This window comes from Streptomyces sp. NPDC007164 (assembly GCF_040634135.1).
GTDB classification, from domain to species: Bacteria; Actinomycetota; Actinomycetes; order Streptomycetales; family Streptomycetaceae; genus Streptomyces; species Streptomyces sanglieri.
Genome location: NZ_JBEYFB010000015.1, coordinates 1 through 57671, shown reverse-complemented (window position 1 = coordinate 57671; position 57671 = coordinate 1). Strand labels below are relative to the sequence as shown.

General features: G+C 71.3%; 41 protein-coding genes and 4 pseudogenes (1 of these 45 running past the window's edge). 32 read left to right on the top strand and 13 right to left on the bottom strand.

The annotated features are described in order from the left end of the window. Positions 1–458 carry the 3' portion of a hypothetical protein gene (locus ABZ622_RS20295; RefSeq protein WP_360544970.1) on the top strand. Its footprint begins 1042 nt before the window's first position, so the window shows 458 of its 1500 coding nt (coding positions 1043–1500); its start codon lies beyond the left edge, outside the window; it ends in the stop codon at positions 456–458. A 168-nt stretch (positions 459–626) separates the two neighbouring features. Here ABZ622_RS20295 and ABZ622_RS20290 read toward each other — a convergent pair whose 3' ends face one another. After that, a complete protein-coding gene (locus tag ABZ622_RS20290; RefSeq protein ID WP_360544968.1) occupies positions 627–2096 on the bottom strand; it encodes a SpoIIE family protein phosphatase in 1470 nt (489 codons plus the stop codon). Positions 2097–2487: 391 nt separating this feature from the next. Here ABZ622_RS20290 and rpmG point away from each other — a divergent pair, with 391 nt between their 5' ends. Further along, a complete protein-coding gene (gene rpmG / locus ABZ622_RS20285) occupies positions 2488–2652 on the top strand; it encodes a 50S ribosomal protein L33 (RefSeq protein ID WP_360544966.1) in 165 nt (54 codons plus the stop codon). A gap of 192 nt (positions 2653–2844) precedes the next feature. Here the strand turns inward: rpmG and ABZ622_RS20280 are convergent, their stop codons facing one another. After that, positions 2845–3519 (bottom strand): YoaK family protein, encoded by a 675-nt coding sequence (locus tag ABZ622_RS20280; protein ID WP_360544964.1) that lies wholly within the window; start codon positions 3517–3519, stop codon positions 2845–2847. A gap of 108 nt (positions 3520–3627) precedes the next feature. Here ABZ622_RS20280 and ABZ622_RS20275 point away from each other — a divergent pair, with 108 nt between their 5' ends. The 3 genes from ABZ622_RS20275 (at position 3628) to ABZ622_RS20265 (ending at position 5848) form a co-directional block, all read left to right on the top strand. Then, complete coding sequence (locus ABZ622_RS20275) at positions 3628–4365, top strand: tyrosine-protein phosphatase (protein ID WP_360544963.1); 738 nt, start codon at positions 3628–3630, stop codon at positions 4363–4365. 148 nt (positions 4366–4513) lie between these two features. Further along, the gene (locus ABZ622_RS20270; RefSeq protein ID WP_360544962.1) at positions 4514–5290 is read left to right on the top strand and encodes a DUF4389 domain-containing protein; all 777 of its coding nucleotides are present in this window, start codon (positions 4514–4516) and stop codon (positions 5288–5290) included. 42 nt (positions 5291–5332) lie between these two features. After that, positions 5333–5848 carry a DinB family protein gene (locus tag ABZ622_RS20265; RefSeq protein ID WP_360544961.1) on the top strand — a complete coding sequence of 172 codons (516 nt, stop codon included), beginning with the start codon at positions 5333–5335 and terminating at the stop codon, positions 5846–5848. A gap of 73 nt (positions 5849–5921) precedes the next feature. Here ABZ622_RS20265 and ABZ622_RS20260 read toward each other — a convergent pair. After that, positions 5922–6396 (bottom strand): annotated as a pseudogene (locus ABZ622_RS20260) (cupin). 206 nt (positions 6397–6602) lie between these two features. On the opposite strand from ABZ622_RS20260, the gene ABZ622_RS20255 reads away from it, so the two are divergent. Then, positions 6603–7118 carry a lytic polysaccharide monooxygenase auxiliary activity family 9 protein gene (locus tag ABZ622_RS20255; protein WP_360544960.1) on the top strand — a complete coding sequence of 172 codons (516 nt, stop codon included), beginning with the start codon at positions 6603–6605 and terminating at the stop codon, positions 7116–7118. Between the two features lie 251 nt (positions 7119–7369). After that, positions 7370–7516, top strand: coding sequence for a hypothetical protein (locus tag ABZ622_RS20250; RefSeq protein ID WP_360544959.1), 147 nt, complete (start codon positions 7370–7372; stop codon positions 7514–7516). 659 nt (positions 7517–8175) lie between these two features. Here the strand turns inward: ABZ622_RS20250 and ABZ622_RS20245 are convergent. After that, the gene (locus ABZ622_RS20245; protein WP_360544958.1) at positions 8176–8898 is read right to left on the bottom strand and encodes a hypothetical protein; all 723 of its coding nucleotides are present in this window, start codon (positions 8896–8898) and stop codon (positions 8176–8178) included. A 407-nt stretch (positions 8899–9305) separates the two neighbouring features. Between ABZ622_RS20245 and ABZ622_RS20240 the strand changes: the two genes are divergently transcribed. Next, entirely contained in the window at positions 9306–9965 is a 660-nt protein-coding gene (locus tag ABZ622_RS20240) for an HAD family hydrolase (protein ID WP_360544957.1), read from the top strand. Positions 9966–10034: 69 nt separating this feature from the next. Here ABZ622_RS20240 and ABZ622_RS20235 read toward each other — a convergent pair whose 3' ends face one another. Beyond that, complete coding sequence (locus ABZ622_RS20235) at positions 10035–10805, bottom strand: hypothetical protein (protein WP_360544956.1); 771 nt, start codon at positions 10803–10805, stop codon at positions 10035–10037. Between the two features lie 360 nt (positions 10806–11165). Here ABZ622_RS20235 and ABZ622_RS20230 point away from each other — a divergent pair, with 360 nt between their 5' ends. The 8 genes from ABZ622_RS20230 to ABZ622_RS20195 all read left to right on the top strand — a co-directional run bounded on the left by ABZ622_RS20230 (position 11166) and on the right by ABZ622_RS20195 (position 23567). Next, positions 11166–13718, top strand: a complete 2553-nt coding sequence (locus ABZ622_RS20230; RefSeq protein WP_360544955.1) for an ATP-dependent Clp protease ATP-binding subunit — start codon at positions 11166–11168, stop codon at positions 13716–13718. A 295-nt stretch (positions 13719–14013) separates the two neighbouring features. After that, positions 14014–14793, top strand: coding sequence for a serine protease (locus ABZ622_RS20225; RefSeq protein ID WP_360544953.1), 780 nt, complete (start codon positions 14014–14016; stop codon positions 14791–14793). Positions 14794–14862: 69 nt separating this feature from the next. Then, positions 14863–15288 (top strand): ankyrin repeat domain-containing protein, encoded by a 426-nt coding sequence (locus ABZ622_RS20220; RefSeq protein ID WP_360544951.1) that lies wholly within the window; start codon positions 14863–14865, stop codon positions 15286–15288. A gap of 821 nt (positions 15289–16109) precedes the next feature. Next, positions 16110–16613, top strand: coding sequence for a hypothetical protein (locus tag ABZ622_RS20215; RefSeq protein ID WP_360544949.1), 504 nt, complete (start codon positions 16110–16112; stop codon positions 16611–16613). Next, positions 16583–18001, top strand: coding sequence for a hypothetical protein (locus ABZ622_RS20210; protein WP_360544947.1), 1419 nt, complete (start codon positions 16583–16585; stop codon positions 17999–18001). Before ABZ622_RS20215 ends, ABZ622_RS20210 begins: the two co-directional genes overlap by 31 nt. Next, complete coding sequence (locus tag ABZ622_RS20205) at positions 17998–19641, top strand: VWA domain-containing protein (RefSeq protein ID WP_360544945.1); 1644 nt, start codon at positions 17998–18000, stop codon at positions 19639–19641. The genes ABZ622_RS20210 and ABZ622_RS20205 overlap by 4 nt, the downstream gene beginning before the upstream one ends. Before the next feature lie 12 nt (positions 19642–19653). Continuing rightward, on the top strand, positions 19654–20766 hold the full coding sequence (locus tag ABZ622_RS20200; RefSeq protein ID WP_360544943.1) for an AAA family ATPase: 1113 nt from the start codon (positions 19654–19656) through the stop codon (positions 20764–20766). Further along, positions 20763–23567, top strand: a complete 2805-nt coding sequence (locus ABZ622_RS20195) for a hypothetical protein (protein WP_360544941.1) — start codon at positions 20763–20765, stop codon at positions 23565–23567. The genes ABZ622_RS20200 and ABZ622_RS20195 overlap by 4 nt, the downstream gene beginning before the upstream one ends. Positions 23568–23769: 202 nt before the next feature. Here the strand turns inward: ABZ622_RS20195 and ABZ622_RS20190 are convergent, their stop codons facing one another. Beyond that, positions 23770–24207 (bottom strand): GNAT family N-acetyltransferase, encoded by a 438-nt coding sequence (locus tag ABZ622_RS20190; protein ID WP_360544939.1) that lies wholly within the window; start codon positions 24205–24207, stop codon positions 23770–23772. A gap of 151 nt (positions 24208–24358) precedes the next feature. Between ABZ622_RS20190 and ABZ622_RS20185 the strand changes: the two genes are divergently transcribed. Beyond that, a complete protein-coding gene (locus ABZ622_RS20185; RefSeq protein WP_360544937.1) occupies positions 24359–24952 on the top strand; it encodes a GNAT family protein in 594 nt (197 codons plus the stop codon). A 16-nt stretch (positions 24953–24968) separates the two neighbouring features. Here the strand turns inward: ABZ622_RS20185 and ABZ622_RS20180 are convergent, their stop codons facing one another. Beyond that, on the bottom strand, positions 24969–26276 hold the full coding sequence (locus ABZ622_RS20180) for an MFS transporter (protein WP_360544935.1): 1308 nt from the start codon (positions 26274–26276) through the stop codon (positions 24969–24971). Then, entirely contained in the window at positions 26273–26818 is a 546-nt protein-coding gene (locus ABZ622_RS20175; protein ID WP_360544933.1) for a GNAT family N-acetyltransferase, read from the bottom strand. The genes ABZ622_RS20180 and ABZ622_RS20175 overlap by 4 nt, the downstream gene beginning before the upstream one ends. Before the next feature lie 26 nt (positions 26819–26844). Here ABZ622_RS20175 and ABZ622_RS20170 point away from each other — a divergent pair, with 26 nt between their 5' ends. The 6 genes and pseudogenes from ABZ622_RS20170 (at position 26845) to ABZ622_RS20145 (ending at position 34936) form a co-directional block, all read left to right on the top strand. Continuing rightward, positions 26845–27360 (top strand): CGNR zinc finger domain-containing protein, encoded by a 516-nt coding sequence (locus ABZ622_RS20170; RefSeq protein WP_360544931.1) that lies wholly within the window; start codon positions 26845–26847, stop codon positions 27358–27360. Between the two features lie 118 nt (positions 27361–27478). Continuing rightward, positions 27479–28288, top strand: a complete 810-nt coding sequence (locus ABZ622_RS20165; RefSeq protein WP_360544929.1) for an AAC(3) family N-acetyltransferase — start codon at positions 27479–27481, stop codon at positions 28286–28288. A 370-nt stretch (positions 28289–28658) separates the two neighbouring features. Next, positions 28659–29387 (top strand): VOC family protein, encoded by a 729-nt coding sequence (locus ABZ622_RS20160; RefSeq protein ID WP_360544927.1) that lies wholly within the window; start codon positions 28659–28661, stop codon positions 29385–29387. Between the two features lie 329 nt (positions 29388–29716). Then, entirely contained in the window at positions 29717–30706 is a 990-nt protein-coding gene (locus ABZ622_RS20155) for a lytic polysaccharide monooxygenase (RefSeq protein WP_360544925.1), read from the top strand. Positions 30707–30922: 216 nt separating this feature from the next. Next, positions 30923–32440: pseudogene (locus ABZ622_RS20150) on the top strand (PAS domain-containing protein); the annotation flags it as partial. 1269 nt (positions 32441–33709) lie between these two features. Next, the gene (locus ABZ622_RS20145) at positions 33710–34936 is read left to right on the top strand and encodes a ferredoxin reductase family protein (protein ID WP_360544923.1); all 1227 of its coding nucleotides are present in this window, start codon (positions 33710–33712) and stop codon (positions 34934–34936) included. A 121-nt stretch (positions 34937–35057) separates the two neighbouring features. On the opposite strand, the pseudogene ABZ622_RS20140 reads toward ABZ622_RS20145, so the two are convergent. Next, positions 35058–35365 (bottom strand): annotated as a pseudogene (locus ABZ622_RS20140) (AraC family transcriptional regulator); the annotation flags it as partial. Between the two features lie 40 nt (positions 35366–35405). Here ABZ622_RS20140 and ABZ622_RS20135 point away from each other — a divergent pair. Next, positions 35406–35661, top strand: a pseudogene (locus tag ABZ622_RS20135) (alcohol dehydrogenase catalytic domain-containing protein); the annotation flags it as partial. 443 nt (positions 35662–36104) lie between these two features. Here the strand turns inward: ABZ622_RS20135 and ABZ622_RS20130 are convergent. Then, a complete protein-coding gene (locus ABZ622_RS20130) occupies positions 36105–36245 on the bottom strand; it encodes a hypothetical protein (RefSeq protein WP_360544921.1) in 141 nt (46 codons plus the stop codon). Positions 36246–36411: 166 nt separating this feature from the next. Here ABZ622_RS20130 and ABZ622_RS20125 point away from each other — a divergent pair, with 166 nt between their 5' ends. The 6 genes from ABZ622_RS20125 (at position 36412) to ABZ622_RS20100 (ending at position 53231) form a co-directional block, all read left to right on the top strand. Continuing rightward, positions 36412–38157 (top strand): LuxR C-terminal-related transcriptional regulator, encoded by a 1746-nt coding sequence (locus ABZ622_RS20125; RefSeq protein ID WP_360544919.1) that lies wholly within the window; start codon positions 36412–36414, stop codon positions 38155–38157. Positions 38158–38385: 228 nt separating this feature from the next. Further along, positions 38386–39048: a DUF5701 family protein gene (locus ABZ622_RS20120; RefSeq protein ID WP_360544917.1), complete on the top strand. Its 663-nt coding sequence runs from the start codon at positions 38386–38388 to the stop codon at positions 39046–39048. Positions 39049–39268: 220 nt separating this feature from the next. Next, positions 39269–47554: a type I polyketide synthase gene (locus ABZ622_RS20115; protein ID WP_360544915.1), complete on the top strand. Its 8286-nt coding sequence runs from the start codon at positions 39269–39271 to the stop codon at positions 47552–47554. Between the two features lie 88 nt (positions 47555–47642). Then, on the top strand, positions 47643–49217 hold the full coding sequence (locus ABZ622_RS20110) for an amidase family protein (protein ID WP_360544913.1): 1575 nt from the start codon (positions 47643–47645) through the stop codon (positions 49215–49217). Positions 49218–49441: 224 nt separating this feature from the next. After that, entirely contained in the window at positions 49442–51778 is a 2337-nt protein-coding gene (locus tag ABZ622_RS20105) for a hypothetical protein (RefSeq protein ID WP_360544911.1), read from the top strand. Continuing rightward, positions 51768–53231, top strand: a complete 1464-nt coding sequence (locus ABZ622_RS20100; protein ID WP_360544909.1) for a hypothetical protein — start codon at positions 51768–51770, stop codon at positions 53229–53231. The genes ABZ622_RS20105 and ABZ622_RS20100 overlap by 11 nt, the downstream gene beginning before the upstream one ends. An 88-nt stretch (positions 53232–53319) precedes the next feature. Here ABZ622_RS20100 and ABZ622_RS20095 read toward each other — a convergent pair whose 3' ends face one another. The 3 genes from ABZ622_RS20095 to ABZ622_RS20085 form a co-directional block, all read right to left on the bottom strand. Further along, a complete protein-coding gene (locus ABZ622_RS20095) occupies positions 53320–53898 on the bottom strand; it encodes a GNAT family N-acetyltransferase (protein ID WP_360545160.1) in 579 nt (192 codons plus the stop codon). A gap of 553 nt (positions 53899–54451) precedes the next feature. Beyond that, positions 54452–54952, bottom strand: a complete 501-nt coding sequence (locus ABZ622_RS20090; RefSeq protein WP_360544907.1) for a DUF1203 domain-containing protein — start codon at positions 54950–54952, stop codon at positions 54452–54454. 268 nt (positions 54953–55220) lie between these two features. Beyond that, the gene (locus tag ABZ622_RS20085) at positions 55221–55811 is read right to left on the bottom strand and encodes a TetR/AcrR family transcriptional regulator (protein WP_360544905.1); all 591 of its coding nucleotides are present in this window, start codon (positions 55809–55811) and stop codon (positions 55221–55223) included. A gap of 58 nt (positions 55812–55869) precedes the next feature. Between ABZ622_RS20085 and ABZ622_RS20080 the strand changes: the two genes are divergently transcribed. After that, entirely contained in the window at positions 55870–56730 is an 861-nt protein-coding gene (locus ABZ622_RS20080) for an alpha/beta hydrolase (RefSeq protein WP_360544903.1), read from the top strand. An 82-nt stretch (positions 56731–56812) separates the two neighbouring features. Next, on the top strand, positions 56813–57589 hold the full coding sequence (locus ABZ622_RS20075; RefSeq protein ID WP_360544901.1) for a hypothetical protein: 777 nt from the start codon (positions 56813–56815) through the stop codon (positions 57587–57589). The last annotated feature ends 82 nt before the right edge of the window (positions 57590–57671 follow it).

Below are 57671 nucleotides of genomic sequence, written 5' to 3'. Positions count from 1 at the left end.
CCGAGGAGCTCTTCACCTCGGACAAGAGCGATGTGCCGCCGCCCAGTTGGATGCAGATGTTCGACGAGGCGGACATGCACGGCATGCAGGCCCTGGCCTTCCGCACGCTCGCCGAACACGACCCGTCGGCGGCGATCGTGGCCCAGCGCCACGCCAAGCTGGCGCTGGAGCTGCGGGCCAACGGACGCCAGCGGTCCAAGATCTTCGACTACATCTCGCTCGCCTCGGCCTGCTTCATCGCCGACGATCCCGAGCAGGCCGACCGCTACGCGCGACTGGCCCTGGTGACGATGGGGGAGACCTCCTCGCACCGCACCTGGGACCGGCTGCGCGAAATGTACCGGCTCACGGGCCAGTTCGCGGGCTACGCGAGGATCGAGGACCTGCGGGAGGAGATCAAGCTCTCCCTGCCGCAGAGCTCCATCATCAAGCAGCGCAGGCGGTCCTCGGAGATCTGACCTGCGGGCGCCGCGACGAAGGGGCGCCGAGCCCAGACCTTCCGACCACCGTCATTCCTACCACCGGCCGTCCGAGCACCGCACCCGTAGGCGGGCATGCCCTCCTGCGTACTGCGCCGTGTCCGGTGTTCCGTGTGCGCCGTGGCCCGGTACGCATGCCGTCGTGCGCTACGCCCCGATGCGGGCGATCAGCACGCAGGCGTCGTCCAGGCGCTCGATGCCGCCGAACTCCGCGACGACGGTCCGCAGGCACTCCTGTGCCGAACGGGCCTGCGCGAACCGCGGTGCCAGAGCCAGCAGCGCGTCCGGGCCCGCACCCCGGTCGCTGTGACGGTTCAGCCCGTCGGTGTGCAGTACCAGCACATCACCGGGCAGCAGGCGCATTTCGTCCTGCTCGTACGCGACCCCGGAGGCCGCGCCGAGCAGGACCCCGTCCGGCGCGGGCAGCGGACGCCCCACACCGTCGCGGAACAGCAGCGGCGCGGGGTGTCCGGCCTGCGCCCAGACGAGCGCGCCGGTGGCCGGATCGACACGGCAGCACACCGCGCTGCCGAGAGCGGGCTGAACGGAGGACTCCAGTAACTGATTGAGGTGCCCCATCAGAGCACCCGGCTCGATGCCGGCCACGGCCATGCCGCGTAACGCGCCGAGCAGCATCGCCATGGCCGAGGTGGCCCGGACGCCGTGCCCGGTCAGATCACCGACCGTGAGTACGGTCCGGCCGTCCGGCATTTCCAGTGCGTCGTACCAGTCGCCGCCGATGAGCGAACTCGAATCCGACGGAAGGTAGTGGGCCGCGACGTCCAGGGCGCCGGGCCCCTGCGAGGGAAGCCGCAGCGAACCCCGCCACGGGGGGAGCACGGCCTCCTGGAGCTCGACCGCCAGACGGTGCTCGGTCTGCGCCCGGTGCTCCCGGCTGCGCAGCGAGTCATGCGTCCGGTGCACCGCCTGCTGGCTGCGCCGCAGCTCGCTGACGTCGCGCAGGACGGCCCACATGGAGGCGGTGCACCCGTTCGAATCCAGGACGGGCTCGCCCATCATGTGGAGCGTGCGCACCCGGCCGTCGCTCCGCGTGATGCGGAACTCGCCGTCTATCGGCCTGCCGTCCACCAGGCAGTCGGTCACCAGGGCGGTGAGCAGGGGCTGGTCCTCGGGAAGGAGCATGGACGGGAGTTCGTCGAGCGAGAGAGGTCCGGCCGCGGGGGGCCTGCCGAAGATCTGGAACAGTTCCTCGGACCAGCTGACGTCGTCGGTGAGCAGATTCCACTCCGCGCTGCCCACCCGGCCGATCAGCGATCCGGGCTTCGGCTCGTCGTAACGCTCCGGTGGGTCTTCCTCCCCCGTGTCCTGCCCTGCCCCCGGCGCCGGGAGCTGCGCGAGGCGCTGCGGGGTCCCGGGCGGCAGGCCCTCCTTGAGCTGTCCCAGGTGTGCCCCGAGGTCGTCGAGATGGTGGACCGCGAGATCGCAGAGCGCCCGCCGCCAGCGCAGCTGCGGGTCCTCCTCGTCGAACAGCACCGTGTCCCGCCGCACGGCATCCACATCGCCACGGAGCCGAAGGGTCCGGTTGATCAGGGCATCGACGGTGTCGCGCTCGGGTGGTTGTGGGGCGGGGCGGTCCGCGGACAGATGGGACGGCATCTCGTACTCCGATACAGGCGCGGCACGACCAGGTCTGAAAGGTGGACCGAAGATGACTGTTGCACAGCCCGCGGGAGCCCGTAAGGGATTTGGCAACACTCGAGACGTTGTTGCTTCTGGCATATGTCACAGGCTGCGCGGGGCGCCGGTCCGTCGAACACCGTTGCTGTCGACGGACGTTGGCGCAAGTCATCCGGCGTGTGGGGACGGTTGTGCGCCCGCGCGCAGCGACCCTTCGCCGCACGCCGGGGCCGGTCAGGGGCATATGCGAGGCCCCTCGGCTTCGCGGCGGGAATGCGGCGGCGACCCGTCGCGTTACGCCAGCAGAACGAAAACGATACCCATTCCCATCATGGGTGAGTGGGGTCGGCGCGAAAGTCTGGAGGCGCCCATGGCCCGCAGTGAGACCCGTCCCGTCGTGACACTCCGGTCGACGGCCGGAACGGGGCAGAGCTACGTGACCCGCAAGAGTCGTCGCAACAACCCCGACCGGCTGGTGCTGCGCAAGTTCGACCCCGTGGCGGGGCAGCATGTGCTCTTCCGCGAGGAGCGCTGACCGCGCAGTCGCAGGGAGACCGCGTTCCGTGCTGTGGATCACAGTGCGGGGTGCCTGTTTCCGGGAACGGGAAGCGGTGGTTTATCGTTCACCTATATGTGGATGTCGCGCACCGCGCCCACTCTTGAGCCGCCCCGGCTGGATTCCCCCGATCCGGCCGGGGCTTTCCTCTGCCCCGGGCATCGTCGCAGGTCAGCCCTCTGACATCCCTCGGCGTCCCGTCTCGACGAGCAGTGCGCCCGCTGCCGGCACCGCAGCCACCGCGGCGGCCGCGTCCGGCCACAGGCGTACGGCCAGCGCGGTCACGGCCGCGCCGGCCACGACAGCGAGCAGCCGGCCGGCCACCCAGTGGTCCCCCCGCTCCCAGGACCGCATCGCCGCTCGGCCGACCAGGGCGGTGAGCGTGCCGGTGAAATAGTTGGTGGGCGTCGCCCGGATCCGGCCCTGGACGCCCATGGCCACGGCGATGAGCACCAGCAGCCCGAGCCGGTCCCCGTCCGAGGCGATCAGCCCCAGCGCCCACAGCACGGCCGCGGCCGTCAGCAGGACCACCTCCACCAGCAGCATCACCGGCAGTGACCACCGCAACCGCTCGCTCATCCACGCGCCGCAGCCGACACCGACGGCGTAGGCGACCAGCGCGGTGATCACCCGCAGCGCCACTCCTCGCTCTCCGGCACCGGCGGCAGAAGCGCCGAGCAGCACCAGATTTCCGGTCATCACCCCGGCGAAGACCTGGCCGACACAGATGAAGACGAACGCGTCGGCCGCCCCGGAAGCGGCCGACAGGAGCAGCAGGGCCCACTCGCCCCATGGGCCGGGCCCTGCGCGGCGGGCGGGGGCGGAGGGGCGCGTGGGAGTGGACACGCCTGCATTCTCGTTTCGGGCCCGCACCACCGCGACGCCGACGTACCCCGCCGTGTGCCTCTGGAGTCCTCCGACGTACCCCGCCGTGTGCCTTTAGAGTCCTCCGTCATGAACAGACACCTGGCATTCGAGCGACTGCACAACTTCCGCGACGTCGGCGGCTATCCGGGGGAGGGCGGCCGACCGGTCCGATGGGGCAGGCTCTACCGGTCCGATTCACTGGGCAAGCTGCGCGGCGAGGACGAGGACCGCTTCCGGGCCCTCGGGATCGGCACGGTCATCGACCTGCGGTATGACTGGGAGATAGCCGCCAAGGGGCGAGTGCCCGAGGCGCCGGGACTGCGGTACCACAACCTCAGCATCGAGCACCGGCCCTATGACCAGGCCGCCCTGGGCCCGGAGGTGGAGACCGGGCGCTTCCTGGCCGACCGGTACGCCGAGGTCGCCCATGACGGGGTCGTGGAACTCCGCCGAGCCCTGGAAGTGATCGCCGACGAGGACAGCGGCCCCGTCGTCTTCCACTGCGCGTCGGGCAAGGACCGGACCGGGCTGCTCGCCGCACTCGTCCTGTCCCTGGTCGGCGTGGCCGAGGACGACATCGTCGCCGACTTCGCCCTCACCGGTCTCGCCACCGAACGGCTGCTGGCCGACTGGAGGGCGGACCACCCCGGCCAGGAGCCCCGCTGGCCCGGATACGGCACGGCGCCCGCCGACATCATGCGGTTCTTCCTGGCCGACCTGACCGCGACACACGGCTCCGTCCACGCCTATGTCACCGAATTCCTCGGCATGGACGAGGAGTTGGTGGCGGCACTGCGCGGGAAGCTGCTCGAACCCGCCGGGTGAGCCCGGCCGCTCGTGCGCCGTACGACCGGCGAGGGGCCGGGGCACCCGTTCGGCCCATGGCCGATTGCGGGGCGTCGCAACCCGGCCCAGCGTGGGGAGACGTCGTACGCGCCGAGGGCGTACGGACCACCCGCCGACGAGGAGCGACATGGCCGACGCCCAGTGGAGTCCGGGCCCGAGGGCATGGGCCGCGGCCGAGTGGCTGCCCGTGCTGGACATCGTCGAGCCGCCGCGGCAGCGCCGGCTCACCGTGCTGGTGCGGCTGCTGATCCTGATTCCGCACTACATCGTGCTGTTCTTCCTGCACATCGCGGCCGTGCTGACCGTCATCGTGGGCTGGTTCGCCGCGCTGTTCCTGGGGCGGCTGCCCGAACCGGTCTTCCGGTTCCTCGCCGGATACCTCGGCTACCAGGTACGGGTCGGCGCCGGCAGCATGCTGCTCGTGGACCGCTATCCGCCGTTCGCCCTCGATCCGCCGCCGGACTACCCGGCCCGGATCGAGGTCAGACCCACTGGCCTCAACCGCCTGGCCGTTCTCTTCCGTCTGATCCTGATGATTCCGGCGGCCGTCGTGCAGGGTCTCGCCGTGGCCGGCTGGTGGACGGTGGCGGTCATCTGGTGGCTGATCACCCTGATCCTGGGACGCATGCCCCGCCCCCTCTTCGAGGCCACGGCCGCCGTACTCCGCTACGACATGCGCTTCTGCGCCTACGCCATGATGCTCACCCCGGCCTACCCCAAGGGCTTCTTCGGCGACGACGACCTCTCCGTACCGCGGCAGCAGTCGCGTTCCGCCACCCGGCCGCTCGTCATGAGCGGTGCGGGCAAGGGGCTGCTCGTCCTGTTCCTGGTGCTCGGGGCGGCCACCTCCATCACCACGTCGTCCACGGCCGACTGGTCGATGGAGTCCGCCGACGGCATGTGAAAAACCTGCCCGGTACCGTCGCGGCCGAGGCATGATCATGGCATGACATGGACTGCACCCGAGGTGACGCGCACATCCGGTTCACTCGTGGCCGGCGAGCGGGAGATGCTCACCGGCTATCTCGCATGGTTCCGCAACTCCCTGCTGCACAAGTGCGCGGGCCTGACCGGGGAGCAACTCGCCGCACAGACCGTGCGGCCGTCGAACCTCACCCTGCTGGGGCTGATCCGCCACATGGCGAAGGTCGAACGGGTCTGGTTCCGGGAGCGGTTCGCGGGGCAGCCGTTCGACCCCATGTACGACCCGGCGAAGGGCAAGGACGCGGACTTCGAGGACCTGGACCCGTCCCGCGCGGCCGAGGACTACGCCCGCCTAGTCGAGGAATGCCGGCTCGCGGACGAGATCGTCGCCACTGCCTCGCTGGACGACACCTTCGTCCATGGCGGCGAGGTGTTCTCGCTGCGCCTGATCCACCTGCACATGATCGGTGAGTACGCGCGCCACACCGGCCACGCCGACCTGGTGCGGGAGGGCGTGGACGGCGCGACGGGGTGGTGACGCGCCGCTGAACGGGGGCTCGGCGCCGACGGTGCGCGGGTCGGAGCGGGCCAGGCCGGGCCCGCTCCGACCGTCATCCGTCATCCGGCTCGTCCCCCGGCACGTACAGCTCGGGCAGATTGACGGCGATCGCCTCCTGGGTGCTGCGGGCGATCACCCACGACGGCCTCTTCGTCGGGGCTCGGGTTCTCCTCGCGGTGCGGAACGAACGGCGGTACGAAGACGTAGTCACCGGGGGAGGCGCGGATCCGGATCTCCTCGCCCGTGCCGCTCGAATCGTCGAGGAACACGAACTCCGGGTGCACCTCGACGGCATGGATCGCCGTCTCGGAGTCACCGTGGTGGTGGTTGGACGAGGCGGTTCGCGCCGCCACATGGGTCTGGCCCATCCAGATGTGCCGCGACCCGACCCGGCCGCCGCTGATCGCGGCGAACCGCCGCATGCCGCCCGTCTGCGCGGTGTCGCCGTCGAGCGCGTCGGCCCGGATGTGGTGGAGCCGGGCGTGCGGCGGGAGTCCGTGGGCGGCCGTGCCGGCACCACGAATGATGCCGGGCGCCTTGACGTGAACGCGTCGATGGGTATGGTCTAGTCCAAGTGCAGGGCCCTGCCGGACGTCGCGAGTCCCGGGCGTACGCGGCAGGTTCCTGCCGTGCCCTTCGCACTTCTTGGCCCCCACACTGGAGAGGCCGGTCTGCCACCGCCGGGCCCCCATAGCCCGCTCGTGTGCGGCGACGCCTCATGTGAAGGAGAAGCATGCACGCGAAAAGGAAGACGGCCGCAGTCATCGGTGCCTTACTCGCCCCCGTACTGGTCCTGAGCCTTCCGGTCGGCTCCGCCAGTGCCCACGGATACATCTCGTCGCCCCCGAGCCGCCAGGCCCAGTGCGCCGCCGGGACCGTGAGCTGCGGGGAGATCAAGTACGAGCCGCAGAGCGTGGAAGGCCCCAAGGGGCTGACCAGTTGCAGCGGCGGCAACAGCAGGTTCGCCGAACTCGACGACGACTCCAAGGGGTGGCAGGTCACCCCGGTGAGCCGGAACACATCGTTCCAGTGGGTCCTGACCGCCCGGCACGCCACGAGCACCTGGCAGTACTTCGCGGGCGGCCGGAAGTTCGCCGAGTTCAACGACAACGGTGCGCAGCCCGGCGCCACCGTCACCCACCAGGTCGACTTCGGTGGCCTGACGGGCAGGCAGAAGGTTCTCGCGGTGTGGAACATCGCGGACACGGCCAACGCCTTCTACGCCTGCATCGATGTGAACGTCGGCTGACCGACGGGCCCGGCCGGCGGTGCGCCGGAGCCCGCCCGCTCGCGCGGGCTCCGGCGCACCAAAGGAGTCGTCCGATCCCTGAGGCCGACCGGTCGGCCGGTGCTGGTCAACTCCGTTGACATCACCGCCGCATTCTCATGCTCCCGGCTGCGCAGTGTTGTAAGAAGGCCAAGACATCCGATCAAAGTCTTTCGGGATGACCTTCCTTCGCACCATAGCGCTCTCGACACTGCACAGGCGGTGCACAGAGCGTGCATAGAGCGAGCCGTAGCGAATGCGTCGATGGCGCATACGTAGCCGTCTTCCAGTACAACGTCAGCCGCAACGACCACTACCGCGGCATCGAAACCTGCTCCGGCACCTTCGACGCTGTACGCGCCCACAACAACACCATCTAAATCGGCGAAGGCATCAGCCAGAGGATCATCAACGAGAACACCACCAACAAACACGACATCACGTTCACCAACAACATCGTCAACATCCGCAGCACCGCACATCGGTCGGCCGCAACTCCGTGCTGCTGAACGTGCCGCCCAAACGGGCCGGCCGGATCAGTGATACGGACACCACCGCGCCGGCGTCCTCCGGACGGACCGTACGCGCCACCTACGGCACCAACCTGCTGCTCCCGTCCGGGGGCTCCGCGCCGACCGACGAGGAGCTGACCTCCGCGTGGAGCCCCGCCGGTGACGCACACTCGGGGGAGGTGGTCGTGGAGTCCCCGCAGCCGGTCGCGTTCGACCGCGTCGTGCTCCAGGAGGACATCACCCGCGGGCAACGGGTCGAGTCCTTCGCGGTGGACATCTGGGACGGCACCGCGTGGAAGACCGTCGGGCAGGCGGGCATCATCGGCTACAAGCGCATCGAGCAGCTGAGTGCGCCCCGACACCACGTCCAAGGTCCGGCTTCGCGTCCTCGGCGCCCGTGCCAACCCGCACGTGGCGAAGCCGGGTCTGTACAAGGCCTCCTGACCCGGACGTTTCCAGATGCGGGGCGCAACGGACGACCTCCGTTCCGCCCCGCACCCGCCCAGCGGGCCCGGGAGGCTCCGCGGCTACGTCTCGCGGTCCTCCTGGTCGTGAACGCGCCGGGCCTGTGGCACACAGCAGTGAGCCGCGGCGGGGGCGGCGGCGGGGGTGCTGTGGCTGATGTGTCCGGTCCGTGTCCGGTACTCCGGATCGTCGCCGACCGGGTGCATGTCGGTCCAGTAGATGCTGAGCATCGTGCGGAGCGTCGTCGGATCCTGCCCGGGGCCGGTGGGCACGGTCAGCCGGTCGAGGTGCCGCCACAGTTCGTGGTCCGCCGGCTCGGCGCCGCCGCCGTTGCGGGCGTGGACCGCCTGGTGGCGTTGCACGGCGACGGCCAGTTCACGGAGCGTCTCGCGGCTCTGCTGACCGGAGTTGAGGCTCTGCGCGCGGTTCACGTTCCGCTGTTCCTGGCCCAGTTCGGAGATGGCTCGCTGGACGCGCTGGTGAAAGTTGGCGGTGCGGCGCCGCAGCGATTCGAATTCGGCCCGGGTGGCGAACCATTCGCGCTTGCCGGCCTCGCCCCGGGCGAAGCACTCGACGCGGAACTCCTCGCGCTCCGTCTTCCGGCGGCGCAGGACGCTCGCGGTGCGTTCGTGGACATGCGTGAGGATCTTCCGGGCTCGCGGCAGATTGTCGGGGTGGGTGATCGCCGCCCATGTTCTGGCGTCGCGGGTGGGCGGGTGAATGTTCGAGGTGAGAATCTGCTCGAACTCTTTGTCGGCGAGCTGCGCGAGGTCCTGGGCGTCCACTACTGGCCTCCAAGCCGGTGTTGGGCGGTATATGCCCAGCGTGGCGTATGCCACCGACAAGAACGTAGAAATCCGGAAATAGAACGCGCCAGGGTGGCGGCGTACACAGGCCATGTGCCTGACGATGTGTCAGCTGTGACGCGTCGGTCTGCCTGCTGCGGCAGTGGTCAGCAGGCGCGGTCCCCAAGAGACCGCCGGGTCGGCGAACCGACCGCCGGCGCGGCGCGGCTGCCGGACGCGGACGAGTCGATACGCCGGCCTCGGAGCGGAGTACAGCCATCCTGCGCATGTCCGAAACTGGATGCCACGAGTCAACGCGCCCGGCCGGCAGTTGGTCCTTCCTGACCTGCTGCTGGTACTGGCCCCGGGGACCTGGGTGGATTCGCAGGGCGGCTAAGCTGCCGCCCATGACTCGGAGCCCTGTCGAACTGGTGATCTTCGACTGTGACGGTGTCCTCGTGGACAGCGAGCGGATATGCGTCAGGGTGGACGCGAGGGTCATGGCCGACCTGGGATGCGCGTTCACCGAAGCCGAGATCGTCGAGCGGTTCGTGGGCTCGTCCGGCGAGGCCTTCACGGCGGCCGTCGAGCAGCGGCTCGGACGCCGGCTGGAGAAGGACTGGAAGCAGAAGTACGAGCATCTGTACCGTACGGCGCTGGACGCCCAACTGACCGCCGTCGACGGCATCGCCGAGGCGTTGAACCGCCTCACCACACCCGTCTGTGTCGCGTCGAACGGCGATCACGACGGGATCAGGCGCAACCTCCGGCTCGCGGCGTTGAGCGACCACTTCGCGGAGAACATCTTCAGCGCCGACGACGTCGCGACGGGCAAGCCCGCCCCCGACCTCTTCCTTCACGCCGCCCGCTCCATGGGCGTGGACCCCGCACTGTGCGTGGTGATCGAGGACAGCGTGTACGGGGTCCAGGCGGCCCGCGCCGCCGGGATGCGGGCCTTCGGCTACTGCGGCGGTCTCACACCGGCCTCGCGGCTCGAAGGGCCACGTACCACCGTGTTCGACGACATGCGCGAACTTCCCGGGCTGCTGGCGGCCGTCACCCACTGAGGCCGGACGCGATCAACCGGTCGGGGCGGAGGGGGCGACCGCGCGCCGGAAATCTCGCCGGGCCCGTCCTCAAGTGCGCCACAACGGCGCGCGCACCACGTCGTTCTCGGAGACGCCGCAGTTGATGCCGTTGACGACCTCGTCCCCCTCGATGTCCCAGCCGACGACACCGTTGCCCTTGTGCCCCAACTCCACCAGACGAGCACGTTCGTTCCCCTCTCCGGTGTTCACATCGCATTCCACAACACTCGTCCAGGAGCGGCCGTCCACCGCCCCGGCCAGCGCGATCACCGGGAGCACCAGCCCGGCCAGCAGCAGGGCGGCCACGGCCGCGGTGTCGGCGGAGCATTGCAGCCAGCCGGAGGGGGACGTACGCGTGCGCTTGCCGCTGCCGCGCTCGCGACGCCCGGTGCGGTACTCGACGATCACACCGAGACGCAGCGCGTACGAGGCAACGGCCACCGCGAGGCCCCACCACCACCCGTGGAAGGCGCCGACCACCAGCGCGAAGGTGAGGGGAACGACGGTGGCGGTCAGCAATGTGTGAACGAGGGAGCTGTCCGCGTGCACCCGGGCTCCGCCCTTGGCGGCGAAGTACGCGTAGGTGGTGCGCGAGACGACGACGGCAAGCACCGAGGCGAGCAGCGCGGTGTTGAGGAGCATGCCGATCAGGACGTCCGGCCAGTTGGACGGCTCCATGGCGACCAGCGCCTCGCTCGCCTCGCCTCCGCCGCCGAGCGTCCAGGCCAGCTTGAGGACGGGCACGGCGAAGACGACCGCCAGGAGGATGATGTGGCCGGGGCCGCCCTTGAGATCCTCCGACTTTTCGTTGTCGCTCATGGCGCAAGTCTTGGCCGGGACCGGGCGGTCGGCGAGGCGACCTGCCGGGACCGTCGCCCGCCCGGTTCGGTACGGTCGCCCCGGATGCCACCCGAACGGCGTACTCCCGGCCGGTCCGTCACAACGCCGGGAAGTCGGTGACGCGGTGCCGGGCGACGGCGGCGGGCGTTGGGTGCCCGCCCGCGCCGTTGCGAGACGGGGTGGGCGTTGGTCTAGTGAAATCACCTGTCGACGGGGGCCACGGGGCGACCGTGCTGCGCCGCGGCCCCTGGCATTCCACGTCCGTGTCCGGCGCAGGGCGAACCCGGCAGGCATACCGCTCGCCCGCTCCCTTCCACCCGCACCCACTGGACGGTGACCATGACCATGTCCTCCTTCGGCTCCTTCGGCGGCCCGGACCCGTTCAACGAACTGCTCAACCGGTTCTTCGGGATGTCCCCGGCGTCCTCACCGCCACAGGTGCAGCGGGTTCCCATCGGGCGGCTGCTGACCGAATCCGCCCGTGAGCTGATAGGCCGGGCGACCACACGCGCGACCGAGGACGGCAGCCGGGACCTGGACACCGAGCACCTGCTGTGGGCCGCCACCCAGGTGGACCCGGCGCGCACCCTGCTCAAACAGGCCGGGGCGGACCCCGACGAGCTGGGCAAACGGATCGCGGAAGTCCTGCCGGGCGAGAGCGCCACGCCGTCCGCGGAGCCGAGCCTGACACCGGCCGCCAAGCGCGTACTGCTGCAGGCCTACGAGCGTTCGCAGGCGGCCGGGGTCTCCTACATCGGGCCCGAGCACATCCTCGGCGCGCTGCTGGACACCCAGGAATCCGGTGCGGCCAAGCTGCTCGGCGCCTACGGCACGGACACCGGCAAACTGCGGCGCGAGGCGGACAACGCGGCACGGGCCGACGGCACCCCGGCGGGCGGAACGAGCGACACCCCGACGCTCGACCAGTACGGACGCGACCTGACCGAGGAGGCGAAGGCCGGGAAACTCGACCCCGTGGTCGGCCGGGCCGAGGAGATCGAGCAGACTGTGGAGGTTCTCTCGCGGCGCTCCAAGAACAATCCCGTGCTGATCGGTGAGCCCGGCGTCGGCAAGACCGCGATCGTGGAAGGAATCGCCCAGCGCATCGTGGCCGGGGACGTCCCCCGCACCCTCAAGGACAAGCGGGTGATCGCCCTGGACCTCTCCGGCCTGGTGGCGGGCTCCCAGTACCGCGGCCAGTTCGAGGAACGGCTCAAGAACGTCATTGACGAGGTCAGTGCCGCCGCGGACTCGACGATCCTGTTCATCGACGAGCTGCACACCGTGGTCGGCGCCGGGGCGTCCGGCGAGGGTGCCATGGACGCGGGCAACATGCTCAAACCGGCTCTGGCCCGCGGTGAACTGCACGTCGTAGGTGCGACGACCATCGACGAGTACCGCAAGCACATCGAGAAGGACGCCGCGCTGGAGCGCCGCTTCCAGCCCGTCATGGTGCCCGAGCCGACGGTCGAGGAGACCATCCAGATCCTGGAGGGCCTGCGGGACTCCTACGAGGCCCACCACCAGGTCCGCTTCGCCGACGACGCACTGGTGGCAGCGGCCGAACTGTCCGACCGCTACATCAGCGACCGCTTCCTGCCGGACAAGGCCATCGACCTCGTGGACCAGGCGGGCGCCAGGGTGCGGCTGCGGTCGCTCGGCAGGTCCACCGAGGTCGTCTCCCGCGAGGACAAGCTTGCCAAGCTGAAGCGGGAGAAGGACGAAGCGGTCGCGTCCGAGGACTTCGAGAAGGCGTCGGGGCTGAAGCTCCAGATCGCGGAGACCGAGGCCGAACTCGCCGGTGTCGAGGAACGGCGCGAGGGCGTCATGGACGTCACCACCGCCGACATCGCCGAAGTCGTCTCCCGCCGCACCGGCATCCCGGTCACGCAGCTCACCGCCAGTGAGAAGGAGAGGCTCCTCAAGCTGGAGGACGCGCTGCACTCCCGCGTGGTCGGCCAGGACGAGGCGGTCACCGCGATCGCGCAGGCGGTGCGCCGCAACCGGGCCGGAATGGGCGACCCCAACCGCCCCGTCGGCTCCTTCCTCTTCCTCGGTCCCACCGGTGTGGGCAAGACCGAACTGGCGAAGGCGCTCGCGGAGTTGCTCTTCGGCGACGAGAACCGCATGACCCGCTTCGACATGAGCGAGTTCCAGGAGAAGCACACCGTCTCGCGGCTCGTCGGCGCACCGCCCGGATACGTGGGCCACGAGGAGGCCGGCCAGCTGACGGAGAAGGTGCGCCGCCAGCCGTACAGCGTGCTCCTGTTCGACGAGGTGGAAAAGGCCCACCCCGACGTCTTCAACACGCTGCTGCAAGTCCTCGACGACGGGCGCCTGACCGACGCGCAGGGGCGAACGGTGGACTTCCGCCACACCGTCGTCATCATGACGTCCAACATCGGTGCCCAGCGCATCCTCGCCCACAAGGGCGATGTCTCCGAGATCCGCGACGACCTGATGGGCGACCTGCGAGGTCACTTCCCGCCGGAGTTCCTCAACCGCGTCGACGAGACGATCATCTTCCACGGCCTCGACAAGGACGACCTCGGCGAGATCGTCGACCTCATGCTCGACGGCAGCAAACGCCGCGTACGGGCCCAGGGCATGGAGCTGGAGATCACCGAGGCAGCGAAGAAACTGCTCGTCGCGCACGGCCACCAGCCGGAGTTCGGCGCCCGCCCGCTGCGCCGCACGATCCAGACCGAACTCGACAACCGGATCGCTTCCCTGCTGCTGAGCGGCGAGGCCGAGCCGGGCGACACCATCGTCGCCGACGTGCAGGACAACGCCCTGGTCTGCTCGATCCGCCGCCCGGAGACCTCTGCCGAGGCCGGGGCCGAGTCGGGCTCGGGGTACGGGCACGAGACCGAGGCGGTCGCGGCCGAGTAGGTTCCGACGCCGCAGATCCCCGGCTTGGCATCCCGGGCGCCCCGGACCCCGAGCCACCCGGCTCCGGGCTCCGGGCTCCCGGCCCCGGGCTCCTCGGCTCAGCGGCTCACTGGCTCAGCGGTGATGACAGGGCTTGTCGCACAGTTCTCGGAACTGTGCGACAAGCCCTGTGTGGTGTGTCGGCAGCGTCCGCGCAATTCGGATCGGCCGATCATGGAACCCCGGCTATGGTCTCCACATCCTCCTCCACACGACGCGCGGCCACCGGCCACGCACTGTGTCCTGGGGGGACCACATGTTCACGTTCAACAGGCGTACCGCGGCCGCCGCACTGGCCGCCTCCGTGCTCGCCGCGGCCGGTCTCGCGGTCACCGCGACTCCGGCCGCCGCCATCCACGGTGGGCAGAACACCTCCGTGGTGGACCACCCGTACGCCATGCTCATCGAGACCCCGGAGGGCGAGCAGTTCTGCGGTGGCACGCTGGTGGCTCCCACCAAGGTGCTCACCGCCGCGCACTGCATCAAGGACGCCGCGGAGCCCCGCGACCTGCTGGTGATCGGCGGGCGAACGGACATGAGCAGCACCAAGGGGACGGTCCGGCACGTCGCGTCGGTCAAGATCCACCCGAAGTTCGCCGAGGCCACTCTCACCTATGAGGCGGCGGTGATCACCCTCTCCAAGCCGATGCCGTACGCATCTCTCAAGCCGGCCGGTCCGAAGGACTCGGCTCTCTACGCCTCGGGCAAGACCGCGAAGACCGTGGGCTGGGGCAAGACCGCCACCGACACCCTCGGGAAGAGGCTGAAGTCGGCCTCGCTGACCCTGGCACCGCTCAAGGGGTGCGCGCCTTTCACCGACCCGGGCGAGTCCGCCGCGCTCAAGGTGTGCGGGATCCCGGCCGCCAAAACACACGACAGCGTCTGCCGGGGCGACTCCGGCGGCACCCTGGTCGCCGGGGGCAAGGTGATCGGTGTGGTCTCCACGGGCAACAAGTACTGCGACGACCAGTACCCGGTGTCCGTCTTCACCCGGGTCAGCGCGATCGCCGCAGGGCTCGGCCTCCCGGTCGGGTGACCGGAGGCCAGCCCTGGGCGAGTTGAACCGGCTGTCCGCGCCGCGCAACCGGCCGCTAACCTCGGCCCCATGAACCAGCGGCGGCGCAAGAAACTCTCCCAACACCTCGGCACAGCAGTGCTCATGAGTGAATCCGGCCGGGTGAAGGCGATCCTCCGGGCCGGGGCAGACCCGGAGCGGGCGGACAGTGAAGGCACCACCCCGCTATATCTGGCATCCGTGAACGGCGAAGCCGAGATCGCCCGGCTGCTCCTGGTGTCCGGGGCCTCCCCGGACACCGAGAGCGGCGGACTCGGCTCGGAAGGCACGCCCTTGTGTGCGGCCGCGTGCTGGGGGCACACCGAAGCGGTGCGCGAACTGCTGGCGCACGGAGCCGATCCCAACCTTCGTGAAGATCACGGCACCGGTCGCTCGCCCCTGGACTGGGCGACGGCCGGCCCGCATGCCGAAACAGTCGCCCTCCTCATCGCTGCGGGAGCCGTCGCGCGGACCTGACGAGTGCCCGGATCATGACAACCTGAGCTTTCTCCTCCGAGGAATCGGAGGATCCGGGGGATCTGAGGGATCCAAGGGTGAAGGCGGCCGGAGGAGCGGCGGTCCGCGCCTTTACCTGCAATAGGAAATGCGTTCCGAGGGTGAACCTCACGACCCGTACGGGTGATTGACCCCGCCGTCGGTGCGACGGCGCGCCGAGCTGCGGCCCACTCTGCTGCTTGTGATTCAGAACCTGCTGCGTACCGCTACGGCGGTCGCTCTCACTGCCCTGCCCCTCACCTTTGCGAGCCCGGCGCTCGCCGGAGAAAGCTATGCCGCACCACAGGCGAACTCCGCCGCGCCGCAGACGCGCTCCCTTGCTCCACAGGCGAGTCCGTGCGCGGCCGTCGTGGCGCCTGTCGGGCAGTTCTGCGTGCCGTCACCGAAGCAGTGCTTCACGACGCCGTGCCCTCAGTACGATCTCGTCGCCATCCCCTTCTACCCCCTGTCCCCGGGCGGGGAGGCCGTGACCTCCCAAGGCCCCGCGCACTCTCTTTGATGCTGTCTGGGCGGGGTGCCCCTCCGCTGTTCGCCAACCCTTGCGGCATGCGGATGACTTTCCACGTCCGGTGCTGAAACGTTGATGCCCTGCTGCGCGGCCGCGGTCGCACTTCGACGGTCACGGCCGTGCAGCAGGGCACACCGATGCCCAGGGAGTTCGAGGCCGGCGGGCGAGGCGCTCCCGCGGCCGCGAACGGGCGTTGTCAGTGCCCGTAGGTATGTTCGGTCGTGTCCTGCCGTTGTGGCGAGGAAGTCGCCTTGGTGCACATAGGAGTGGTGCGTTGTCAGACTGGGAGAGGTCGAGCACGGCACGGGTGATAGCGCCCGCGCGCCCGCGCAAGCTGGCCAAAGTACCGTTCGTCGAGCTGGCCGACGGACGCCTGCAGGGTGTGGTGTCCAGCGGCTCGGACATCGGCCGCGTGTATGTGTCGTCGGTCGCCGCGGGCACGTACACATTCGCGTGCAGCACCAACAACAACCGGCCCTGCGGCGGCGCGCGGGGATCGTTCTGCAATCACATCCGGGCCCTGATCAACGAGGCGGTGCTGCAGTACGGCGCCGAGCGTGTCGCACGCTACCTGAGGGTCGAGCCGTCGGACGGGGAGCCGAGCGCGCAGACCATCACCGACGACATGAGCGCGGCACGTCCACCGCAGGGGGACACCAAGGCCGCCGCGCCCGTCTTCAGCCGGTTCCTGCGCCACCTCGCCTACCTGGAACTCACCCCGACCACGGCACCGCTGCCGGAGATGCAGTGGTTCCCGCCGACCAGGGCGGTGGCGTGATGCGTGCCGACCTGTTCGCGGAGGACATCACCGGACTCGACGAGGCCCTGGCGGCCGTCGACGGCTTCGACCGGGCACTTGTCGCGGGCCTGCTCCGTCCCCAACCCGCCCAGAGCGCCGGTCTGACCGGACTCGCCCACGCCGTCGCAGGGACGCCGCTGGCCGCGAGGGTCGCCGAGGCGGCCGAGAAGGCGGCGGGCGGAGCCGCGAGTGAAGACCACTTCGTCGCACTTGCCGCCGCCCGCACCGCGCTCCTCGGCTCCGTCCACGACGCGCTGATGACCCGTATCGAAGAGTCGACCGGCCGCCCCTGCGGCGAGGCGACCGCCCCCGAACCCGCCGGGCAGCAGTCGGCGAACCTGCTCACCGCCGCCCGCTCCTGGCTCTCCGATCTGGCCCGCTCCGGGTGGCAGGGCATCGATCACGATGTGGTCTCCGGCGCGGCGCCGGTCGTCTCCGCGATGCTTCCGGATCCCGAGCTGCGCCGACTGGCGACGCTCCTCGACGGCTTCGCCGCCGAACTCGCCGCGTCCTGCCCGGGCATTTCCCTGGAACGGATTCCGACACGTCGCTGGGCCGATCTGTGGTCACGCGCGCTGCTGCTCACGGTGCCCGGCGCGGCCGACGTGCCGGTGACGGGCACGGCCACCGGCCGCCTCCTGCCACTCGGCGTCGACGTCCATGAGCACGCGACCGCCGTGCAGGCCCAGGTCCACGCGGTGTTCGAGCCCGCCGACGGCACCACGCCCCGCCTGGTGCGCGCCGGGATCGTGGTACCGAAGCCCGACACGGTCGTCGGGGCAGGTCTCTGGCAGTTGCTCCGCCCGCACATGTCGTTGCTGACCGCCGTCAGTGAGGGGCGATCGATGGAGCTCACCGAGATGCCGGTCACCGCGGAGGGTGACCTGATCTGGAGCGACGAGCACGCCGGCCGGGGCGAGCCCGCCGACGCCTTCGCCACCGCCCGCGTCGCTCTGCCCGCCGCCACGGACGCGGCGACAGCACCCCTGGACCGGCATCCGGCGCGCATCGCCGTCCCCGTGTTCCTGGAGGGCTACGCCGCCCACAAGGATGACGACACACTCACGTTCACACTCCCCGGTGGCCCCCTCGCCGTCGACACCGACCGCATTCCGACCGCCGGACCGCTCACCCCCGAGGCCGTCGCGGCATCCGGCGCGTGCATCGGACTGCTCCGCTGGGACGCCGGGACGTATCGCGTGCAGCCCCTGGCCGTCGAGACGACCGTACGGAAGAAGCCCGTCGCGATCCACGCCGGGGGATGGGCCGGGGGTACCACCGACAAGGCCGGCGTCAAGGCCGAGAAGGCCGCCACCGACGCCGTGGCCGTGCTGCGGGAGCGTGCGGGGAGGCTGCTGCGGAAATGACGGACCACACCACGACGGAGCGGACCGCCGAGAACGCGCCGCTTCAGGGCGTCGAAGCTGCTCAGGCCCCACAGGAACTCCAGGCACCGCAGGAACTCCAGGCTCCGCAGGCACACCAGGCCTCTCACGGCCCGCGGATTCCGGAGGCGGATCCCCAGGACAACCGCCGTCAGGTCCTGTACTGGCGGCTGCTGGCCCGGCTCTTCGACCCCGAGGAACAGGGCACGCTGGAATCCGCGAGTCTCGCGGTCGTCGAGGACATCGGCCTGCCCTCCGCGCTGCTGGACCCACAGACATCCGTCGACTCGATCGTGCAGCGCCACCCGGAGCTGGCCACCGAGTTCGACGGCCTGATGGCACCCGAACCCGCAGCCGATCCTGGCCCCGAAGCCGAAGCCGAAGCCGAAGCCGAAGCCGAAGCCGAAGCCGAAGCCGACCCTGACTCCGACCTGGACTCCGACCTCGAATCAGAGTCCGGGACCGCCGAGGCACGCGACCGGGCCGCCGAAGTGCGACGGGCGGCGCTGGTGTCGAAGGTGCTGCTCAATGTCTTCGCCTCCGGCTCGGGCACGGTCACGGCCGGACAGCTGGCGAGCTGGCAGTCCGACGCGGGCTGGCTGGAGCGCGCACTCGGCTGCAGGCCCGGCGAGCTGCGCGGCGGTCGTGCCGGGGGAGGGACCGCCGGCCGAGGCGTCAGCCCGACCGGCACCGGCGGCAGGCGCACGACACCCGACCTCAGCCGGCTCATCCCGGCGATCGGCCCGGAACTCGGCGCCATCGAGGCCGGCCTCGTCAAACGGATGCACCTGCGCGAGGTGCTCGCCGACCCGAAGCTCGCCTCGCAGCTCACCCCGAGCATGTCGCTGATCGAGCAACTGCTCCGGGACAAGAACAACCTCTCGGGCACAGCCCTGGCCAACGCCAAGGACCTGATCCGCCGCTTCGTCGACGAGGTCGCCGAAGTACTGCGCACCCAGGTGGAAAAGGCCACGGTGGGCGCCCTGGACCGCTCCGTCCCGCCCAAGCGGGTGTTCCGGAACCTCGATCTCGACCGGACGATCTGGAAGAACCTCACCAACTGGAGCCCGGAGGAGGAGCGGCTCTACGTAGACCGCCTCTACTACCGGCACACGGCCCGCAGGACGACACCCCAGCGGCTGATCGTCGTCGTGGACCAGTCGGGCTCGATGGTCGACTCCATGGTCAACTGCACCATCCTGGCGTCCATCTTCGCCGGGCTGCCGAAGGTCGACGTCCACCTGATCGCGTACGACACCCAGGCCCTCGACCTCACACCATGGGTGCACGATCCCTTCGAGACCCTGCTGCGCACCAATCTCGGCGGCGGCACCGACGGCACGGTGGCCATGGCACTGGCCCAGCCGAAGATCGCGGAGCCCCGCAACACCGTCGTGGTGTGGATCTCCGACTTCTACGAATGGCAGACCGAGCCGCTGTTCGAGAGCATGGTCGCCATTCACCGATCGGGAGCCAAGTTCATCCCGGTCGGATCGGTCACCAGCTCCGGCCGCGGCAGCGTCAACCCGTGGTTCCGTGAGCGCTTCAAAGACCTCGGTACGCCGGTGCTCTCCGGCCACATCCGCAAGCTCGTCAACGAGCTCAAGACGTTCCTCGCTTAGAAAGGCCCTGTCATGTCCGACCTGTTGCGCGCCCCCGCCGAGATCAAGTACGCCGAGGAACTGGAGTGGCTGGAGTCCATCGACGACAACCCCAAGCCCTTCTCCTGGCGGCTGTCGCCGAAGATGGTCCGTCTGTTCATCCTGGGCTCCGAGCGCTCCGACGGCCTGGACCGGGAGATCTCGCAGAAGTGGTACGGCGACCGCAGTTTCGTCGAGCGTTCCATCGTCACCCTGGCCTCCGACCGCGGCCTGCTGCTCATAGGCGACCCGGGCACGGGCAAGAGCTGGCTGGCCGAGCTGCTGTCCGCCGCGATCTGCCGCAATTCCACCCTGGTGGTGCAGGGCACGGCCGGCACCACCGAGGACCACATCAAGTACTCCTGGAATGTGTCGATGGTCATCGCCAAGGGCCAGTCCCGGGAATCGATGATCCCCTCGCCGATCATGACCGCCATGGAATCCGGCGCGATCGGCCGCTTCGAGGAGCTCACCCGCTCCACCAGCGACGTGCAGGACGCGCTGATCTCGATCCTCTCCGAGAAGTACATCTCGGTACCCGAACTGGACAGCGACAGCATCGTCTTCGCCAAGCCCGGCTTCTCGATCATCGCCACCGCGAACAGCCGCGACCGAGGTGTCAACGACCTGTCCTCGGCGCTCAAGCGCCGCTTCAACTTCGTCCGCATCCCCGTGGTCACGAACAAGAAGAGCGAGGTGGAGATCGTCCGTTTCCGCACCGAGGAACTGCTGCGCCGCCACCAGATCGAACTGGAGGTGCCGCCGACGCTGCTCGACGTGCTGCTGCAGAGCTTCGCCGACCTGCGTGTCTCGGCGGCCGCGGCCGGCAGCGACGACGAGAAGCTGGAGTCCGCGCTGTCCACCGCGGAGCAGATCGGCGTGCTGGAGGACGCGGTGCTGCACAGCAACTTCTTCGGGGACCGCGCCCTCACCGCCCGCACACTGGCCTCCTCGCTCGTCGGGTCACTGGCCCGGCGGGAGCCCGAGGACCTGGCCATCCTCAACAAGTACCTGCACGGTGTCGTCGAGCCGCGCAGCAAGGAAGAGGGCGGCTCCTGGCCGGAGTTCCTGGAGGGCGGCCGCGACGCGATCGCCACCCTGTCATGACCAGCACCCACGAGGGGACCTTCGAAGGACTGCGCGGTCAGCTGCAGGAGGCCGCCGCGACGTTCGCCGACGGCCCCGATGCCCTGGAGGGCATCCTTCTCGGCATCGTCGACGACGTCGACCACGCGGTCCGCGAGCCGCTCGAGATCTTCCCCGTCTGCCATCACTCACCGGCCTCGGCGATCGCGATGGCCCGGCGCCTGCGGGAGAAACAGCCCAAGGTCGTGTACCTCGAACTCTGCGAGGACATGGCGCCGCTGCTGACCGAGCTGCGCAACTGCAAGCTCCCGGTGGCGGTCCAGTCGTTCGCGACCGAGGTCGACGGCTTCCCGGCCGAGTGGTCCCCGCTCTCGGTGGTCGCACCGATCACCGAGGCCTCCGCCGAGTACCAGGCGATCGCCTACGCACTGGACACACCGGGAGTGGAGCTGGTCCTCGTCGACCGTTCCTCGGACCACGTCTTCCAGTGGGACGCCCGTGCGACGGAGTCCGCCGAGCCGGCCGACCCGGACGCACCTCCCGCCGAGGAGGAGGCCGCGCTGCACGGCGACGCGGTCGGCGTGGAGATCGGTGACCTGCGACCGCGCTTCGCCGAACTGGAGGAGCACCTGCTGCGCCACGGCAAGGTGCGGCACTGGTCGGAGTGGTGGCACCAGTACGTCGAGCTGCCGCTCGGCGACAGCGACCACGACACCTACCGCCAGGTCATGCTCCTGATCGGAAGCCTTTTCCGGCGACTCGCACCGGGCGACGCCCACCGTGTCCGCGTGGACGAGGACCGCGAACGCTACATGTGGACCAGGATGCGCGAACACCTGGCCGCGACCGGCGCCGATCCCGCGGACTGCCTCTATGTCTGCGGCGCCTTCCACGCGGCCAGCCGCGTCGCTGAGTTCGGTGTCCACGGCACGGACACCTTCGAGATCAGCCCGCCCGGCGCCACCACGTGGCAGCACGGCCTGATCCCGTCCAGCCACGCGGCGATCGAGGCGCAATTCGGCCTCGCGGCAGGGTCGGTGTCCATCGCCGCGACAGTGTGGGCGAAGAACGTCCGGCGCACCCGCGTGGAGCCCTTCCGCCTGGCGGGGCAGGCGGGTGCGAAGAAGTCGCGGGCCAAGAAGGCGGCTGCCCCGGTGGGGCCCGCCCCGGAGCTCCCGCCCTCGGACAAGCTGACCGGATTCCTGCAGCGACCGCCCGCCCTGGACCGGCTCGACGAGGCGGAGCTGCTCGGCTGGTCGGTGGAGATCGTGCGCGCCGCCCGCCGCAACGGCTACCTCGCCTCCACCGCCGACGCCATCGCGGTGTTCGAGACGTCGATCCTGCTGGCCGGAATGCGCGACCGGGCCAAGCCCACGCCGTACGACTTCCAGGACGCGGCGGTCACCTGCATCGAGAAGGACACCGTGCCGGGCCGGCGCGATGTGCGGCGCCTCGTGGAGATCATGATGGGCGGCGACCGGGTCGGCCAGGTCGGCTACGAGGCGCTGCCGCCGCTGGCCCGTGACGTCCACGACCGGCTCGCACCCCTCGGCCTGAAGCTCCAGCAGAGCGGCGTACAGCGGGCACTCCTGGACATCGCCTCCCAGCCCGAACTGGAGCGGTGCTCCGACGCGTTGTGGATGCTTCGGTACCTGATGCCGCAGGGTGCCGCCCGCCCCATCATGGGCGAGCGGAAACTGGGCGAGCGGCCCATCCAGGAATCGTGGGACCTCGCTCTCGGCACCTACCAGCGTGCGCTCATCGAGCTCGGCTACGAGGGCGTCAGCATCGAGCAGGTGCTGGAGCAGCGACTGCGCCGCACGGCTTACGACCGGCGCGCCACCGCCGCGACCGTTCTGGAAGCCGTCGAGGACGCCACGCTGTACCTGCGCAGCCGCCGCCTCGCCGACGAGCTGGGCACACACGCCCTGGAGGTGCTGTCGGCCGAGCGCAGCGTCGACGGTGCGCCGGAGGTACTGCGCCGGGTGCGGCGGCTGCTGGCGTACTACCGCACCAGCGAGCCGGTGCTGCCGCCATGGATCGAGTCCTTCGCCAAGACCGGATACGCCCACTACTGCACCCTGCTGCCGACCGCCTTCACCGACGACGACGCCACCGTCCGGCAGGTGGCGGCCATGCTGGGTTTCCTGTTCAGCATGGAGAGCCTGGCACTGTCGCTGGGCTGCGACCGGACCCAGCTGGAACTGGCGGTGGGCCAGTCACATCCCGAGGAGCCATCGAAGACGGCCCTGCTGTGGGCGGCGCAGGTACAGCTCGGCCACCTCTCCCGGGCGGACCTGCGCGCCAAGTGCGACGGGCTGCTGGGCAACCCCCTGGTGGTGCCCGCCTACCCCCGCTACCTCAGCGGATTCGTACACGCCCTGGAACCCGTCCCGGGCCTCACGGACTTCGTGGTGGAGGCAGTCTCGAACGCGTTCGCACGGCTGCCGGATCCGGTGCTCCTGCCATGGCTGCCGACGCTGATCACCACCCTGCGATCGGGCGGCTCGGAGCTGGCTCCCCTGCTGATCCGTGAAGCCGGACGGACCTTCCCCGGCCGGCTCGCGACACTGGACGCATGGGTGCCGCCGTGGCGCTCCCAACCGTCCCCCGAAGCGGCGATTCCCGCACGCAGCACGGAAGGCACCCGCGGCTGCACCCTCCTCGCCGCGCACCCCGCGACATGCGACGCGGTGGCGGGCCTGCTGGGCTGCGAGGGTACGTGGGAGACGGCGGAGCCCGACCGTCCGGTAGGCGCGGCACTGCCGGGGCGCCATCCGGAGACGGCCGTCGCGCTGGAGGTGCTGCTGGCCGGAGCATGACCGCTTCGATGTGAGTACACGAGCACACGCGGCGGATCCGTCGAGGACAGCGAGTTCGGTGCGGGGCCTGCCGCCCGGCAGGACCGGCACCGGACACGACAGCCGCGGCAGCCGCGACGGGCTCGCTGTGCGCCGCGCGCCGTAGTGCGATGACTGATCAACCACACCCGTCCGGTCAGTCAGCAGACCCGCACGGTCGCGCCTACGGGCGTACGACAAACCGGTGGACGGTGGAATCACGGGCCTGGAATCCCAGACGTTCGTACAGCCGATTCGCTGCCTGACGGGACGGACGAGAGGTGAGATCGACCGTCCGTGCCCCAGCTGCGTCGGCCAGGCGAAGCGCCTCCTCGGTCAGCGCCGCTCCCACTCCGTGACCCCGCGCCGCCTCGTCGACCACAACATCCTCGATACGGCCGCGCAGACCCGACGGCAACGGAAACACGATCAGAGTGAGCATGCCGACCGCTCGGCCGTCGACCCTGGCCAGCAGCAGGGTGTTGGCGTCACTGCGCAGCAGCCGGGCCACCGACTCCGCATCGGGCGTACCGGCCGTGCTCGAAAGCTGGGGCAGCAGCCGGGCGATTGCTTCCACCACTTCATCGGTCGCCTCGCGGACGACCTGTACCTCGACGCTCATGAAAGGTGACCCTACCGACAAGTCCCGCGAACGCGGTGCGGGAACGGCGGCACGGGGCGTCATCTCCGCCGCGAAACACCTGGTCAGGGTGGTGTTGTGATGGGTGGTGAATGCCCTGGACGGCGAATCGCGGTGCGTGATTCGATGAGGGATGACTTCGTTCTGGATGGGGAAGCGGATACGTCTACGGGGGATCGAGCCGGACGACTGGACCGCGCTCATGCGCTTCGCCGAGGACGAGGAGGGGCTGGGAGACTTGCTGAACCCGCCTCGTTCTGCCGAGAGCCATCGTGCCCGGGTGCAGGAGCAGGCTGTCGCCAAGTCCGACGGGGACTGTTTCCAGTTGGCGATCGAAGCCGCCGACACGGGTGAGGTCGTCGGCGCACTGGGCTCGTACCACGCCGACGCGCGTTCGGGCTGGTTCGAGTACGGCATCACGATAGGGGCCGAGTTCCGGCGCAATGGGTATGCGGCGGAAGCCGTACTGCTGTTGCTGCGCTACATGTTCGCCGAGCGGCGGTTCCACAAGTGCCAGGCACGGATCTTCGCGCACAACGCGGCCTCGCTGGCACTGCACCGCCGACTCGGTTTCGTGGAGGAGGGCCGCCTCCGCGATCATGTGTTCATGGCCGGACGGCACCACGATCTCGTCCTGATGGGCGTGATCGCCGACGAGTTCGCCCAACTGCACACGGCCGGCGAACCCTGGGGCCGGCCTCTGGATCCTGCGCCGAACGCGACTTGAACCAGACGAAGTACATTCAATGCGGGGAACACGAGTGGCGATGCCTGTGCTCCGCTCCGGCCGAGACGATCAGGGCGGCGGCGGTCATCGCGGTGAGGAGCGCCCAGGCCGGGACGAAGCTGTGCGTGAGGTCCTTGAGCAGGCCGAGTGCGGGCGGCACCGTGACGATGGCGATCTGATTGGCCGACATGGCCAGCCCGAGGGCGAAGCCGGTCCTGCCCGGTGGGGCGGATTCGGTCACGTAGGCGACCCACGGGCCGTACCAGCCGAAGCCGAAGAACCCGAGCCAGACGAGCAGGCAGCAGGCGATCGTGGGTGATCGCCCCAGCGGTGTCATCAGCACTGCCATTGCGATGACTACGGCGACCATGCAGGTCATGACGGCGCCGTACCGTCCGGACTTGCTGCGGTCGCTCCACGCAGCCAGGCAGATTCGGCCCACGACGCCCGCTCCCTGGGCCACCACCAGCACAAGGGCCGCCGTGCCGGCGCTGACGGACGCCGCTTCGTGGAGGTGCAGCACAGTCAGGATGCCCACGCCGGACTGCACCGATATCAGGGTCGTCCCGGACAGCATGATCTTCGCCATCGACGGTTCGCGGAGCATTCGTAGCCGAAGGCCGAGTTGGGACCTGAGTGAGGCGCGCGTCGTACTGTCCTGAGACATGACCTGATTGGTCTCGACGGTCTCGACGGTCTCGACGGTCTCGACGGTCTCGGTGGGTGGCCGGCGGTAGAAGCCCATGAAGACGGCGGATCCCAGGAGCGCGACGAAGCCGCCGGCCAGAAGTGTCGATCGCCAGCCCAGGGTGATCGCGAGGTAGGGGAGCACCGCCGAGGCGAGCGCGGCGCCCAGTGGCAGACCGGCCTGACGGATGCCCATCGCGAAACCGCGCTGAGAGGCGTCGAACCAGGACGCGACCGACTTGCTCCCGCCGGGCTGAACCGTGCTGTATCCCGCCCCTACGACCAGCAGGACACAGAGCAGGGCCCCGTAGCCGGGCGCGAGGCTTCCCGCGCACAGGCTCACCGCGACCGCGCAGGCGCCCGCTCCGACGACCCAGCGCTCGTCGTAGCGGTCCAGTAACTCCCCGGCCACCAGCAGGCCGATCAGCGGAGCCAACTGGGCTGCCGAGATCAGAAGACCCAACTGTGCGGTGCTCAGGTGCAGTTGGGTCTGAAGATGGATGCCCATCGCGCCGATGCCCTGTACGAAGAAGCCGGACGCCGCCTGGGTGAAGGTCGCGATGCCGAGGACGACCCAGCGGAAGGGGTGAGTGTGGGGAGCGAGAGGAGTGGGGGAGGGGCTGCGGTGAGGGGTCACGGGCGCCAGTACAGCGACGGATCGGGGTGGTTGGTGAAGCCGAGGTCGCGATAGAGCGGTTCGCCCTCGGTGGAGGCGTACAGGTCGACTCGGGCGACGTCGCTCTCCCGGAACCAGTCGAGCAGTCCCCGCATGATCTCGCGGCTGTGACCGCGCCGCCGGAACCTCGGGTCGGTGACCACGCCGATCACCTGCCCGATCCGGCCGTTGCGCAGGTGCGGCCCGGGCAGTCGTTGTTCGATCGTGCCGATGCCACAGGCGGCGAGGCCGTTCTCACCGTCCACGACGAGGATGCGGACGGTGCCGGTGCCGGAGCCGGAGCCGGAGCCGGAGCCGGAGCCGGTGTTGGTGTTGGTGCCTGTGGACAGCTGCTCCTTGAGTACTGTGGCCAGAGCATCCAGCCAGTCCTCGCCTCCCGACGCGGGGGCGAAGAAGTCACCGCCGAGGTTCTCGAACAACATCGCCCGCAGGCGCACGAGTTCCGCGATGTCGTCCTCCGTCGCCTGCCGTACCTCGGCGTCGTTCTCAGTGCGTGGTCTCATGACCACCAGACTGGTGTAATGGTCTTATGCACCTCAACCCTTACGGCGAGGATGTCGTGAACCTGGCCGCGGATCTGGCCAACCGGCGCCCGGCGAACGCCAAAGAACTCGCCGGCCGCTGCCGTGCGGCCGGCCTGGTGCTTGAGCATCCGGTCACGGCACAGGATCTCGACCGCACCCATGAAGTGCTGGACGCGTGGGAGAAGGTCGTCGATGCCGACGACGAGCACGGACGGGCCGAGTTGCTCAACCGGATGCTGGCAGCGGCCGCCGCCCACCCGAGGCTGACCGACCACGCCGACGACGGCTGGCACCTGCACTACCGCGACGACCGGCAGCCGCTCGGCGCCCTGCTGTTCTCGCTGATCTCCGTCGGCACCGCGCTGCATCTGGCGGGACGGGGCATGCGGCGGCTCGGGCGGTGCGCCGTGACCGAATGCACCGTGATCTTCGCCGACACCTCCCGTACCGGACGGCGGCGCTACTGCTCCCAGCGGTGTGCCAACCGCGACGCGGTACGTCGGCACCGCGCGCTGCGGTGACCGACCACGACTGCTCCGGTGCACTTCGGGGGTCTCTGCGGTGTGACGGGCCCCGAAGCGCGCCCTGGGCCGAAAAACCAGTGGCCCCGGTGGATCGGTGCCTGGACAGTGGCAGGTTATGTCCATCAATCCTCCGCCCGGCCCCATGTGTACCCGTGACTCGATCGCCTCCGGCCTCCGTGCAATGGGCCTGCGCGCCGGTGAGACCCTCCTGGTGCACTCCTCGCTCAGTTCGCTCGGCTGGGTCTGCGGCGGTCCCGTCGTCGTCGTCGAGGCGCTGCTCGATGCCCTCGGCGACAGCGGGACTCTGGTGGTGCCGACCCACTCCGCTGACAATTCGGATCCGGCGTACTGGGAGAACCCGCCCGTGCCCGAGGCGTGGTGGGTGGACATCCGCGCCTCGACGCCGGCCTTCGACGCGCGGACCACTCCCACCTTCGGCGTCGGTGTCGTTCCGGAGACCGTACGTAACTGGCCGGACGCGGTGCGCAGTTGTCATCCGCAGACCTCTTTCGCAGCCATCGGCCCACGCGCCGCCGCGATCGTGGCGGGTCACGCGCTCGACTGCCGGCTCGGCGAGCACAGCCCCCTCGCCCGCCTGGAGGAGGGCGGGGCGCGGGTTCTTCTCCTGGGGGCGGGCTTCGAATCCTGCACGGCGTTCCATCTGGCCGAATACCGGGTTCCCTCGCCGCAGACGGACAACTCCTTCGCCGTCATGACTCCGCAGGGCCGGGTGTGGGCAACCGTGCGTGACACCTCGATCTCCTCGGAACGCTTCGACGAACTGGGAGCGGCCTTCGAGAAGGAACGCCGAGTGGTGCGAGGCGTGGTGGGTGGTGCGCAGGCCAGGCTGTTCGACCTGGCCGACGCGGTCGGGTACGCCGAGGGCTGGCTTTCCGAGCACCGTCCGCGCGCATCCGCGACGTGACCGGATCCGGCCCGGCTCTGCTGCCGGGCCGGGCCGGCCGGTGTGGGATCGGGCGTGGGAGCCGGAGTGCTGAGGTGCGGTGGAGCACTCCGAGGTACACGGTTGGATCACGAACTCGGCCTGCCGATCGCCAGGACGGCGGTCACCGACTGGCGAACTCCGTACGACGGTCGGTCACGGATACAGGGCCGGGCCCTTGGTGTGGGAGGCGAGCGATCGCGGAACTCACGGCGGACCATCGTGACGTGGCGGAGTCCTCCGCACGGATCGAGGGGCAACTCGTGGGGCATCGGCAGCGGCGAGCGACCCGAAGGAGCATCGAATGCCGGCCCTCGGAAGGATCAGGCACGTAAACGGCGCTCCCTGCTGGGTGAGCCTGATCGTTCACGATCTGGGCGCGGCGCAGACCTTCTACGCCGACGTCATGGGCTGGGAGTTCGTCGCGAGCACCCTCGGCAGCAACTTCTCCGTGGCCACGGCGCACGACCGGCCCGTAGCCGGGATCGGCTGCTGCTCTCCCGCCGCCAGCCCGCCCGCCGTCTGGACCCCGTACTTCGCCGTGGACGACGCCGACGAAACCGCGGACCGGGTCAGGGAGCGGGGCGCCACACTCGCCGTCGGGCCGGTGAAACTGGCCGAGGGCCGCGCGGCGATCGCCGCCGACCGGGACGGCGCCGTGTTCGGCATCTGGGAAGGCATGGCCCTCGCCTGGTCGGTGGGGCGCGGCAGCGCACCCGCGCGGCTGGACCTGCAGACACGCCACGCGTTCGAGGCGGCCATCTTCTACGCGGGGATCTTCGACTGGGCCCAGCCTCCCGGCGGCTGCACGGTCGACTACGCGGAGGACCACGTCCGCGTCAGGCTCGAAGGACGCACCGTTGCCACCCTGCGTGGCGGGGGCATCGAAACCGCCGCGGACCCCAGAATCCGGCCCCGGTGGATCGTCGACTTCCGGGTCGAGGACGGCGCACGCGCCGCGGCCGCCGCCTTCGACGCCGGTGGTGAGTCGTCATTGGTCCCCGCACTGGACGACCCGTCGAAGGACGCCTTCATCATCCGCGATCCGTATGGGGCGCTCTTCACCGTCTCCGGCCCGTGACGGCAGCCCCTGCTCGCACCACGACCGCGGGCGCCGTCCTCCCGACGAAGCAGCTTCCCGCTGAAGCGGCGTTCGGGGCGGCCTGAGCCACCGTCACCCCGGGGCATCGGCTTCCGGGACTGTCCGAGGGGACGGAAACTCGCTTGAGTGATCGCAGTCTGAGGAATGCCTTAAGGCATCCATAAGAATTGCCCGCTGCCGTTCCGGGGGGCCGGTTTCCGGGATTTGCGGGGTTAGGTTGCTGATCGCCGGACCGCGGAGATGCCGTGCCGAATGGCCGTCCCGCTGGTCTGTCCCCCCGGAGATCATCGTTGGTGAGGAGTTCTTCCATGACCGTTCGCCGTAAGGCTGCCGTGTGTGCCGCTGCGGGTGGCGCATCGCTTGCGCTGACTTTTTCGCTGAGTGTTCCGGCGTCGGCCCACGGGTCGATGACGGATCCGGTGAGCCGTGTCGCCGCCTGTTATGCGGAGGGTGTGGAGTCGCCGCGGTCGGCGGCGTGCAAGGCGGCTGTCGCGGCCAGTGGAAAGCAGGCTTTCTACGACTGGAACGCGGTGAACATAGCGAATGCGGCCGGGAAGTCGAAGCAGATCATTCCCGACGGGAAGCTGTGCAGTGCGGCGAACGACAAGTACCGGGGCCTGGATCTGCCGCGGGCGGACTGGCCGTCGACGAAGATGTCCGCGGGCAGTCACACCTTCCGTTACAAGGGCACGGCCCCGCACAAGGGTTCGTTCGAGCTGTACATCACCAAGGCGTCCTACGACCCGGCGAAGCCGCTGAAGTGGTCGGACCTGGAGGCGCAGCCCTTCGTGGAGGTCGCCGACCCGAAGATGGAGAACGGCGACTACGTCTTCCAGGGCCACGTTCCCGCCCGGTCCGGGCGCCACCTCATCTATTCGATCTGGCAGCGCTCGGACTCTCCCGAGGCCTTCTACACCTGCTCCGACGTCGTCTTCGGCAAGAACGGGAAAAGCGGCGGTTCCACTGCCGCCGCGCCGGCGGCGTCCGCGCCCACGGAGCAGAAGATCGCGGACGGCGCGGCGAAGTCCTCGGTCCAGCACCAGGGGCACGGCGCACAGACCGGCTCGGGCGCCTCCGCCGCGCCGAGGGCCGCCGGTCCGGCCGCCGAACCCGAGGTCAACGGCGTCAACGGTGGCGTCGACGGCCCCACCGGACAGGCCCCGGACACCGAACTCGCCGAGACCGGCGGCAACAGCAGCACCCCGTACATCGCCATCGCCGGAACCGCAGTACTGGCGATCGGCGCCACGGCGGTGTTCGCCCTCGGTCGCCGTCGCTCGGCGGCAGGCGGCCGCTGACCTCCCCTCGCCCCGTGCCGCAGCGGCCTCTCGCCGCGGCACATCAAGTGGCAATGCGGCGAGTCGAATCGTCCCGATGCCGCGTGCTCGTGCAGGGCGCTGTTGTCGCAGCCCACACCGCGACGGCGCACTGGCGCGGGCGGACCGTACCCCACACCCCTCACCCGCGGGTGCTCCGGCAGGCAAGACGCGGTGGTTCAGGAAGGAAGCGTCGTCGTGAACAACAGACCATCCCGAGGTGCCGACCACCTTGCGGCCATATTTGACGCACTCCCCGACGGCCTCGTGCTCGTGAACAGCAACGGCACGATCGTCAATGCCAACACCATGGCCCTCGGCATGTTCGAAATGCCCGGCACCGTGCTGGTCGGTTGTGGGCTGTTCGACCTGCTGCCGGACTTCGACCCACGCCTCCTCCCGGGCTCGATGCCACTGCCCGGGGACGCCGACGGTCAGGGCCGCACCCCGCCCGCACGCATGGCCGCCCGGCGTGCCGACGGCAATGAGTTCGCCGCCGAGGTCACCGGCGTCCACCTGGACGACCGGCGCGAGACACTCGACCCATACCACGGCTACAGCGATGACCGACTTCTCCTGCTGGTGGTGCGGGACCTCGCCGGAACCCTCGATGCCGAGGTCGAACTCGGGTGCTGGGAAAGGCAGTTGGAGATGATCCTGCGGGCCGCATCAGAGGGGGTCGTCGGTACGGACACCGAGGGCCGCGTCGTACTGGTCAACCCTGCCGCGGCACAGATCCTCGGCTACCGGGCCAGCCGGCTCGGCGGACGGCAGCTCCACCCGCTGGTCCTGCACTCCCGGGCCGACGGCGAGCCCTTCCCGTACGAGGAATCACCGCTCTGCGACACCCTCGGATCCGGCCGCAAGCACCGGGTCCGCGAGCAGGTCCTGTGGGCGCAGGAAGGCGAACGGATCCCCGTCGACATCACCACCGCACCGGTACGCGACGGGAGCCAACTCGTCGGCGCGGTCATGACGTTCACCGACCGGCGCCCCTACGAACAGCTCGCCCGGAAGCACGAGGCGCAACTCGCCGACCTCACCGAGCGGCACAACACCGAACTGGACCGGCACGAGGAGCGCTACGCGGCCCTGGGCGCCCGGCACGCGCAGCTGAAGGCCGTCCTGGACGGGGCCCTGCACGGGTCTCTTGAGCGCCTGTGTACCGAACTCGGGACCCTGGCGGCCGACGACGCCTTTCACCTGTGGCCGGAGGCCAACCAGCTCCTGCAGCACCTGTCGGCCGGATACGCCCGGATGACCGCCCTCGTGAACAACGTGCTGGGATATCAGCGGCTCGACGCGGGCACGGACGGGCTGCGCAAGAAGGTCGTGCTGCTCGACCAGGTGGTGGACGACGGCATCGACGAAGCCGTCGATCTGATCGGCCCGGGCCGGCTCCGGTTCTCCGTGGACACACCGCCGATCGAGGCGGAGATCGACCCGGAACGGCTCGCGACCGCGCTCGCCCACCTCGTCGCGGACGTGGCGGGCAGCGACGATGTCATGGGTGCCGCGGATGTCGACCCGACGATCGTCGTCGTGGCAGCACGGCGGGCCGACACCGTACGGATCGAGGTCCGCGGGCCGCACATCGGCGGCGATCCCGTGCATCAGCCCATCGTGCGGGGGATCGTCGCCGCGCACGGCGGTGTGGTGCGGACGCGCGAGGTGCGGGAGACGGGCGGGACCGCGTACGCCCTCGAAGTGCCCGTCGTGGCGGGCAGAAGAACCACCACCTCGCCGCCTTCCCCGGATACCCCGCACACCCTGCCCGTTCCGAGGTCTTCCGCGGAGGCCCCGGACACCGGTGGCAGCGGCCGTCGACGTGCCCGGCGCACTGCCATGGACATGGTCCCGCGCAGCTCAACGGCTCCTTCCCGCAACGGGCCCGCACCGACCGGCCGTCGCCGGGGGCGCCCCGCCGAAGGCATCGTGGTGACCGCGTCCGAGGGCGCGAAGAAACACGCCGCGCCCGGAGACGCCGTGCATCTGCACCGGGTGCGAGAGGGAGCCCCGGCCCCCGTGCACGCCGGCATACCGACCGTCGAAGCGGACGACGACGTGTTTTCCGTACCGCTGTCCGCCGGGAACGGGCGACACGTGCTGGTGGCCGCGCAGGAGTGGCCTGCCACGGCGGTGGCCGCGCAGGAGTGGCCCGGCACGGCCGAGGCCGTGCCCTGGGTCCGGTTCGGGACGGCACCGGACCGGGTGGAAGGCGTCCCCGAGCTGATGCCGGCGCCCCCGGAGTGGCCCGAACCGCCGCTCCCCGCCCCTGCACAGTCACTGCCCGGCGGGGTGACCCTGTACCCCGCACCGGACGTGCTGGACGCATCGGTCACGGAGTTCCGGCAGGGCCCCGCATTTCCCGCCCGAACTCCGGCCGGCGCATGACCTTCACCGTCACGCCGAATGAATGCTGACTGCAGGCGGCCGCGCATCCGATCCGAAATCCACACCCGGCACCATTGGATTCCGGAAGATGTGGCAAGGACCGTGAATTCGCCGTGCACGAATCGTGCGAACCGGTCGCCGTAGCACCGTTCTTATTCGGTTCGAAAGCCGGACTCAAGAAAACCTTAAGGATCTTCAAGGAATCCGCTTCCGGCGTTTTCGTGAGATTCCGGCAGCTAGGTTCAGCCCTGTGGAAACCCGGGACCATCCTGAAGTGAATATGAACCCCTCCGCGTTTTGGCCGACGGTTACTCCGGTGGGCCGGCGGCGCGCCGCACGCACCGGACCGACGTCCCCCGGTCCGGCTCCCGGCCCGCGGCATGCCGCGAGCCGGCCGGCGTCCGCGGCGTCCGCGCGGACGAGGCACCGCGGGCAGCCCGCGCGGTCGCGCCGCGAGTGTCTGGCACGAGTCGCGAAACAGGCCTTCCCTGCCGGGCCCCGACTCCCGGTGCCCTTCCGGATCTCTCCGAAGTCCCTGCGGGGAGGGCTGATTGCGGGTGTCCTCTGGGTCCTGGCCCTTGGGCCGTGGGCATGCGGCCGACGCTCCGGCTCGACGAGTTGTTCGCGACGTTCGCCCATCTCACCGGCCTGCTTGCCGGCTATGGAGCTCTGGGCATGTTCTTCCTGATGGCACGGGTGCCCGCCCTTGAGCACGGCGTCGGCGCCGACCGGCTCGCGCGCTGGCATTCATGGAGCGGGCGCTGGGTGCTGCTGTTGTGTCTGGGGCATGCGCTGCTCGCACTGTGCGGATCCGCCGCACGCCATGGGAACGACCTGCTGACCTCCGCCTCGCAGATGCTCAGCCGTACGCAACTGGCGCTCGCCACACTCGGACTGGTGCTGCTGTGTGCTGCCGGAGCTGTGTCGGCGCGGTCGATACGCGGCCGGATCCCGCACGAGACCTGGCGGGCGGTGCACCTGCTCACCTACCTCGGAGCCGCGCTCGGGGTCGCGCATCAGATGACGGGTCCGGACCTCGCCGACAACACCTGTGCCTTCTGGCTGTGGGCGCTGCTGCACGCCACGGTCGTCGTGCTGCTGGTCCGGTACCGGCTCGTCGTCCCCGTACGCCAGGCGCTGAGGCACAACCTGCGGGTCGTGGAGGTCAAGGCCGAGGGGCCCGATGTGTTCTCGGTCGTGATGGCGGGGGACGGCCTCGACGAACTCCGGGCGGAGGCCGGGCAGTTCTTCCGCTGGCGGTTCCTGCAGCGCCGGGTCTGGCACTCCGCGCTGCCGTTCTCGCTCTCCGCGCCCGTGCGGGACAACAAGCTGAGGATCACCGTCAAGGCGGTCGGGAACCACACCCGGCGGATCCGAAGGCGCAAGCCCGGTACGCGAGTGCTGGCCACGGGCCCCTTCGGTGCCATGACGGCCCAAAGACGCAAGCGGCGAAAGGTGTTGCTGCTCGCGGGCGGCGTGGGAATCACACCGATGCGGGCACTCTTCGAGGCGTTGCCGGGCGGGCCCGGCGACATCACCCTGCTCTACCGGGCCGGCAGTGAGGAGCAGTTGGTACTGCGGGAGGAACTGGAGGCCATAGCCGCGTTCCGTCAGGCGGGACTGCACTATCTGCTCGGCCCGTCCGACGCCTCGTTCAATCCGCTCGCCCCGCAGACGCTGCGCAGTCTGGTCCCCGACCTGGCCAGGCGCGACGTCTACCTGTGCGGGCCGCACGGCATGACCGTCGCGGCAGAGGCGGCACTCGTCCAGGCCGGGGTTCCGCCGAGGCGGATCCACACCGAGAGGTTCGCCCTGTGACGAGAGCCTCTGTTCCGACGCCGGTTCCGGCCGTCTGGTTTCGTTTTCGTCCTGTCCGTTCCGGCCGTTCCGTTCCGGCCGTCAGGCCTTGGCCCCGGCCGTGGACGTTCCGCGGAACGTCCTGTCCGCCCTCCCGCCAAGGCGGCACCACGCAGTGCCTGGCCACCTGGTTGGCGACCGCGCTGCCGTGGTCCCTACGCACGATGCGCAGGCACACGTCGACACCCGCGGCGGCGCCCGTAGCGGTCAGTACATCGCCGTCGTCCACGAACAGGACCTTCGGATCCAGGTCGACACGCGGGATCCACTCGCGGAGGCAACCACTCACATCCCAGTGCGCGGTGGCCCGGCGGCCGTCGGCACGAACGCACCGGTGCGGATGGACACCATACGCGCGTCGGGCCGCACCACGGCCGGCGCGGCCGCCACAACCATGAACGACAACGGCACGAACACCGACGCGCAGACCATGCGCGCCGTCCGACAGCACGAATTCGGCGCACCGGAGGTCCGGAGAGATCCGCATCGCCGTACGCGCGGCGGGAGTCAACCCCACGGACTGCCGGCGCCGCGCCCGCGGCCTCTTCCCGAAGGGCCCCCTGACCCTGGGACGGGACGTCTCCGGAGTCGTCGAGTCGGCCGGTCTTGGCATCACCATCTTCCGACCGGGCGACGAGGTCTTCGGCATGCTGCCCCACCCGTACGGCGTCGGCGCGCACGCCGAGCCGTCGCCGACCTGGCCGCCTCCGGCGCACTGAGGCCAGGGCCGGAACGCCGGCTGAGTGCGGCGGGGCGGGGCGGCTGCCGGGTTCTCTGCTCCCCGCCCGCACCCGCCCGTACCAGCCCGTCCATTCGAACGCCGGCGACGCTCCGGAGTCGCGCATCTACACTGTGCTGACTTCTCGCAATGGCGCGAGGACGTGATCACCACGGGGGCCCCATGGGATTCGGCTTCGGGCAGCGGCGCAGCGGGCAACCTCCCGCCGAGCGGACCAGCTTCGTCGGACGCGCCGAGGAGATCGCGCTGATCCAGGCGGCCTTCGGCGAAGTGCGGCTGGTCACGCTGGTGGGCCCCGGGGGTGTCGGCAAGAGCCGCACCGCGCTGCGCGCGGCGGAGGGCCTGCGGGAACGGTTTCCGGACGGAGTGTGGCTGGCAGAGTTGTCGGCTCTATCCGACCCGGAACTGGTACCCGCGACGCTGGCCACCGTGCTGGGAGTCCCGGATCAGGCCGGGATGGAGCCACTGGACGCGGTCGTCGACCATCTCAAGGGGCAGCAACTGCTCATCGTGCTCGACACCTGCGAGCACATGATCGACGCCTGCGCCGTACTCTGCGACGTCCTGCTGCGCGAGGCCGCCGAGGTGTGCGTACTGGCCACCAGCCGGCAGCCCCTGGACGTGGCCGACGAGCGGACGATGCCGTTCGCGCCGCTCGGAGTGGACGATGCCGTGGAACTGTTAGCGGGCCGCCCGCGTGCTGCCCGGCTGGACCGTCACCGAGGCCAACCGGACACAGACGCTGGCGCTCGTCGAACGGCTCGACAGAATCCCGCTGGCCCTCGAACTGGCCGCCGTCCGTCTGCGGGTCGCACCACTCGCCGAACTGGTGTCCCGGTTGGACCGCCGGTTCGAGGTGTTCACCGGCGGGCAGCGCGCGGCCTGCGCCCGGCACCAGACGCTGCGTACGACCATCGGCTGGTCCCACGAGCTCTGCACCCCGGCGGAGCGCCTGCTGTGGGCACGCCTGTCCGTCTTCGCCGGACCCTTCGGACTGTCGGCCGCGGAACGGGTGGGCGGGGGCGACGGGCTCCCGTCCGACGCCGTCCTGGAGGCGCTGTTCGGCCTGGTGGACAAGTCGGTCGTGCAACGCGTCGGCGAGGACGGGGCGCGCTACCGGCTCCTGGACACGATCCGTGAATACGGTGCCGAGCGCCTCGACGAGGAGAGCGACGCGGCCGACGTGCGCGGGCGGCACTTCGAGCACCACCGCGACACGGCCGGTCGCCTGTGGGCCGAACTCATCACCCCGGCCCAGGCCCAGCTTCATCAGGCGGTACGCGGCCAGATCGCCGACATCCGGGCCGCGATGAAGTACGCCTTCACCGCCCCGGGCCGCGCGGCGGAAGGGCTGAGCCTCGCCGTGCAGCTCGCCCCGCACTGGCGGGCGACCGGCACCCTGTCGGAGGGGCGGTACTGGATCGACAAGGGGCTCCGTCTGGTGCCCGAGGACTGCGCGGAGCGGGCCTGGGGCCTGTTCATGTCCGGTGTGTTCGCCACCTGGACCGCCGACCTCGCGGAGGCACCGACCTTCTTCCGGGACGCGCGGGAGGCGGCGCTGAACTGCGACGAACAGCGCGTGGCCATGTTCACCGAGCCGTACATCGGGGCGATGCGAGCGCTCTGCGGCGAGATCGAGGAGGGGCTGGCCGAGCTGGAACAGGGGCGTCGGCGGATCGTCGCCGTGGGCGACTCACTCGGCATCAGCATGGTCCATTACGAAGGCGCGCTGCTGCGGGCGGTGCTCGGGGACACCGACGGGGCCCTCGAACTGTGCGAGGTGGGGCTGGCCCATCTGCACAGCACGGGCGATCGTCAGTTCTACGGGTCCACACTCATGGCGGAGGGCCTCATCCTCTGGCTCGCCGGACGCCACGAGGAGGGCGCCGACGCGCTGCGGCAGGCCCTGGACGCCATGAGCGAGATCGGAGACGTGTTGGTCGCCGCGCTCTGCTGCCTGGGTCTGGCCTGGCACGCCGCACAGCAGGAACGCCACGTCAGGGCGGCATGGCTGCTGGGATACGCGGAAGGCGCGCGGCGGCTCGGCGGTGACCCCGTGGCCATGCTGCCGTCCGTGCTGGAACAGCAGGAGGCGACCCGGAACACCGTGCGGGAAACGCTGGGAAACACGGAGTACGAACGCTGGTACGGCGTGGGGGCCCGGCTGTCGGGGACCGAGATCCTGGACGCGGTCCGCGCGGACACCGACAGCCCACTGGCCGGGCAGCGACTGCCCCGCAGCCGGCCGGGGTCCCCGGCGACCGACGTACTCACCCCGCGGGAACGGGAAGTCGCCACGCTGGTCGCACGGGGACTGTCCAACCGGGAGGTCGCCGAGCAACTCGTTATCTCCAAACGGACCGCGGACACACATGTCGAGCGCATTCTCACCAAGCTCGCGATCGACTCACGCACCGAGATCGCGTCGGTGCTGAGCCCCTAGGGTCTGTCCGGCGCATCAGAGTCGGACAGACCCTGACGCTCCACCCGAACTGATCGCCAACCACCAGAGGCTGACGATCCGTTCGGCGATCCTCCGGGCCGGGGCGACGACGGTCTGCCAGGAGGCCGTCGGTCCTGTCGGTCCTCTGGACCAGCCGTGTTCGGCGGGAACAACCAGGCCGGCCGCACCGTTGATCCACTCGCCCTGCATCACGAACCGAGGAGTACTGTGCCCGGCACCGCTTCCACCAGCACCACGGTCGGTCCTCTCCCGTCGCTCACCGCTCAGGCCGAGCGCCTGAGCGGGCTCGGAGTGCCCGAACTCGCGGGCATACCCGCAGACGAGGTGCGCGCCTTCGCCGAAGGCGCCGGCGGCGACCGTACCGATGCTCTGCTCGCCGTCCACCCCGACCGCGCCCCCGCCTCCGCTCTCGCGCCGCTGCTCGGACGTGACGGCAAGCCCGGGTTCGTCGTCGTCGACATGCCCGACGTCGATCGGTTCGCCCCGGTGGACATCGGGTTGCCCGAGGCCCCCCTCTACCTGGTGACCGGCATCGACCGCGGCGACGACAAGGCCGACTGGAGCCCGGAGGAGGCGCTGCCCGCCCTCACCGAGGAGGGCCGCTCTCCGCTGCTGCTCACCGAGGGCATCCACTGGGTGCTCCAGCAGCCGGAGGTCCTGGAGCGCAACCGTTGCTTCATGACCATCGGATCCCGGCTGCGCAAGGCGAACGGCGGCTTCGACGCCCGCACCCCGGCGATCTGGATCAGCAACGGCACCGGGCGGGACGGCCGCGAGCGGCGCAATGCCCCGAAGGTCGGCTGGTGCTGGTGGGGCAACCGCCACACCTGGCTGGGCTTCGCCTCCGCCACCGGCCGCGAGTCGGTGTGAACCGGCGGACGGGCCACGGTGCAGGGCCTGCCAAGGCGCTGTCCTGGAAATGATCTCGCGTGGTGGATCATGGACGGGTGACACGACGCCATGAACTGACGGGCGCCGAGCGGGTGTTTGTCCGGCCGCCGCTGCCCGCGCGGTCCACCCGTCGCCGGGAGGCAACCCGGTGAACCATGCCGTCGTCCTCAACGGCGGGTCGTCTCAGGGAGGTCATGCGGTGGGTACGCACGTCGACATCGTCAGAACACTGCCGGAACTGCTCGGGGACCACGCCCGGCGCCTCGGGGACAAGGTCTGTTTCCAGGACGTGTTCACGCGTGTGACCTACCGGGAGCTGGAACGGAGGACCGCACGGCTGGCCGGCCACCTGGCCGGACTCGGCCTGGCGCGCGGTGAACGGGTGGCCGTTCTGCTCGGCAATCGGGTCGAGGCGGTCGAGAGTCTGCTCGCCGTCACCCGGGCGAGTGGTGTGGGCGTGCCTCTGGACCCCGGGAACCCGGACGAGGAACTGACCCGTCTGCTGGACGACAGCGGGGCCCGGGTGCTCATCACCGATGACGCGGGCCTGGCACGCCACCCCGCGTTGCCGTCCCGGCCGGGGCTGACCGTGGTGGCGGTCGGGGGAGGCGACGAGGGGGAAGCGGGGACCCCGTCCTCGTGCACGGGCTCCGAGGGACCGGCGGACGGGGGCGGCGGCACCGGGGGCGGGCCCGTCGCGGTCGCGGGTGGCGTTCTGCGGTACGAGGAACTGGCAGGTACGGAGCCGAGCACGCCCGCCCGGGACGATCTCGCACTGGACGAAGTGGCCTGGCTGCTCTACACCTCGGGCTCCTCCGGCGCGGCCAAGGGCGTCCTGTCCACCCAGCGCAACCGCCTGGCCCCGGTCGGGACGGGCCTTGCCGGCATCCTGGGCCTGTCCGAACAGGACCACGTGCTGTGGCCGTTGCCCCTCCATCACGCGATGAGCCAGATCGTGTGTTTCCTCGGGGTGACCGCGGTCGGGGCGAGCGCGGTGCTGCTGCCCCGGTTCTCGGTGGCGGGAGTGCTCGGCGAACTACGGGGCGGCGATGTCTCGTTCACGCTGCTGGGAGGTGTCCCGACCACGTACTCGGCACTGCTCGACGCGGTGCGGGGCGAGGAACGCGGCGAGAGCGGCGGCGGTCTCGGCGCGCCCGCGCTGCGGGGCTGCGTCAGCGCGGGCGCCGCGGCGGGGGCCGGGTTCCGCGAGTCCTTCGAAGCGATCTGCGGTGCCTCCTACCTGGAGCACTACGGCAGCACGGAGGCGGGCCCGGTCACCATGCCGGCGCCGGGCGAGGCGACATCGTGCGGCCGGGTGCTGCCCGGCACCCGGGTCCGGGTCGGCGGGGGCACCGACGGCCGGGACACGGGGGAGGGCGAGCTGTGGGTCAGCGGGCCCGGGATCATGACCGGTTATCACGGCAGGCCGGAAGCCACCGCGGAAGTCCTGTGCGACGGTTGGTTCCGCACGGGGGACCTGGCCAGGATCGACGCCTCCGGCGAACTGACGATCACAGGCAGGGCGAGTGACCTCATCATCCGGGGCGGGGTGAACATCCACCCTTCGGCGGTGGAAGCCGTGCTGCGGCGGCTGCCGGGGGTGGCGGACGCCGCCGTGGCCGGACGCCCGCACCCCTCCTTCGGTGAGGTGCCGGTCGCCTATCTGGTCCCCGGGCCCGGTGACGGCGCGCTGGACAGGGGGCGCGTCCTCGCCGCCTGCCGTGCCGAACTCTCCGGCCACAAGGTGCCCGCCGAACTCTTCGAGGTGGCGGAGATTCCCCGTACCGCCTCCGGGAAGATCCTGCGGCGCGACCTCGCCGACTTGCCGGCGCGGGCGCTGGGTGCGGAGGCCGCCGGACAGCCGTCGGAAGATCTGCTGGCCCTGGTGCGGAACGAGGCGGCGGCCGTGCTCGGCTGCCCGGCCCGCGAGGTGGAACCGCGCACGGCACTGCGGGACCTGGGCATGGACTCCCTGACGGCGACGGTGCTGCGGGAACGACTGTCGGCGGTGACCGGCCTGCCGCTCTCCGAGGCCGTCGCCTTCGACTTCCCCACCGTCGCCGCGCTCGCCGCCCACCTCGGAGAACGGGACGCCGCCGCGCAGGCCGACGCCGCGCCCCTGAACCGGAGTTCGGCCCGCTCGGACGACGACCCCGTGGTGATCGTGGGAATGGCCTGCCGCTACCCCGGAGGCGTGACCTCTCCCGAAGAACTGTGGCAGCTGGTGGCCGACGGGAGGGACGCCATCGGCCCCTTCCCCACCGATCGGGGCTGGGACACCCGGGAGCTGTACGACCCGGACCCCGGGCGCCCGGGACGGACGTATGTGCGCGAGGGCGGCTTCCTCACCGGCGTGGACCGCTTCGACCCCGGCTTCTTCGGCATCTCGCCCCGCGAGGCCCTGGCCATGGACCCGCAGCACCGACTGCTGCTCGAAGTGGCGTGGGAGGCCTTCGAGCACGCCGGTCTCGTCCCCGCCACTCTGCGCGGCTCGCCGACCGGGGTGTACGTCGGGCTGATGTACAGCGACTACGCCCGCCACCTGACGAGCACGCCCGAACACGTCGAGGGCTACCTCGGCCTCGGCAACGCCGGCAGCGTCGCCTCGGGGCGTATCGCCTACACCTTCGGCCTCGAAGGCCCGGCCCTCACCGTGGACACCGCGTGTTCCTCGTCCCTGGTGGCCCTGCACCTGGCGGCCCAGGCGCTGCGCCGGGGCGAGTGCGCCTTCGCGTTGGCCGGCGGTGCCACGGTGATGTCGGGGCCCTCGTCGTTCGTCGAGTTCAGCCGCCAGCGGGCGCTGTCCCCGGACGGCCGCTGCAAGGCGTTCGGCGCGTCCGCCGACGGCACGGGATGGGCCGAGGGCGCCGGCATGCTGCTGCTCAGCCGGCTGTCCGAGGCGTGCCGCGCGGGACTTCCGGTACTGGCCGTGGTGCGTGGCTCGGCGGTCAACCAGGACGGGGCGAGCAACGGGCTGACCGCACCGCACGGACCGGCGCAGCAGCGGGTGATCCGGCAGGCTCTCGTGGACGCGGGGCTGAATCCCGGCGACATCGACGCCGTAGAGGCGCACGGCACCGGCACCCGGCTGGGGGACGTCATCGAGGCGGAGGCCTTCTTCGCGACGTACGGGCGCCACGAACGGCAACACCCTCTCCGGCTGGGCTCGGTGAAGTCGAACATCGGCCACACCCAGGCCGCAGCCGGAGTGGCCGGCCTGATCAAAATGGTGCAGGCGATGCACCACGGAGTGCTGCCGCGCACGTTGCACGCCGAGGAACCGACCCCCCGTGTCGACTGGTCGACAGGACGGATCGAGTTGCTGAGCCGGGCGGTGGAGTGGCCCGCCACGGACCGTCCCCGCCGGGCGGGGGTGTCCTCGTTCGGCATCAGCGGCACCAACGCCCATGTGGTGCTCGAAGAGCCTCCGCATGCCGTGGCGGCGCCGGACGTCACGGCACGTCCTGGACCGGCCGCGGTGGCCGTTCCGGTGTCTGCCAGGAGCCTGCCGGGGCTGCGGGCCCAGGCACGACGGCTGCACGACCACGTGGCCGCCTCCCCCGATGCGGCCCCGGCGGACATCGGGTATGCGCTCGCCACCACGCGCGCGGCCTTCGACCACCGGGCCGTGCTGGTGGCCCGGGACCGGGCCGGACTGCTCGGCTCCCTGCGGGCCGTGGCCGAGGGCGACGACCGGCCCGGCGTGCACACGGGCACGTCCCGCCACCACGGCCCGACGGCCGTGCTGTTCACCGGCCAGGGCAGCCAGCGCGTCGGCATGGGCCGGGAACTCTACGAGTCGCGGGAACTGCATCCGGTCTTCGCCGACTCGTGGGACGAGTGCTGCGCCCTGCTCGACACACTGCTGCCGGTGCCCCTGCGGGACGTCGTGTTCGCCGCGCCCGGTACGGAGACGGGCGCGCTGCTGCACACGACCCGGTTCGCGCAACCGGCTCTCTTCGCCCTGGAGACTGCCCTGTTCCGGCAGTTCGAGGCCTGGGGGGTACGTCCCGGCCTGGTGGCCGGGCACTCGGTGGGCGAGGTGACGGCGGCGCACGTCGCCGGGGTGCTGTCCCTCGCGGACGCGGGCACCCTGGTGGCCGCCCGGGGCCGGCTCATGGACGCACTGCCGCCGGGCGGCGCGATGGCGGCCGTGGCCGCCGGCGCGGACGAGGTGGCCGCGCACCTCGCCGAGTCCGAGTCCGAGTCCGAGTCCGGGTGCGCGGTCGAGATTGCCGCGGTCAACGGCCCCGCCTCGGTGGTCGTCTCCGGCGACGAGGCCGCGGTGGAAGAGGTCGCCGCGTACTTCAGGGAGCGGGGCCGTCCGGCGACGCGTCTGCGGGTCGGCCATGCCTTCCACTCCGCTCGGATGGAACCCGCGCTGGCCGACTTCGCGGACGTGGTCCGGAGCCTGTCCTTCGCCGCGCCGCGGCTGCCCCTGATCACCGCCGTACGGGGCCGGGCGGCCACCGACGAGGAGCTGTGCACACCGGAGTTCTGGGTGGACCATGTCCGCCGGCCGGTCCGCTTCGCCGATTCCGTGGCGTACCTGGGCGACCGAGGAGCGGCGCACTACGTCGAACTGGGGCCGGACGGAGTGCTCACCGGCCTGGTACGGGACTGCCTCGCCCCGTCCGGACCGGCCCCGGCCGACCCGGACGCGGACGAAACGGACACGGGCGGAGCGGGCGGCGGCAGGCGGGGCCCGGCACCGCTGGTCCTGCCGACCCTGCGCCGTACGCGGCCGGAGGCGGACGCCCTGCTCGACACACTGGCCGCACTGCATGCCCACGGCGCGCCCGTCGACTGGCAGGAAGTCTTCGCCGGGCGCGGCGGGCGGCGCGTCGCGCTGCCCACGTACCCCTTCCAGCGCCGCCGGTTCTGGCTGGAACCCGAACCGGGCCACCCGCCCGTTTCCCCTGCGGCCGGGGCCACCCACCCGTTCCTGCGGTCGGTCACCCGCACGGCCGACGACGGCGGGGTGCTGCTGAGCGGGCTGCTCTCGGTGTACGACCAGCCGTGGCTCGCCGACCACGTGGTGGCGGGGGAGATTCTGCTTCCGGCCACCGCTTTCGTCGAAATGGCCCTGCACGCCGGCGAGTTGGCGGGCGCGGCCGAACTGGACGAGCTCGTCCTGACCGCGCCGCTGCCCCTGCCCCCGGACGGCACCGTCGAATTGCAGGTGAAGGTGGCGGGACCGGACGGCGCGGGACGGCGGACCGTGCTCTTCCACTCCCGGCCGCACACCCCCGCGGGCGACCGGCCCTGGCAACGGCACGCCGGCGGCACCCTCTCACCGGCCCAGCCGCCCACGGACCGGGAAGCGGCCACCACCGGGACCGGCGGCGGGCCCCGGCGGCACACGTCCTGGCCGCCGGAGGCGGCGACGCCGCTGAGTGCCGACGATCCGGGCACCGGACCGTACGAGCGGCTGGCCGCCGACGGGCTGCGTTACGGCCCCGCCTTCCAGGGCATGCGCGCCGCCTGGAGCCACGGCGAGGAGCTGTACGCCGAGGTCGTACTGCCCGACGCGGCCCGCACCCCGGGGCAGCAGGCGGACGGCCCGGGATTCGTCCTGCATCCCGCGCTGCTCGATGCGGCGCTGCACGCCCTGGCCTTGGACAGCCTCGTCGCGAACGGTTCCGGGACGGCCGATCCGGAAGCCGGCGGGTTGTCCCTGCCGTTCGCCTTCAGCGGGGTTCGCGTGCACAGCGCCCGCGTACAGCGCTTGCGGGTACGGATGACCCCCGGGACCGACGGGCGGGCCGGAGTGGAGCTGACCGACGAGACGGGCTCACCGGTGGCGACGGTCCGTTCGCTGACGCTCCGGCCCCTGCCGCGTACCGGATCGGCGACCGACGCCCTCGCCGGTGCTCTCCACCGGACGGACTGGGTGGCGCCGACCGGACCGCCCGTCCCCGTGGCGATGCCCCGCTGGGGAGTTCTGGGCACGGCGGGCACACGGCTGGTGGATGCCCTCGCGCCCCTGGGGTCCGGCGTCCCGGTGTACGCCGGACCGGTGGCGTGCGACGCGTCGTCGACCGTCGTCGTGGCCCCGTGCCCGACGCCGCCCGCCGCGACCGGCGACGCGCAGGACCAGGCCGCCGAGTCGCTGCGGGCAGCGGACTGGGCGCTGGGGCTCGTGCAGGAGTGGCTCGCCCAACCACACCTGTCCCGCTCCCGTCTCGTTCTCGTGACGTCCGGCGCAGTCACTCCGGCCGACGACGGTCACGGGACTGACGGCCGGTCCGGCGAAGCGCCGTCCGTACCGTCGCACGCACCGGTGTGGGGCCTGGTCCGCTCGGCCCTGCGCGAGAACCCCGGCCGCTTCGCCCTGATCGACATGGACGACCACCCGGACTCCTGGAACGCCCTGCCCGCTTTGCTGGCCGCCCCGGTGCCGGAGACAGCCGTACGCCGGGGGACGGCCTACGTGCCGAAGCTGACGCCACTGGCCGGGACGGCACCGGAGCCGCGGAAGCGGCGTCCGCTCGACCCGGAGGGCACCGTCCTGGTCACCGGAGGCACCGGTTCCCTGGGCATGCTGGTGGCACGGCACCTGGTCACCGCCCACGGCGTCCGGCATCTGCTGCTCGTCGGCCGGCGCGGGCCGGACGCTCCGGGGGCCCGGGAATTCGTCGCGGAACTGCGTGCGGCGGGCGCCGAGGCAGCCGTTCACGCCTGCGACGTCGCGGACCGGACCGCGCTCGCCGCCCTGCTCGACGCCGTACCGGCCGCCCACCCGCTGACCGGTGTGGTGCACAGCGCGGGGGTGCTGGACGACGGTGTCGTCGCGGCACTCACCCCCGACCGTCTGAGGCGGGTGCTGCGCCCCAAGGCGGACGCCGCTCTCGCCCTGCACGAACTGACCAGGGGACACGACCTGGCCGTGTTCGCGCTGTTCTCCTCGATCGCGGGTACCTTCGGCTCCGCCGGCCAGGCCAACTACGCCGCTGCCAACTGCGTACTGGACGCCCTGGCACGACACCGCGCCCGGCTCGGACTGCCCGGTACGTCGATCGCCTGGGGCCCCTGGCAGCAGGACGACGGCATGATGGCGCACCTGGGCGACGCGGACCGGCGGCGGATGGCCCGCGCCGGGTTCGGCCCGCTCGGGCCCGAGGAGGGCCTGGCCCTCTTCGACGCCGCCGTGGCCGGTGACGAACCCGCGGTGGTGGCGGCCCGCCTCGCCCCGGCAGCTCTCCGCGCCGGAGACCCGGCGGCGGACCGGCGCCCGACGCCTGCCGCCGACGCGGGTGACGGGAGCGGGGACCGGCCCGGCCGGGCCCCGGCCGCTGCCGCCCCCGGCGAGCGGGGCGAGGCGCTGCTCACCGGCATCCGGACCCTGGCGGCCCGCGTCCTGGGCCACGGGGACGAGGCGAGCGAGATCGACGAGGACGCCCTGCTCGCGGACCTGGGACTGGACTCCCTGGCCGCGGTCGATCTGCGCAACGAACTCGCGGCACGGACGGGGCTGGCACTGCCGTCCACGCTGCTGTTCGACTTCCCGACACCGCGCGCGCTCGCCACCGAACTGACCCGCCGCCATGCCGCCGACGCGCCCCCTGCAGGCGCCGCGCCCGACGCCCCGGCACGGCCCGACACCGCCGGTCCGGAGGGAGGCGCACCGCCGAACGCCCGGGCGCAGGCCGTCGACGCACCGCACGCCGGGGGAGCCCCGGACTCCCTGGGCGCGCTCTTCCGTACCGCCTGCGCCCGTGGACGGAGCTGGGACGGCATGGTGCTCCTCACCGTCGCCGCTCGCCTCCGCCCGGCCTTCGACAGGGCCGGGGCGTCCGGCGCCGCGCACGAACCCGTCGTGCTCGCGCCGGGCGGCGCGGGGGCCCGGCTCGTCTGCACCCCCGCGCTCAGCGCACTGTCCGGACCGCAGGAGTACGCACGCTTCGCTGCCGGGCTTCGAGGACTGCGGCCGGTCTCCGCGGTGCGGCACCCGGGGTTCGAACCCCGCGAGGCTCTGCCCGCCTCGCTGGACGCCCTCGTCACCGCCCAGGCCGCGGCCGTACGCGCAGCCGCGGGCGAAGGCCCTCCGGTACTGCTGGGGCGGTCGGCCGGTGGCTGGGTGGCCCATGCCGTGGCCGAGCGTCTGGAGGCCGAGGGCGCCGCCCCGGTGGCCGTCGTCCTGGTGGACACCTATCCACCCGGTCACGACGACCGGGACGAGGCGCTCTCCGCGATGACGTCCGACATGTTGCGCCGGGCGGCGGAGTTCACCTCGGACGACCCCGGCCGGCTCACCGCCATGGCCGGATACTTCGAGCTCTTCAAGGGCTGGGAACCCGCGCCACTCGCCTGCCCCACCCTGTACGTAAGGGCCCAGGACCCGCTGCCGGGCACCGAAACCGCCCCGGACTGGCTCCTGCCGCATGCCGGGATCACCGTGCCCGGGGACCACTTCACCATGCTGGAGGAGCACGCCCGTACCACCGCACTCGCCGTCCACGGATGGCTCGGCGGCCTGGTCTGAGGACATCGCGGGAGGGGCGCGGGTGCGGGGCGAAAGGAGGCGCAGAAGTCTCTTGCGCCCGCGGATCCTCCTGGAATGGGCTGTTCCCATGAAGAAGCGAAGCATTGCGGCACTGACCGCGGCCCTGGCCGTGGCACCCCTGCTGGCGACGGGTGTGCCGGGGCAGCCCGCGGTGGCCGCCGGCTCCGGGCCGACGTTCCCGCGCGGAGTGGACCTGGACACGGTGACGATCCCCGAGCTGCAGGAACGCATGAGCCACGGGGCCCTGACCTCGTCGGAGCTGACCCGGTCGTACCTCCGGCGGATCAAGGCCGTCGATCCGAGGATCCACGCGGTGCTGCGCACCAGCCCGACGGCCCTGCGCCAGGCGGCCGCCAGCGACGTCAGGCACCGCCTCGGGAGGGTCCGCGGTCCGCTCGACGGCATCCCCGTCCTGCTGAAGGACAACGTGAACACCCGTGACATGCCGACGACGGCCGGGTCGACGGCGCTGGCCGGGAGTCCGCCGGACACGGACGCGGATCTGGTCGTGAAGCTGCGCGCGGCAGGCGCGGTGATCCTCGGCAAGACCAACCTGTCCGAATGGGCCAACTTCCGCGCGGCGAAGCCGACGTCGGGCTGGTCGGCGGTGGGCGGGCAGACGAACAATCCGTACGTCCTGGACCGGAATCCGTGCGGATCGTCCTCCGGTTCGGCCGCCGCGCTCGCCGCGTCGTTGGCGCAGGTGGCGGTCGGCACCGAGACGGACGGCTCCATCGTGTGCCCGGCCGGGATGAACGGGGTCGTCGGCCACAAGCCCAGCCTCGGACTGGTCAGCCGGTCGGGCGTCGTGCCGATCTCCGCCGAGCAGGACACGGCCGGGCCCATGGCGCGCAACGTCGTCGACACCGCGATCACCCTCTCGGTGCTCAGCGGCGACGATGCCGCGCGCGCCCTCGGTCTCACGGACGCGGCCACGCGCCCCGGCGGCCTGCGCGGCAAGCGGATCGGACTGTGGCGGCTCCCCTCGCTCGGCACCGGGACGGACGCGCTGATGACCCGGACCGCGGCACGGCTGCGTGCCGCCGGGGCCGAGGTCGTCGAGGTGACCCCGCCGTACCAGGACAGGCTCGCGGAGCTTGAGTTCCCGGCGCTGCTGAGCGAGTTCCACCGGGACATCGACGCCTATCTGGCCACCCGCAACGGGCCTCGCGACCTCGCCCGGCTGGTCGAGTTCAACCGTACGCACCCGGCCGAACGGACCTGCTTCGCCGGTCAGGAGCTGTTCGAACAGGCCCTCGTCGCGCCGCCGACCACGGACCCGGGCCACCGGGCCGCGCGCGCCGAGCTGAAGGACCTGTCCCGGCGGTCCATCGACGAGACGATGGCCGCCCACGACCTGGACGCCATCGCCTCCCCGGCAAACCCGCCGGCCTGGACGACCGACTGCGGCCGGGGCGACAACGACGTGATCCCGTCCTCCACCCCGGCCGCCGTCGCGGGGTACCCCTCGCTGTCGGTGCCCGCCGGGTTCGTCGGCGAGCTGCCGGTCGGCCTGCTCCTGATGGCCGGCGATCACCAGGACGCCGAACTGCTGTCGCTGGGGGCGGCGGTGGAACAGCGGCTGGACGCGTGGAGGGCACCGCGGTACCTGCCTTCGGTGCCGTCCGACACCCTTCGTTGAGGCGGTCGGCGACGGCACCGTCGCCAGGCGCCGGGCTCCTATGACGGACCGGGGCGAAGAGGCGGCGAGAGGCGAGGGCCGAGGCCGGGCCCCGGCCCGTCGTCCCCCGGCCGCTCCCTCCCGCCGCCGGTCCGACCGCCCCGTGCTGCCCGGACCAGGAGGTATCCGTACGCATCGGAACCGGGCGCCGGTAGAGTGACCGGCCGAACCACGGGGAGGCGCCGATGCGGACGCGGTCAGGGATACGGAGACGGAGCGGGGCGTTCGGGGCCCGGGCGGGCACCGCACTCGCGGCGCTCGTGCTGCTCGGCAGCGCCGGAACGGCTGTTGCGGCCGAGCCGGGCACCGTGCCGAGCGCCACGGCAACGCCCACGGCGACCGCCACCACCACGCCCGACGACCGGGCCGCCGACCGCACGACCCAGTCCGAGCGCCTGGCCGCGGAACTGCGCCGGAACCCGGTCTACGTCTCGGCCGACCGTCCACGCCGACTGCCCCGCTCGCTCGCCCCGGACATCGCCGCCCTCGCCGAGCGCACGGGCGTGCCCACCTATGTGCTGGCGCTGCCCGCGGGGGACGCCACGCTGCTCGGCCTGGTGCACGACCGGCTCGGCGAGGACGGGCTGTATGTGCTGATCAGCGACCACAGCAGCATCACCGCCTCCGCGTTCGGCGTCGACGTCCCGGTCGAGGATGCCCGCCGCATCGCGCTGTACGGCACCCCGTACCGGGCCGGCCCGCTCACCGCGTTCGAGTCCTTCGCCGACGCGATCGCCTCCGGTCACGACCGGGCCGCCGCCAGGGCCGACGAGCTGTACGACCGCCACCACGAGGACGGCACGCCCGACCTGTACATCAGCTCCACCGACCGGCAGAACCAGAACCTGCTGCTCGGCCTGGCCGTGGTGGTGATCCCCGGTCTGGTCCTGGCCCTCGGCATTCGGCTCTCCCGCCGCCGCTCCGACCGGCCGCAGCCGGCCGGCACGAAGAAGGAAACCGGTGCGCAGGCCCCGGCCGTCCGCCTGGAAAAAGGTTCCGGCAATGGATTGAGCAAGGGTTCCGGCAAGGGATCGGTCAAGGGCGCTGGTACGGGATCGGTCACGAGCTCCGGCAAGGCCGCTGCGAAGCCGAAGCCGAAGCCGGGGTCGGAATCGAAGTCGCAGGCTCCGGCCCGCGCCACTTGGCCCGCCTCCCGCCGACGCGGTGTGCTTCCCGTGACGGTCTTGGCCACGGTGGCCGCCGCGGTCGCCGTGGTGACGGCCGCGCCCACCGTCTTCCCGCAGACCGTCGACAGCCCGTATCTCGACGTCACCCAGGACGACCTGAACGCCCGGGTGGAGGAAGTCGCCACCGGGCTCGCCGCCGGACCGATCTACCAGGACCCGTCCACCACGTACGCGCTGACCGCCGCCGACCTCCCCACGATCCGGCAGCGGATCGCCGAACTCGCCCCCAAGAGCCCGGTGTACATGCTGGCCACGACGACCGGCAGCGACGACGAGAGCGGCGGCGACAGCAGCACCCTGCTCGCCCGGGTCCACCAACGCACCGGCCAGAACGGCGTCTACGTGCTGATCGATCCGGTGTCCGGCCGGATCGACCTGGAGACCTTCGGCACCGACCAGGATGCCTCGCGCCGCTTCAGGCGTCTGCCGTCCACCGTCCGCTACCCGGAGTACCGCAGGAACGGTGACCTGCGGGTGGTGCCGCGCCTGGACCAGACCTTGGACGCCGTCGCCGCCGCCCGGCCGGAGAAGGGGTACGACTCGCCGACCCAGGACACCGAGCTGCCCCCGCTCCACGACAACCGGCTGCCCGGCCTGTTCAGCAGCGACTTCGGCCCCGGGATCATGCTCGGCACGATGCTGCTGGGCGCGCTGCTGCTGATCGCCTGGCTGGTCATCGCGATCGCCCGGGCCGTGCTGCGTTCCCGCCGCGCGGGCGCGGCCGACCCCTCGCCGCCGCAGCACGCCGGGCCCAGGCACACCACAGCGCTGCCGTCCGTCCGGCAACTGCGCTCCTGGGCCACCGCCGACATCCGCGAACTCACCGGGCGGCTGGCCGCCGCAGACCAGGACGCGCCCGGCCGCGCCCGAGCCTGGGACTGCCTGGACGCCGCCGAACTGCTGGCCGACTCCGGTGACGAGCACCCGGACGGAATCACGGAGGCGGGCAACCTGGCTGCCGTCGCGGTGCTCGCCCGGGCCGGGCTCGCCGCCCTCCGGGGGCAACTCGACCCCAGCCTCTGCCGGCTCAACCCGCTGCACGGCGAGGCCACCGGTGGCAAGGTCCCTGGATGGCTCGCCGGCATCGGCATCGGCCCCGGTTCCGCGCGGCTGTGTCCCGCCTGCCACTACGCCCTCCGCGGCAGTGGCGTGAACCGCAGCACCGCCGACCGGGCCGCCCGCGAACGGGAAGCCACCGAACGGCTGCTGGGCCTGCCGGGGGCGGACAGCCGTTCCCGGACCGCCTGGGACGAGGCCGGGCAGGTCCTGCCGGCCGCCCGCGAAGGGCTCGAAGCACTCATCCTCAGGGCCAGGGAGTCCGCCAGTGTCCAGTGACCGACCGACCAGTCACCGCCCGACCGGCTACCGGCGGACCAGAGACCTCCTGACCGGCGACCGGCGGACCAGAGACCCCCTGACCGGCGACCGGCCGGCCGGCGACCCCCTGAGCACTGACCGGCGGACCGGCGACCGGCCGAGCGGTTGCCGCCCGGTCGGCGCCTCCCGGGGCCGCGCCGCCGGACTGCTGACCGCCCTGCTGCTGGCCTGCACCTCGCTGCTCGGCACCGGCGTCTCCGCCCGGGCGGAGACCGCGGGTACCGGACCGACCGCCGCGACGATCGCCGAGTCGCTGGCCACCGACCCCGTCCACGTCGACCCGTCCTATGCGGCCGCAGTCAACCCGACCCAGGAACAGGCCCTGGTCGACCAGATCGCTGCGACCGGCCTGCCGATCAAGGTGGTGCTGGTGCCACTGAAGAAGGGCGACGCCTTCGACGGCGACGCCCGCACCCTCGCCGCGGTGATCAAGGAACGGCTCGGTGAGCAGAAGCTGATCCTGATCACCACCGACGAGTACGGGAAGTGGCTCAACGGAACCGAGTGGCCTGCCGACACCCATCAGACCCGCGACGCCGTCTCCGCCGTCGGCTTCCTCAAGGAACTCGACGACGCCGGCCTTGCCGCCCGGGTCGGCAAGGCCGTGGAACTGATCAAGGCCGGCAACGGCACCGAGGTCTACAAGGCCGAGACCGCCAGGATCGACAAGGAGTACTCGGCCCGGCCGAAGGACGAGGAGCACGCCTCCGACGGCGGCTCGACAACCCTGTTCACGGTCGTCGCGGTGCTGGTCCTCGCCGTCGTCGGCGGCGCCTTCGTGGTGCGCCGCCGCCGCTCGCCCCGGCACACCGCCCTCGGCTTCCCCGATGCCGTCTTCGCTGCCGACCAGGCCGCCGACGAGGCCGGGCTGCGCCGCCGGGCCGCGGCCGAGCTGCTCGCCCTGGGCGAGGCCGTGGAACAGGCCGACGGCACCGACACCCCGGGTCTGAGCCGTGCTCTGGACGCCTACGACGCGGCCGGCCGGGTGCTGGACGCGGCGGCGGGCCTCCCCGACCTGGTCGGAGTGCTGGCCCTGGTCGCCGAAGGACGCTCCGCTCTGGTCCAGGCCCCCGGGCTCCCGCTCTGCTTCTTCGACCCCCGGCACGGCGCCGCCGTCCGCCGGACCACCTGGCGCCCGCTCGGCCGCCGGGAGCGGGTGGATGTTGCGGTCTGCGAGGACTGCGCCCAGGCCCTGCGCGCCCGCCGCTCGCCGCAGGTGCTCGCGGTCCGGGACCGGGGCCGCACCATCCCCTACTTCGAGGTGCCCGCCGAACGCAGCCTGTGGGCCGCCACCGGTTACGGCTCCCTGCTCTCCGGCCCCGACGACACCCTCGCCGCCCGGGTCGGCACCGGCGAGTTCAGCCGCGCCCGGCAGCAGTCCGAGGACCTTGACGGCGCGGCCACGGACTGATCCCGACGAACAGGCGAGTGCGGCGAACCGCTGACGGGCCGCCGGTTCCCGGCTGCTCGGTTCGCCGGCCGCCCCGGCACATCGACGGCTACCGGCGCTGCTTCTGCTCCTGCTCCCAGTCGGCCCGGACGAGTTCGTACTCGACGTCACCATGCTCGGAACCCGGGATTGTCTCCGGCCAGTCCTCGGTGAAGCTCCGGAGGAACGACAGTCCGGCCTTCTCCATCACACGTCGGGACCGCGTGTTCACCGTCATCGTGTTCGCGGTGACCCGCCGCACCCCGAGGTCCGTGAACCCCTTGTCGATCAGGGCCCGCGAACCCTGGGTGGCGTACCCCTTGCCCCAGGCGGCCTTGTTCAGCCGGTAGCCGAGCTCAACCGCGAGCGGACTCTGTTCGTCGAGCGGGCGGAACGCGAACCAGCCCAGGAACGTCCCGGTGGTCTTCTCGTCGGCGGCCCAGTAGCCACGGGTGCCGAAGCACGGATGGTCGTGGAGGAGCCGCGGCAGGGTCCGTGCCCGGATCGCCTCGCGGCTTGTCGGCCGGCCGCCGTTGATGAAGCGCATGACCTCGGGGTCGTTGTCCAGCGTGAACAGGCGATCGACGTCGCTGCCGGTGTCGGTGAACGGGCGCAGCACCAGTTGCTCGGTCTCCAGGAAGACATGCATGCCGTGATCATCACCACCGGCGGTCGTGCCTGCCACCGAATATCCACGGCAGACCGATGAGTGGCGAGCGTGCTCGGACCCGGCCGAAGACGAGTCACGGCCGCGTCCCACAGCCGTACGTATACCCGTCCCGTCGCCGGTACGTATGCCGACGCCATCGGGGTGAGACGGGTCCGGCGGCACAGATACGTGTACCGACCTGCGGTTCGACGTACGCCCGGGCGCCGTGTCGTGCGGCAGGCTGGGCTTGCCGCTGGGGAGGTGGAGTTACTGCGCAGCGTTGGCGGATGACGCTGTCGCAGACCCGAGTGCTCCTCACCCCCAGCGGCACCGGAAACATGTGCCCGCGCTGTCGGCGGCGCAGGCGCATGATTCCGGCCGTCGGGGCCGGCGCCCGGCCAGGGGAACCGGGTCGGAGGACGGCCCGCCACCACGGCTCACACCGGACGGCCCGCGACCACGGCGGTGGCCTCAGCCGTCACCGGCTCCGCAAGGACGTCGGACACTCACCACCCGGCCGCGTGGCTGCGCGGAACGGCCACCTCCGCCTCACCTACTGGCGACGCGCCGAGACCATGAAACAGCCGAATTCGACCGCACGGACGTGCACGAAGGCCACTTCCGGATCGGAGAAGACCTCGTGCAGCGCGTCGTCCACCTCGGCGGCCCGCTCCTTCGGGATCTCGATCAGCCGTCCGCCGAGGATGTGCCCCTGGCCGTCGTAGGCGCGCAACACCCGGCGGGCACCGTGAAGTTCGACCGGGTAGCCGGTGCCGGAAACCGGTCCCTCGCACTCCTCGGCGTGGACGAAGACCGGACCGCACTCGTCGTACGGTCCGGGCTCGGCATCCGTCTCAGCCGCCCAGCGCCGCAACGGCGCGTACGAGACGAGGACGATCCGCTCACCCGCCTCGCTGTGCCGCAGACAGCAGCGCAGCGGGGCACCGCCCTCCGGATCGGTGACGGGCGTCCGGGCATGACCGGCGTCGTCCCGCTCCCGAAGTTGCTTCAGTACGGTGGGGTCGATGGCCCGCACCTCGTAAGTCGTGGTCATGGCTCCAGCATCCACAGACGCCCGTCCCGGTGCTGGCGGAAATCAGACGCGGCCCTGTCGGGCATCGACCGCTTCAGGTGGCGGACGTCAGCATGTCTGCGCGCGGAGTGCCGTACGTGCATCGTCTCCCACGGAGGTACGCCCGCGGCTCGGTCAGGGTGTTGACCAGTACGTGGTGCCGGGTGCCGGCCCGGACACCTTCGCCCGACACGTACCGGGATCGCTGCCGGCCGGATGGCTTCGATCGGATGGCTTCGATCGGGCGGCGCTACTCGGCCGGGCCCACAGCATCGCGGACGATCGCGGCGGATGCCCTGGCCGCGGCGAGGACCGGAGCCGTGTCGTGGGCCGCGCGGGCGAGCATGAAGGCCCCTTCCAGCAGGGCGATCACCGAACCCGCGGTGTCCCGGGCGGTTTCCGCCTCGATGCCCGCCCCGGCGTAGAAGCCGGCCAGGGCCTCGACCCACGAGGCGAAGACGTCCGCCGTCGCGCGACGCAGCGCCTCATGCGTACTGGCGACCTCCAGCGCCACGGGGGCGATCGGGCACGGGTCGGTGAAGTCCAGCTCCCGGAGGGTCTCGGCAGCGCCGGTGAAGGCGGCGGAGGTGGCGGCTGCCGGATCCGCCTCGGGGTCGGCGAACAGACTCCCGATCAGCTCCAGATACGCGGCTCCGGAGGTACGGATCACCTCCTCGCCGAGCTGGCCCTTGCCCCCCGGGAAGAAGTGGTACGCCGAGCCGTACGGGGCCCCGGCCGCCGCGACGATCTGCTTCATGCCGGTCGCCGCGTAGCCCTGCCGCCGGAAGAGTTCGGTGGCGGCGGCGACGATCCGCTGCCTGGTGTCGCCCGTGGTCCTCATGCCGGATAGTCTCTCACTAGATCGGTCTATCAAGTCATGGGCATGGGGAGGCCACGCGATGCCGGAGATCGAATTGAGCGCCGGAACCATCGAGTACACCGACACCGACACCGGCATCCATACGGGCACCGGGGACGGAGCGAGGGAGACCGTGGTGCTCGTCCACGGCCTCGCCTTCGACGAATCGGTCTGGGACGCGCTCGTGGCGGAGCTGCGCGAAGACTTCCGCGTGGTGGTCCCCGTCCTGCCGCTCGGCAGCCACCGCCGCCCGATGCGGCCGTCGGCGGATCTGTCGGCCCAGGGAGTCGCGGACCTGCTCGCCGAATTCCTGGAGCGGCTGGACCTGTGCGCGGTCACGCTGGTCCAGAACGACGCGGGCACCGCCCAGCTCCTGCCCGGCGTGCGCGACGAGCGCATCGCCCGGCTGGTGCTCACCTCCTGCGAGGCCCTCGACAACTACCCGCCGGGTGTCCAGGGCCGCACCCTGCTGGCGGCGAGCCGGGTGCCGGGCGGCCTGTTTCTGCTGCTCCAGTCCTTCCGGGTGCCCTTCCTGGTGTCGATGCGCAGCTCACTGGGCGGCATGACGGCGCACGGGATCCCGTACGAGCGGGTGCGCCGCTGGTACCGGCCGCTGCTCACCGACCGGGCCGTCCGCCGGGACCTCGCCCGCTTTCTGCGCTCCACCCAGAAGGACACCTATCTGCGGGCCGCCGAACGACTGCGGCATTTCGACCGGCCGGCACTGGTGGCCTGGGGCGCCGAGGACCGGATGATGCCGCCCGAGACCGGACGGCGCCTCGCCGGACTGCTGCCGCGCGGGCGGTACGTCGAGATCCCCGAGGCCGGAACGCTGGTGCCCATGGACAACCCGGCGGCACTCGCGCAGGAACTGCGCCGGTTCATCGAGGAGCACGCCTGAGCGCTCGTCCACCGGGCATCGCGGGGCAGCCCTTAGTCTGTACGGGGCAACACCGTGCGCGGGCACGAAAAGAGGAAGCACCATGTCCTTCGCTCCCCTCGGCCGGCACAACGGCGAGCACAGCGACTACTGCAACACCAGCCTGTGCTGCCGCTGCCAGCAGCGGAACTGGACGACCCAGCAGGGCAACGAGCGGCTGTGCGGGCTGTGCGCGGCCTGCTGCCGCGAATGCGGCAGAGCCCCCGCGTCACACCTGGACGGGCTCAACGACGGGATCTGCGTGGACTGCCGCGGACTGTGCACCCGCTGCCACGGCCCGCTGCCCGACGGGGGAGTCTGCCACTGCCAGCAGTGGAAGCAGAGCCCGGGCAACGACCCGATCCGCTTCATCATGCAGGGCTTTCCCCAGCCGCTGCTCCAGGCGCTCGGGCACCGGGTTCCGCGCACCCTGCCCGACATCCTGTTCGAGGAGCTCAAGCACCGGACGGCCGCCCAGCTCCTCGACCGTATCGAGAGGCGCTGGAGCAACCGCTGGTCGCACGCGATCCACGAACGCGACGAGGAGAACCGTCGCCGCTGGGCGCCCCAGGAGATCGCCGAGGCCCTCGTACACCCCAGCAGCTGCTCGAACCGGGCGTGCGAGGACGGCTACCTCCTGGCCGACGGAGCGCCCTGCCCGTACTGCCGACGGCCCGCCCACCGCTTCGTCCCCGCCACGGCCGAGGCGATCTCCACCTCGGAACACGCACGGGCGACCGCGGCGCAGATCCGGCAGGCGCTCATCAGCAACCGCTCCACCGGGAGGAAACCCGGCCGTGGAGCGCCGCCGGGCGCCTGGCCGGCTTCTTCCACCGACTGACGGCCCGGACCACTGGCCCGCACCGATCGGCCGATCGGTGCGGGCCGGTGGGGAAGGCGCCCCACCCGAGATAGGAAAAGCG

Excerpts from the sequence above, each read along its gene's own strand:
- ABZ622_RS20290 (WP_360544968.1), bottom strand. The coding sequence starts at position 2,096 with ATGCCGTCCCATCTGTCCGCGGACCGCCCCGCCCCACAACCACCCGAG.
- rpmG (WP_360544966.1), top strand. The coding sequence starts at position 2,488 with ATGGCCCGCAGTGAGACCCGTCCCGTCGTGACACTCCGGTCGACGGCC.
- ABZ622_RS20275 (WP_360544963.1), top strand. The coding sequence starts at position 3,628 with ATGAACAGACACCTGGCATTCGAGCGACTGCACAACTTCCGCGACGTC.
- ABZ622_RS20270 (WP_360544962.1), top strand. The coding sequence starts at position 4,514 with ATGGCCGACGCCCAGTGGAGTCCGGGCCCGAGGGCATGGGCCGCGGCC.
- ABZ622_RS20265 (WP_360544961.1), top strand. The coding sequence starts at position 5,333 with ATGACATGGACTGCACCCGAGGTGACGCGCACATCCGGTTCACTCGTG.
- ABZ622_RS20255 (WP_360544960.1), top strand. The coding sequence starts at position 6,603 with ATGCACGCGAAAAGGAAGACGGCCGCAGTCATCGGTGCCTTACTCGCC.
- ABZ622_RS20240 (WP_360544957.1), top strand. The coding sequence starts at position 9,306 with ATGACTCGGAGCCCTGTCGAACTGGTGATCTTCGACTGTGACGGTGTC.
- ABZ622_RS20235 (WP_360544956.1), bottom strand. The coding sequence starts at position 10,805 with ATGAGCGACAACGAAAAGTCGGAGGATCTCAAGGGCGGCCCCGGCCAC.
- ABZ622_RS20230 (WP_360544955.1), top strand. The coding sequence starts at position 11,166 with ATGACCATGTCCTCCTTCGGCTCCTTCGGCGGCCCGGACCCGTTCAAC.
- ABZ622_RS20225 (WP_360544953.1), top strand. The coding sequence starts at position 14,014 with ATGTTCACGTTCAACAGGCGTACCGCGGCCGCCGCACTGGCCGCCTCC.
- ABZ622_RS20220 (WP_360544951.1), top strand. The coding sequence starts at position 14,863 with ATGAACCAGCGGCGGCGCAAGAAACTCTCCCAACACCTCGGCACAGCA.
- ABZ622_RS20205 (WP_360544945.1), top strand. The coding sequence starts at position 17,998 with ATGACGGACCACACCACGACGGAGCGGACCGCCGAGAACGCGCCGCTT.
- ABZ622_RS20200 (WP_360544943.1), top strand. The coding sequence starts at position 19,654 with ATGTCCGACCTGTTGCGCGCCCCCGCCGAGATCAAGTACGCCGAGGAA.
- ABZ622_RS20195 (WP_360544941.1), top strand. The coding sequence starts at position 20,763 with ATGACCAGCACCCACGAGGGGACCTTCGAAGGACTGCGCGGTCAGCTG.
- ABZ622_RS20190 (WP_360544939.1), bottom strand. The coding sequence starts at position 24,207 with ATGAGCGTCGAGGTACAGGTCGTCCGCGAGGCGACCGATGAAGTGGTG.
- ABZ622_RS20185 (WP_360544937.1), top strand. The coding sequence starts at position 24,359 with ATGACTTCGTTCTGGATGGGGAAGCGGATACGTCTACGGGGGATCGAG.
- ABZ622_RS20175 (WP_360544933.1), bottom strand. The coding sequence starts at position 26,818 with ATGAGACCACGCACTGAGAACGACGCCGAGGTACGGCAGGCGACGGAG.
- ABZ622_RS20170 (WP_360544931.1), top strand. The coding sequence starts at position 26,845 with ATGCACCTCAACCCTTACGGCGAGGATGTCGTGAACCTGGCCGCGGAT.
- ABZ622_RS20165 (WP_360544929.1), top strand. The coding sequence starts at position 27,479 with ATGTCCATCAATCCTCCGCCCGGCCCCATGTGTACCCGTGACTCGATC.
- ABZ622_RS20155 (WP_360544925.1), top strand. The coding sequence starts at position 29,717 with ATGACCGTTCGCCGTAAGGCTGCCGTGTGTGCCGCTGCGGGTGGCGCA.
- ABZ622_RS20145 (WP_360544923.1), top strand. The coding sequence starts at position 33,710 with ATGCGGCCGACGCTCCGGCTCGACGAGTTGTTCGCGACGTTCGCCCAT.
- ABZ622_RS20110 (WP_360544913.1), top strand. The coding sequence starts at position 47,643 with ATGAAGAAGCGAAGCATTGCGGCACTGACCGCGGCCCTGGCCGTGGCA.
- ABZ622_RS20105 (WP_360544911.1), top strand. The coding sequence starts at position 49,442 with ATGCGGACGCGGTCAGGGATACGGAGACGGAGCGGGGCGTTCGGGGCC.
- ABZ622_RS20095 (WP_360545160.1), bottom strand. The coding sequence starts at position 53,898 with ATGCATGTCTTCCTGGAGACCGAGCAACTGGTGCTGCGCCCGTTCACC.
- ABZ622_RS20090 (WP_360544907.1), bottom strand. The coding sequence starts at position 54,952 with ATGACCACGACTTACGAGGTGCGGGCCATCGACCCCACCGTACTGAAG.
- ABZ622_RS20085 (WP_360544905.1), bottom strand. The coding sequence starts at position 55,811 with ATGAGGACCACGGGCGACACCAGGCAGCGGATCGTCGCCGCCGCCACC.
- ABZ622_RS20080 (WP_360544903.1), top strand. The coding sequence starts at position 55,870 with ATGCCGGAGATCGAATTGAGCGCCGGAACCATCGAGTACACCGACACC.
- ABZ622_RS20075 (WP_360544901.1), top strand. The coding sequence starts at position 56,813 with ATGTCCTTCGCTCCCCTCGGCCGGCACAACGGCGAGCACAGCGACTAC.